This is a genomic window from Aureimonas sp. OT7 (assembly GCF_014844055.1).
Lineage (GTDB): Bacteria > Pseudomonadota > Alphaproteobacteria > Rhizobiales > Rhizobiaceae > Aureimonas > Aureimonas altamirensis_A.
Map to the genome: position 1 here is coordinate 220257 of NZ_CP062167.1, position 56827 is coordinate 277083.

51 protein-coding genes and 1 tRNA gene (2 of these 52 only partly in view) are annotated in these 56827 nt (G+C 66.2%); 28 read left to right on the forward strand and 24 right to left on the reverse strand.

All coding sequences use genetic code 11. The features are described 5' to 3' along the window. The 5 genes from IGS74_RS01170 to IGS74_RS01190 form a co-directional block, all read right to left on the reverse strand. Positions 1-950, reverse strand: the 5' end (the start) of a protein-coding gene (locus tag IGS74_RS01170; protein ID WP_050475054.1) for a DEAD/DEAH box helicase. The gene continues 2464 nt to the left of window position 1, outside the view; only the first 950 of its 3414 coding nucleotides appear in the window; the start codon lies at positions 948-950; its stop codon lies off the left edge, out of view. Next, positions 937-1707, reverse strand: a complete 771-nt coding sequence (locus tag IGS74_RS01175) for a Hachiman antiphage defense system protein HamA (RefSeq protein WP_052194942.1) — start codon at positions 1705-1707, stop codon at positions 937-939. Before IGS74_RS01175 ends, IGS74_RS01170 begins: the two co-directional genes overlap by 14 nt. A gap of 229 nt (positions 1708-1936) precedes the next feature. Continuing rightward, complete coding sequence (locus IGS74_RS01180) at positions 1937-2413, reverse strand: thermonuclease family protein (protein ID WP_039194723.1); 477 nt, start codon at positions 2411-2413, stop codon at positions 1937-1939. Between the two features lie 66 nt (positions 2414-2479). Continuing rightward, a complete protein-coding gene (locus IGS74_RS01185; RefSeq protein ID WP_039194721.1) occupies positions 2480-2989 on the reverse strand; it encodes a GNAT family N-acetyltransferase in 510 nt (169 codons plus the stop codon). A gap of 4 nt (positions 2990-2993) precedes the next feature. Next, complete coding sequence (locus tag IGS74_RS01190; protein WP_039194720.1) at positions 2994-3293, reverse strand: DUF1778 domain-containing protein; 300 nt, start codon at positions 3291-3293, stop codon at positions 2994-2996. Positions 3294-3595: 302 nt separating this feature from the next. On the opposite strand from IGS74_RS01190, the gene IGS74_RS01195 reads away from it, so the two are divergent. Together IGS74_RS01195 and IGS74_RS01200 are read left to right on the forward strand one after the other, a co-directional pair. Continuing rightward, complete coding sequence (locus IGS74_RS01195) at positions 3596-3787, forward strand: hypothetical protein (protein WP_120443149.1); 192 nt, start codon at positions 3596-3598, stop codon at positions 3785-3787. Positions 3788-3806: 19 nt separating this feature from the next. After that, positions 3807-5459: a recombinase family protein gene (locus IGS74_RS01200; protein WP_192391282.1), complete on the forward strand. Its 1653-nt coding sequence runs from the start codon at positions 3807-3809 to the stop codon at positions 5457-5459. Here the strand turns inward: IGS74_RS01200 and IGS74_RS01205 are convergent. The 4 genes from IGS74_RS01205 to panB all read right to left on the reverse strand — a co-directional run bounded on the left by IGS74_RS01205 (position 5416) and on the right by panB (position 9192). Then, positions 5416-5492 (reverse strand) — tRNA-Met (locus tag IGS74_RS01205). The two genes, IGS74_RS01200 and IGS74_RS01205, sit on opposite strands and share 44 nt — an antisense overlap. 203 nt (positions 5493-5695) lie before the next feature. Further along, a complete protein-coding gene (locus IGS74_RS01210; protein ID WP_192388696.1) occupies positions 5696-7363 on the reverse strand; it encodes a long-chain-fatty-acid--CoA ligase in 1668 nt (555 codons plus the stop codon). Positions 7364-7447: 84 nt separating this feature from the next. Beyond that, positions 7448-8365, reverse strand: a complete 918-nt coding sequence (gene panC, locus IGS74_RS01215; RefSeq protein ID WP_192388698.1) for a pantoate--beta-alanine ligase — start codon at positions 8363-8365, stop codon at positions 7448-7450. Beyond that, positions 8365-9192 (reverse strand): 3-methyl-2-oxobutanoate hydroxymethyltransferase, encoded by an 828-nt coding sequence (gene panB / locus IGS74_RS01220; protein ID WP_192388700.1) that lies wholly within the window; start codon positions 9190-9192, stop codon positions 8365-8367. Before panB ends, panC begins: the two co-directional genes overlap by 1 nt. 75 nt (positions 9193-9267) lie before the next feature. On the opposite strand from panB, the gene IGS74_RS01225 reads away from it, so the two are divergent. Together IGS74_RS01225 and IGS74_RS01230 are read left to right on the forward strand one after the other, a co-directional pair. Next, positions 9268-10185 carry a class I SAM-dependent methyltransferase gene (locus IGS74_RS01225; protein WP_192388703.1) on the forward strand — a complete coding sequence of 306 codons (918 nt, stop codon included), beginning with the start codon at positions 9268-9270 and terminating at the stop codon, positions 10183-10185. Next, positions 10182-10928 carry a 16S rRNA pseudouridine(516) synthase gene (locus IGS74_RS01230; protein WP_192388706.1) on the forward strand — a complete coding sequence of 249 codons (747 nt, stop codon included), beginning with the start codon at positions 10182-10184 and terminating at the stop codon, positions 10926-10928. Before IGS74_RS01225 ends, IGS74_RS01230 begins: the two co-directional genes overlap by 4 nt. 43 nt (positions 10929-10971) lie before the next feature. Here the strand turns inward: IGS74_RS01230 and gndA are convergent, their stop codons facing one another. The 4 genes from gndA to IGS74_RS01250 all read right to left on the reverse strand — a co-directional run bounded on the left by gndA (position 10972) and on the right by IGS74_RS01250 (position 14597). After that, positions 10972-12399, reverse strand: a complete 1428-nt coding sequence (gene gndA, locus IGS74_RS01235; protein WP_192388708.1) for an NADP-dependent phosphogluconate dehydrogenase — start codon at positions 12397-12399, stop codon at positions 10972-10974. Between the two features lie 99 nt (positions 12400-12498). Next, positions 12499-13134, reverse strand: coding sequence for a TPM domain-containing protein (locus tag IGS74_RS01240; RefSeq protein WP_192388710.1), 636 nt, complete (start codon positions 13132-13134; stop codon positions 12499-12501). A gap of 15 nt (positions 13135-13149) precedes the next feature. Next, the gene (locus IGS74_RS01245) at positions 13150-14013 is read right to left on the reverse strand and encodes a TPM domain-containing protein (protein WP_192388712.1); all 864 of its coding nucleotides are present in this window, start codon (positions 14011-14013) and stop codon (positions 13150-13152) included. A gap of 11 nt (positions 14014-14024) precedes the next feature. After that, positions 14025-14597, reverse strand: a complete 573-nt coding sequence (locus IGS74_RS01250; protein ID WP_246723208.1) for a LemA family protein — start codon at positions 14595-14597, stop codon at positions 14025-14027. Positions 14598-15045: 448 nt separating this feature from the next. Between IGS74_RS01250 and IGS74_RS01255 the strand changes: the two genes are divergently transcribed. Beyond that, positions 15046-15576, forward strand: a complete 531-nt coding sequence (locus IGS74_RS01255) for a DUF992 domain-containing protein (protein ID WP_192388716.1) — start codon at positions 15046-15048, stop codon at positions 15574-15576. A 44-nt stretch (positions 15577-15620) separates the two neighbouring features. On the opposite strand, the gene fghA is transcribed toward IGS74_RS01255, so the two are convergent. The 6 genes from fghA to IGS74_RS01285 form a co-directional block, all read right to left on the reverse strand. Beyond that, positions 15621-16460, reverse strand: coding sequence for an S-formylglutathione hydrolase (gene fghA, locus IGS74_RS01260; protein ID WP_192388718.1), 840 nt, complete (start codon positions 16458-16460; stop codon positions 15621-15623). A gap of 70 nt (positions 16461-16530) precedes the next feature. Next, positions 16531-17643 carry an S-(hydroxymethyl)glutathione dehydrogenase/class III alcohol dehydrogenase gene (locus IGS74_RS01265; RefSeq protein WP_039194858.1) on the reverse strand — a complete coding sequence of 371 codons (1113 nt, stop codon included), beginning with the start codon at positions 17641-17643 and terminating at the stop codon, positions 16531-16533. A gap of 118 nt (positions 17644-17761) precedes the next feature. Continuing rightward, positions 17762-19003 carry a c-type cytochrome gene (locus IGS74_RS01270; protein WP_246722802.1) on the reverse strand — a complete coding sequence of 414 codons (1242 nt, stop codon included), beginning with the start codon at positions 19001-19003 and terminating at the stop codon, positions 17762-17764. Between the two features lie 8 nt (positions 19004-19011). After that, entirely contained in the window at positions 19012-19389 is a 378-nt protein-coding gene (locus IGS74_RS01275; protein ID WP_039194658.1) for a hypothetical protein, read from the reverse strand. Then, positions 19389-21962: a cbb3-type cytochrome c oxidase subunit I gene (locus IGS74_RS01280; protein ID WP_192388722.1), complete on the reverse strand. Its 2574-nt coding sequence runs from the start codon at positions 21960-21962 to the stop codon at positions 19389-19391. Before IGS74_RS01280 ends, IGS74_RS01275 begins: the two co-directional genes overlap by 1 nt. Further along, positions 21941-22954 carry a c-type cytochrome gene (locus tag IGS74_RS01285; protein WP_246722804.1) on the reverse strand — a complete coding sequence of 338 codons (1014 nt, stop codon included), beginning with the start codon at positions 22952-22954 and terminating at the stop codon, positions 21941-21943. The genes IGS74_RS01280 and IGS74_RS01285 overlap by 22 nt, the downstream gene beginning before the upstream one ends. A gap of 197 nt (positions 22955-23151) precedes the next feature. On the opposite strand from IGS74_RS01285, the gene IGS74_RS01290 reads away from it, so the two are divergent. From IGS74_RS01290 to IGS74_RS01320, 7 genes are all read left to right on the forward strand, one after another. Further along, complete coding sequence (locus IGS74_RS01290; protein WP_192388724.1) at positions 23152-24180, forward strand: LacI family DNA-binding transcriptional regulator; 1029 nt, start codon at positions 23152-23154, stop codon at positions 24178-24180. Between the two features lie 95 nt (positions 24181-24275). Next, complete coding sequence (locus tag IGS74_RS01295; RefSeq protein ID WP_192388726.1) at positions 24276-24944, forward strand: amino acid ABC transporter permease; 669 nt, start codon at positions 24276-24278, stop codon at positions 24942-24944. A 13-nt stretch (positions 24945-24957) separates the two neighbouring features. Then, the gene (locus tag IGS74_RS01300; protein ID WP_039194654.1) at positions 24958-25614 is read left to right on the forward strand and encodes an amino acid ABC transporter permease; all 657 of its coding nucleotides are present in this window, start codon (positions 24958-24960) and stop codon (positions 25612-25614) included. Positions 25615-25669: 55 nt separating this feature from the next. Next, entirely contained in the window at positions 25670-26473 is an 804-nt protein-coding gene (locus IGS74_RS01305; protein ID WP_192388728.1) for a transporter substrate-binding domain-containing protein, read from the forward strand. A 32-nt stretch (positions 26474-26505) separates the two neighbouring features. Then, the gene (locus IGS74_RS01310; protein ID WP_039194853.1) at positions 26506-27267 is read left to right on the forward strand and encodes an amino acid ABC transporter ATP-binding protein; all 762 of its coding nucleotides are present in this window, start codon (positions 26506-26508) and stop codon (positions 27265-27267) included. A gap of 8 nt (positions 27268-27275) precedes the next feature. Further along, positions 27276-28247, forward strand: a complete 972-nt coding sequence (locus tag IGS74_RS01315; RefSeq protein WP_281413028.1) for a 2-hydroxyacid dehydrogenase — start codon at positions 27276-27278, stop codon at positions 28245-28247. Further along, entirely contained in the window at positions 28244-28561 is a 318-nt protein-coding gene (locus IGS74_RS01320; protein ID WP_192388730.1) for a hypothetical protein, read from the forward strand. Before IGS74_RS01315 ends, IGS74_RS01320 begins: the two co-directional genes overlap by 4 nt. 33 nt (positions 28562-28594) lie before the next feature. Here IGS74_RS01320 and IGS74_RS01325 read toward each other — a convergent pair whose 3' ends face one another. Beyond that, entirely contained in the window at positions 28595-31000 is a 2406-nt protein-coding gene (locus IGS74_RS01325; protein ID WP_192388732.1) for a phosphoketolase family protein, read from the reverse strand. A gap of 106 nt (positions 31001-31106) precedes the next feature. On the opposite strand from IGS74_RS01325, the gene IGS74_RS01330 reads away from it, so the two are divergent. The 15 genes from IGS74_RS01330 to ada all read left to right on the forward strand — a co-directional run bounded on the left by IGS74_RS01330 (position 31107) and on the right by ada (position 48050). Next, positions 31107-31733, forward strand: a complete 627-nt coding sequence (locus tag IGS74_RS01330; protein WP_246722807.1) for a TetR/AcrR family transcriptional regulator — start codon at positions 31107-31109, stop codon at positions 31731-31733. After that, positions 31726-32889, forward strand: coding sequence for an isovaleryl-CoA dehydrogenase (locus tag IGS74_RS01335; protein WP_192388736.1), 1164 nt, complete (start codon positions 31726-31728; stop codon positions 32887-32889). The genes IGS74_RS01330 and IGS74_RS01335 overlap by 8 nt, the downstream gene beginning before the upstream one ends. After that, positions 32889-34496, forward strand: a complete 1608-nt coding sequence (locus tag IGS74_RS01340; RefSeq protein WP_192388738.1) for a carboxyl transferase domain-containing protein — start codon at positions 32889-32891, stop codon at positions 34494-34496. Before IGS74_RS01335 ends, IGS74_RS01340 begins: the two co-directional genes overlap by 1 nt. A gap of 11 nt (positions 34497-34507) precedes the next feature. Then, the gene (locus IGS74_RS01345) at positions 34508-36487 is read left to right on the forward strand and encodes an acetyl/propionyl/methylcrotonyl-CoA carboxylase subunit alpha (protein WP_192388740.1); all 1980 of its coding nucleotides are present in this window, start codon (positions 34508-34510) and stop codon (positions 36485-36487) included. Continuing rightward, complete coding sequence (locus IGS74_RS01350) at positions 36484-37338, forward strand: hydroxymethylglutaryl-CoA lyase (protein ID WP_192388742.1); 855 nt, start codon at positions 36484-36486, stop codon at positions 37336-37338. Before IGS74_RS01345 ends, IGS74_RS01350 begins: the two co-directional genes overlap by 4 nt. A 3-nt stretch (positions 37339-37341) precedes the next feature. After that, entirely contained in the window at positions 37342-38103 is a 762-nt protein-coding gene (locus IGS74_RS01355; protein ID WP_192388744.1) for an enoyl-CoA hydratase-related protein, read from the forward strand. A gap of 84 nt (positions 38104-38187) precedes the next feature. Next, the gene (locus IGS74_RS01360; protein WP_039194644.1) at positions 38188-38853 is read left to right on the forward strand and encodes a TetR/AcrR family transcriptional regulator; all 666 of its coding nucleotides are present in this window, start codon (positions 38188-38190) and stop codon (positions 38851-38853) included. A gap of 70 nt (positions 38854-38923) precedes the next feature. Continuing rightward, positions 38924-39718: an ABC transporter ATP-binding protein gene (locus IGS74_RS01365; RefSeq protein WP_246722810.1), complete on the forward strand. Its 795-nt coding sequence runs from the start codon at positions 38924-38926 to the stop codon at positions 39716-39718. Next, the gene (locus IGS74_RS01370; RefSeq protein WP_192388746.1) at positions 39708-41630 is read left to right on the forward strand and encodes an AMP-binding protein; all 1923 of its coding nucleotides are present in this window, start codon (positions 39708-39710) and stop codon (positions 41628-41630) included. Before IGS74_RS01365 ends, IGS74_RS01370 begins: the two co-directional genes overlap by 11 nt. Next, the gene (locus IGS74_RS01375) at positions 41630-42508 is read left to right on the forward strand and encodes a branched-chain amino acid ABC transporter permease (protein WP_192388748.1); all 879 of its coding nucleotides are present in this window, start codon (positions 41630-41632) and stop codon (positions 42506-42508) included. Before IGS74_RS01370 ends, IGS74_RS01375 begins: the two co-directional genes overlap by 1 nt. Before the next feature lie 4 nt (positions 42509-42512). Further along, positions 42513-43586, forward strand: a complete 1074-nt coding sequence (locus tag IGS74_RS01380; RefSeq protein WP_192388750.1) for a branched-chain amino acid ABC transporter permease — start codon at positions 42513-42515, stop codon at positions 43584-43586. Positions 43587-43628: 42 nt separating this feature from the next. After that, a complete protein-coding gene (locus IGS74_RS01385; RefSeq protein ID WP_206688204.1) occupies positions 43629-44864 on the forward strand; it encodes an ABC transporter substrate-binding protein in 1236 nt (411 codons plus the stop codon). A gap of 3 nt (positions 44865-44867) precedes the next feature. Beyond that, entirely contained in the window at positions 44868-45659 is a 792-nt protein-coding gene (locus IGS74_RS01390) for an ABC transporter ATP-binding protein (protein WP_192388752.1), read from the forward strand. A gap of 10 nt (positions 45660-45669) precedes the next feature. Continuing rightward, positions 45670-46896 (forward strand): AMP-binding protein, encoded by a 1227-nt coding sequence (locus IGS74_RS01395; RefSeq protein WP_192388754.1) that lies wholly within the window; start codon positions 45670-45672, stop codon positions 46894-46896. A gap of 95 nt (positions 46897-46991) precedes the next feature. Further along, complete coding sequence (gene ada, locus IGS74_RS01400) at positions 46992-48050, forward strand: bifunctional DNA-binding transcriptional regulator/O6-methylguanine-DNA methyltransferase Ada (protein ID WP_192388756.1); 1059 nt, start codon at positions 46992-46994, stop codon at positions 48048-48050. A gap of 24 nt (positions 48051-48074) precedes the next feature. On the opposite strand, the gene IGS74_RS01405 is transcribed toward ada, so the two are convergent. From IGS74_RS01405 to IGS74_RS01415, 3 genes are all read right to left on the reverse strand, one after another. Further along, positions 48075-51212 carry an efflux RND transporter permease subunit gene (locus IGS74_RS01405; RefSeq protein ID WP_192388758.1) on the reverse strand — a complete coding sequence of 1046 codons (3138 nt, stop codon included), beginning with the start codon at positions 51210-51212 and terminating at the stop codon, positions 48075-48077. Positions 51213-51218: 6 nt separating this feature from the next. Continuing rightward, complete coding sequence (locus IGS74_RS01410; protein WP_192388760.1) at positions 51219-52337, reverse strand: efflux RND transporter periplasmic adaptor subunit; 1119 nt, start codon at positions 52335-52337, stop codon at positions 51219-51221. A 112-nt stretch (positions 52338-52449) separates the two neighbouring features. Further along, positions 52450-55089: a bifunctional acetate--CoA ligase family protein/GNAT family N-acetyltransferase gene (locus tag IGS74_RS01415; protein ID WP_192388762.1), complete on the reverse strand. Its 2640-nt coding sequence runs from the start codon at positions 55087-55089 to the stop codon at positions 52450-52452. An 84-nt stretch (positions 55090-55173) separates the two neighbouring features. On the opposite strand from IGS74_RS01415, the gene IGS74_RS01420 reads away from it, so the two are divergent. Continuing rightward, complete coding sequence (locus IGS74_RS01420; RefSeq protein ID WP_192388764.1) at positions 55174-56124, forward strand: ring-cleaving dioxygenase; 951 nt, start codon at positions 55174-55176, stop codon at positions 56122-56124. On the opposite strand, the gene IGS74_RS01425 is transcribed toward IGS74_RS01420, so the two are convergent. Beyond that, positions 56099-56827, reverse strand: the 3' portion of a protein-coding gene (locus tag IGS74_RS01425; protein ID WP_192388766.1) for an FAD-dependent oxidoreductase. The gene runs 504 nt beyond the window's last position; only the last 729 of its 1233 coding nucleotides appear in the window; its start codon lies off the right edge, out of view; the stop codon is at positions 56099-56101. The two genes, IGS74_RS01420 and IGS74_RS01425, sit on opposite strands and share 26 nt — an antisense overlap.

Genomic DNA, 56827 nt, shown 5'->3' on the forward strand with positions numbered 1-56827 from the left:
CTCGTCGGCAGAGCCACCACGAGATCATCAGTCAAATCGGTTGCGCGGCGCGCCGCGCCGATCTGCGAAGGCCAGAGCTCAACCTCGGCCGTCTTGCGCGCATAAAGCGACGCAAGAAACATCTCCCGCAGCGCGGCATAACCATCCGTGCCGGCTGGCCCGATTTGAGGCAGCACATGGTGGAGGCTATTGCCCCAGAGATCGTCAATTAAATTTCGGGCTACGCGGATGATCCACCAATGGGATACCGCACCGACATTGCTGGCCACTCTCAGAGCGCGCCGGAGTATTGATAGCGCTCCGTCGTGCATAGCGGTATCGCCGGTGAGCAACGCGAATTCGAAGAACGCGAAAGCTCTGAAGACCGCCGTAGTCAGCATGATCGACAAGATGTCGTCGATCTCCTGATCGCCGACCTCGAGAGCAGCTTGGAGAGCATCGTCGCCGTATTCAGGATTGCGCAGCCAGGATCGCGCCTCGTCACGCAGAGTCCCGAGATCACTAAGGAGTAGCCGTACGATCACGCGTTCTGCGGGCGCAAGATTCGCTTCTTCTTCGGCCTGAGACATCAGCGAGAACGCCATCGCTGCGTACCCCGCGAGATGGTACGAGGCCGCGCCCATCACACGCCAGAAGCCACGCTGGGAGAGTTCCGGTGACCCGTTGCGGACAAGGGCCTCGAAGGCATTGCCAGCCTTGAGAAAGCCCTCGCGCCATATTGCTGGGTCGCCCTCGCCCCGCTCCCGCAGGGCGAGCGATGCACGGAGCAAAGAGAATCCATACTCGGACAAATCGGTGTCGAGACTCACCGCGAAAGCCGGAGCACCCTCGGGAAGTTGGCCGGCCCTCCTAATGATCGCCCGCGCGTCACCCCGTGCTTGAAGCCGACCGCGTACCGTCGGCTGCGCCATCACTTCGATAAATTCCTGAAGCTCCTCAATCGTTTCCAAGGCTCTCGGCCTCTTCATAAATCCAGGCGATGAACTCCTGGTGGTCGTTTATGCGGAGGTTCACCGAGATATGGCCGTGGTCACCGCCAGCACCTGCAAGATCGGCTTCGAGGTCGGCGCGCCGGTCGTTGCCGGTTAACGTGAACAGTCCATGCGTGACATCACGCGCCCGAATCGTGCCTCTGCCGACAGCATTGCGGATTTGGCGACCTAGCGCCTCGTCTTCTTCGCTCCCCTCCAGCAACCTATCGGCTACAAACAGTAGGGAGATCGGCGTGGGACGGCCATCGTCGTCATTGAGCCGGGCACGAGCGGCGTTTATCACACCTGCGGCCATCGCCTGACCGCTCTTGGCCTCGCCCTTCAGATAGGCAAGGCGTCCATCTACCTCCTCGATGCCGAGGAAATCATCGCCGCGCAGGGCCATTTCGCGACCGTCCTTGTAGCGCAGGCGGCGAACGGGGATCCGGAATCCAGTCTGGTGCTCCACAAACTCCGTAGCCAATATCTCGCCTACTTCGCCGGACCGCGTTCTGGCGTCGGTCGGCAAGCGCTCGCGAAGAATGGCAGCAGCGCCGGGGAATCCCAGCTCGGCAATGTCGTCGGCAATGTGCCGCGGATCGTCGTAGTGAGCGCGGACACGCTCCATGAGGTCCGCCTGGACTGCGACTCTACCGCCACCTCTCTCGCCAAGCACAAAGAGGCGCTTTGTTTCGCCGTGCTCCGCCTCCTCGATGTTCAGCCAGTCTTCAATCATAAATATTTGTTATCAGGCCCTGATGACTGAAGAAAGCAACCACGAACATGTAGCTTCTTACCGTAGCCATCAACTTCGGAGGTGACGCGCCGAATGGCTGATGTTCCGTGCGTGCCTCCGGATGTTGCACCTGCGAGGTTGGAAACTGCGCGTACGCAGCAACAAGGCGCATTGTCAGCATAACTGGCATCTCACCTCGCCGCTCCACGCGCGGTTCGCATTGCCGCACCTACCGGCTGCACCACCATTCATCGCCGTCAGGCCAGGAGCGAGCCAGCCCTTCTTCGATCAGGATGTCGCCGATGTCGCGACCACCGATTCTGATCGTCACGAGCGTCCGCGTGCCGGTGTTATCCCGCTCTCCATATTCGACAGTCCAGTTATGCGAGTTCAGCAGCTCGATCACCCGGTCGCTGGCTCGGTGTGCCAGCGCGACTTCGGCCTCGCCACCGCAGATGTGGGTTTGCGGTTCCGGGGTGTCATATCCCTCCATGCGCAGCTTTTCCCCGTCAATCCAGATCGTGTCACCGTCGACGAGACAATATTCGTCAGCGGTGCGCGCCTGACCGGGAACGCACTTCGCAATCTGCGGCCGAGGCTGAGCCTGGGCAGGTTCCGGCAGGCCGCCGACCGCCCAAGATAGAGCGAGGGAAAGCACGAACATCTGCCAGCGGAATGTGGACAATGGGGGGAGACGAATTTGCATGGGCAGATCTGGTCTACTGCAATCTGAGTGAACGGGCGGATCGCTGGGGTGAGGCCAGCCAAGCATTCAACCTCCAGCCTCACCGAGCGAGGCCGCGATGTCGTTGATCGATCGGAGCAGAACCAGGGGATCATCCCTGGACGGCTCAAAGCCGCGCCGCCTCCAGAATTCGGCGGCTTCACCATCGACGGCATTGACCAACAAGGCCCGTCCGCCGATCAGCGAAGCGGCCTGAACGCAGCGCTGGAGGGCGTGCTTCACAAGACCGGTCCCGATGCCCAGCCCTGCCCAACCCGTATCGGTCGCGAGCTGGCCGAGTAGCATGCACGGGACCGGATTGGGTGGCTGCCCCGTCCGGATCGAACGCGGCAGCACCGATGGCACAACGGCGGTCGGCGCCAGGCCATAGTAACCGACCACGCGTCCGGCCTCGTGCACGACAAGGACGGCGGTGAAGCCCTTCTGCTGATTGGAGAGGGCGCGCGTCTTCAGCCAGTGGTCAAGCGTGGGCTTGCCACAGGAGAAATCAGACACATCGTGAGCGGCGGTAAGCGGTTCGGGGCCTGACAGTTGCAATGGCTTACCGCTTCGCCACGTAGCCGGGCTCCCACGGCGCGGGCCGTTTCAGAACTTCGACCATCTCCGGAACGGGAGCGGCCGGACGCGCCAGCACATCCATGAACTCAGCGAAGCCCTCTGGACTCATCCGGATCAGCCCCTGCTCCATGACGACCTCCTCGGCCGCGCGCACTGCGGCGTCGCGCACGAAATCGGTGCGCGAGCGGCCGCGCAGGCTCGCTGCGCGATCGATCATTGCGACATCCGCCTCGGGCAGGCGCATCGAGATCGGATATTCCTTGCGTTCGGCGGTCGTGGCCATGGCGAATCTCCTTGGTCGGTATATAGCGCCTTGTATCGCGAATTACAATACGCTAGGGTTGCGTCAACAGTCAATGACCTCACGAGGAGAGGCGACGAGGCCAATGATGACCGGGTCAGCGAGGGATTCCGATAGGTTATTTTGCTACGCAAAGGCACGCCCGGCTGCGCTTGGCCACGCCATGGCACGATTGCCCGCGCCAATCGCCGCCGAATATTCGCCTTCAATTTCCGTTGCTTATGCTTCCCTCGGGGCGAATGCTGCAAGCTATGACCTTGCGAGCCCCAGGAAACCCGGCAAAGATGACAGGAGGAGAGCGCGAAGCGCTGCTCGAATCCTTGCTGCTGGACGCGCCGGAGCTGACGTTTACGCCGCGTGGCAATCCCGACCCTCGCCTTCTGCGTCTGGTCGGCATCCTGGCGAGGCAGGCGGCGCAGGAGTGCTATGCAGAGGAAGTGAAGATGTCACGGCAAAGGAGGAAGCGCTCCTCCTGATACGGACGGGAGCCAGGTTTTGAAAGTCGCGATCTACGCCCGCTATTCTTCCGACAATCAACGCGACGCCTCCATCGCCGACCAGTTCCGTATGTGCCGTCTCCATGCCGAGAAGCAGGGCTGGCATATCGTCGAGGAGTATTCGGACCACGCGATCTCCGGCGCCTCGCTGATCCGCCCAGGCATTCAGGCGCTCATGGCCGACGCAATGGGCGGCCGTTTCGACCTGATCCTGGCCGAAGCGATGGACCGCCTCTCCCGCGATCAGGAAGACATCGCGGGCATCTTCAAGCGCATGTCCTATGCCGACGTGAAGATGTTCACCCTGTCGGAAGGCGAGGTGACGCATCTGCATGTCGGTCTCAAGGGCACGATGAATGCGCTGTTCCTGAAGGATCTGGCCGACAAGACCCGCCGCGGGCAGCGCGGCCGCGTCGAGGCGGGCAAATCGGGTGGTGGCAATGCCTATGGCTACGATGTGGTCAAGAAACTCGATGCGAACGGCGAGCCGATCCGCGGCGATCGCACCATCAACGAGTTCCAGGCCGAGGTGGTCCGCCGCATCTTGCGCGACTACGCCGCCGGCAAGTCGGCCAAGACCATCGCCTTCGCCCTGAACAAGGAAGGCATTCCCGCTCCGTCAGGCGGCGATTGGGGGTTCAGCACGATCAACGGCAACCCGAAACGGGGCAATGGCATCCTCAACAATGAGATGTATATCGGCAAGATCGTCTGGAACCGGCAGCGCTTCGTCAAGGATCCGAACACCGGCAAGCGGCAGGCCCGCCCCAACCCGGAAGAGGAATGGGTCATCCAGGAAACGCCGGAGCTGCGCATCCTCGATGACGATCTCTGGAACGCCGTGAAGGCGCGGCAGGAGAAGAACAAGATCGCCCGGAAGGAAAACGGCGAGGCCGATCTCTCCCGGATCAATACCCGCCGCCGCCCCAAATACCTCTTCTCGGGATTGACCAAATGTTCCTGCTGTGGTGGCGGCTATTCCGCGATCTCGGCGACGCTGATCGGATGTGCGACGGCGCGCAACAAGGGGACCTGCGACAACCGGGTCAACATCCGCCGCGACGAGTTGGAAGCGCGTGTGCTGAACGCACTGCGTACCAAACTCGTCGATCCGGAGCTCTTCACCCATTTCTGCGAGGTCTTCACGCAGGAGATGAACCGGCTGCGCATGGAGGGCCGCGCCGAGATCGCGTCGGCCGAGGCGGAGATTGCGAAGATCGATCGGGAACTCGAGACCCTCCTCAATTTGATACTGAAGGGTGGGGCCGCTGACGCGCTCAACGCGAAGATGGTGGCGATTGAGAAACGCAAGAAGGAACTTGAACTGTTCCTGGCCGAAGCCGACGAGCCGCCACCCCTGCTGCACCCGAGCATGGCACTGCAATACCGCAAGCGGGTCCAACAGCTTTACGACGCCCTGCAGGACGAAGACGAGGGGAAGCGGATCGAGGCCGCCGACACGCTGCGCTCGCTCGTGGATCAGATCGAGCTGACGCCGGTCGACGGCAAGGTGGAGATCGCCGTTCAGGGCGATCTCGCTGGAATCCTTACGATTTCCACGCAAAGCAAAAACCCCGCAGCGGGGGCTACGGGGTCGCAAGTAAAGATGGTTGCGGGGGCAGGATTTGAACCTGCGACCTTCAGGTTATGAGCCTGACGAGCTACCGGGCTGCTCCACCCCGCGTCACCGATGCGAGCGCTTTTGCGCTGCGGTGATGCGGATATAAGCGACACTTTGATGAATGAAAAGGCCGAATCGCCCAGGCGAGGCAAAAAACTTCGGTGCGCCGCGAAGAGCTCCCCGCAGCCCATGCATGTACCCCTTTCCAAATTAAGCCATGAAGCGGCCGCCGGCACAAGCCGGCGCCGCCGATCCGACATTTCCGCCTAGTCTCGCAATTCGCGTCGCAGCACCTTGCCGACATTCGTCTTCGGCAACTCGTCCCGGAACTCGACGACCTTCGGCCGCTTGTAGCCCGTCAGATTGTCGCGACAGAACGCCTTTACCGCTTCCTCGGTGACGGACGGATCGCTCGTCACCACGAACAGCTTGACCGCCTCGCCGGAATTCTCGTCCTCCATGCCGATGGCGGCTGCTTCCACGACGCCGGGCATGCGTGTCACCACGTCTTCGACCTCGTTCGGGTAGACGTTGAAGCCGGACACGTTGATCATGTCCTTCTTGCGATCCACGATCCTTGTGGCGCCCGTCTCGTCCATGAGGCCGATGTCGCCCGTCAGGAAATAGCCGTCGCTGGTGAAGGATTTCTTCGTGTCGTCCGGGCGGTTCCAGTAGCCCGCCGTCACCTGCGGGCCCTTGATGGCCAGTTCGCCGCGCTCGCCGAACGGCAGCGGGTTGCCATCGTCATCCACGATACGGCAGTCGGTGGACGGCACCGGATAGCCGATCGTGCCGGTATACTCCTTGTCGGTCACGATGTTGCAGCAGGCCACAGGGGCGGTCTCCGACAGGCCATAGCCCTGGCAGATCGTGCAGCCCGTCACCTGCTTCCACAGATCGGCCGTCGCGCCCTGCACCGCCATGCCGCCGCCGACCGAGATGCGCAGCGAGGACCAGTCGACGCTCCTGGCATCCGGATGGCGGGCTATCGCGCCGAACAGCGTGTTCACGGCCGGGAACAGGTGGAAGGGTTGCGCCTTCAACTCCTTGATCACGGCGGGAATGTCGCGTGGGTTGATGATCAGGATGTTGCAGCCGCCCTGCCGCATCGACAGCATCATGTTCACCGTGAAGCCGAAGATATGATACAGCGGCAGCGCGCAGATCGTGTTCGTCTGCTCGCCGGCGGGCACGTTGCGCATGGCCGGCTCGTGCCACAGCTCCGACTGGATGACGTTGGAAACGAGATTTCGGTGCGACAGGATGCACCCCTTGGAAACACCCGTCGTACCGCCCGTATATTGCAGGCTCGCCATGTCGTCGGGCTTGGGAGCAACGCGCTCGAAGGTCGAGGCCGCGCCCGTCCTGATCGCCTGGTTCCAGCGCTCGGCGCCCGGCAATTCATAGGCCGGCACCATCTTCTTGACCCGCCGCAGCACGAAATTGACGATCGTGCCCTTCAGCATGGGCAGCATGTCGCCCACGGATGCGACGATGACATGCTCCACCGGAACGTCCGGCAGGCACTTCTGCAGGGTCGTCGCCATGTTTTCCAGGATCACGATGGCGCGCGCCCCGGAATCGGTCAGCTGATGCTTGAGTTCGCGCGGGGTGTAGAGCGGATTGGTATTCACCACCACCATGCCGGCGCGCAGCACGCCGGCGACGGCTACTGGATATTGCAGGACGTTCGGCATCATCAGCGCAACGCGGTCGCCGCGCTTCAGGCCCTTCGCCTGCAGATAGGCCGCGAAATTGCGCGAGGCGACGTCCATCTCGCGGTAGGTGATCGAGCGGCCCATGAACTTGAAGACGGGGCGATCCGCGAAGCGCTTGAACGAATCTTCCAAAAGATCGACCAGCGAGGCAAACGGCAGTTCGGGCAACTCGGCCGGTACGCCCTCCGGATAGTACTGCAGCCACGGCTTGTTCATGAGTTTCGGCACCTCCCAGTTTCCGATACCCCATCGATATAGGCTAAAAGCGCCCTCGAAAAGGTAATTTACGTAAGCGTAAGATCAGACCGTCGTGACCCGCCTGCCCTGCGCAACCGCGTCCCTTGCGGAGATATCCACTGTGGTCGCCCGGATCACCTCGACATTGTCGATCAGCCGGACGTCACCCAGCCAGGCCGCGGCCAGGATCCGTGTCGGCACGTTGCCCAAGCTGTTCACGGGCGCAAGGCTGGCCTCGTCCCGCAGTTCGAGATACTCCACCGCCCGGAAGCCGCCCGCCAGGATCGCATCCCGCGCCTGTGCAAGCGTAGCCTTCACATCCGAGCCGGCCCCGATGGCGCCCGCAGCCCTGAACAGCGCGTCGGGGAGGGCCCGGGCGAGAATGCGCTCCTCTGCCGACAGCCTCCTGTTGCGGCTGGACATGGCAAGCCCGTCCTCCTCGCGGACCGTTCCGCAGGCGACGATCCGCGTCGGCAGGTCGAGGTCCGACACCATGCGGCGCACCACCATGAGCTGCTGGAAATCCTTCTCGCCGAAGAAGGCGCGGTCGGCCGCCGTCTGGATCAGCAGCTTGGCGACGACCGTCGCCACACCGTCGAAATGGCCCGGCCGGAACGCGCCGCACAGCCCTTCGCTGACCCCGGCAACCGATACCGTCGTGGCGAAGCCCTCGGGATACATGTCCACCCCGTCCGGCACATAGAGAACATGCACTCCCAGCGGCTCCAGCATGGCCGCATCGGCATCTTCGGTGCGCGGATAGGCGGCCAGATCCGCCGGATTGTTGAACTGGCGGGGATTGACGAAAAGCGTCACGACGACCCTGTCGGTCTCGGCCAGGGCGTGGCGGACGAGGCTCAGATGGCCCTCGTGCAGGGCGCCCATCGTGGGCACCACGCCGACCGTCAGCCCGCCCTGCTTCCAGTCGTGGACCATGGCCCGCAGCGCGCGCGGGCTGCGAACGATCGCGACCGCGCCCATCAGAGTGCACCCGCCCTTTCGCCGAACGTATGCTCGGCCGCCGGAAAACGCCCCTCCCGCACGTCACGGACATAAGCGGCGATGGCGTCTTCCGCGGCCATGCCGAGTTCGGCGTAGCGACGCACGAATTTCGGCTGGAAGTCGGTGAATACGCCGAGGATATCGTCCAGAACGAGAATCTGGCCGTCGCAGGCCGGCGATGCTCCGATGCCGATGGTGGGCACCGGCAGGCGTTCGGTGATCTCACGCGCGAGAGGCTCCACCACCTTCTCCAGCACCACGGCGAAGGCGCCGGCCTCGGCCATGGCGACGGCGTCGGCGAGGATCCTGTCGCGGGCCGCGCCGCGGCCCTGCACCTTGTAGCCGCCGAAGCTCTGCACCCGTTGCGGCACCAGCCCGACATGGGCGCACACGGGGATGCCCCGCGCCGTCAGGAAGGCGACCGTCCCGGCCATCTCGACGCCCCCCTCCAGCTTGACCGCCGCGCATCCCGTCTCGGCCATCACCCGGGCCGAAGCCTCGAAGGCCTGCCCCGCGCCGGCCTCGTAGCTCCCGAAGGGAAGGTCCACCACCACCAGCGCGCGCCCGGCCCCGCGCATCACCGCCTTGCCGTGCAGGATCATCATGTCCAGCGTCACGCCCAGCGTGTTGGGCAGGCCGTGCACGACCATGCCAAGGCTGTCGCCCACCAGGATGAGATCGCAATGCCGGTCGGCCAACCGCGCCATCGGTGTCGTATAAGCCGTCAGGCAGGCGATCTTCTCGCCGCCCTTCCGGGCGATCAGCTCTGGTGGCGTGATCGATCTGATCTTCGCATCGACGCTCACGTCCGGTCCCTCCCCGCTTCCAGATTGGGGCTTCCCCACCCCGCGAGGCTGCCTTATAGGGCAGGTGTGACCAATATGACAGAAGCTCCTATCGATGCGCGTTACGGCGCACCGCCGCCCGACCTCGTCGCGGAGGACGCATCGGTATCGCGTATCCAGCTTTCGCCGTTCGTGCCCGGCTCGACGGCGCTGGAGGCCGTTCCGGATGGCGGTATCGCATCGCTCGTGATGCTGGCACCCCCCGGCTCGCTCGAGCGGCGCTACGTCCTGGCGCACGGGCTGCGCGCGCTTGCGCCGGGTGGCCGGCTGGTGGCACTCGCACCGAAGGACAAGGGCGGCGCCCGCCTGGCGGGAGAGCTGCAAGCCTTCGGCTGCGATCCGACGGAAAGCTTCCGGCGTCGCCACCGCATCTGTATCCTCGACAGGCCGGCCGGCACGTTGAGCCTCCAGGCCGCGATGGACGAAGGGGCTCCACGCCTCGTGCCGGAACTCGACCTCTGGTCGCAACCGGGCGTCTTTTCATGGGACAGGCTCGATCCCGGCAGCCGCCTGTTGATGGAGGTGCTGCCGCCGCTGGCGGGCAAGGGAGCCGATCTCGGATGCGGCATCGGCATCCTGAGCCGGCACGCCCTGCGGTCGGACAAGGTCGAGAGCCTCGCCCTTCTGGATATCGACAGGCGGGCGGTGGACTGCGCGCGGCGCAATGTCACCGATCCACGCGCGTCCTTCCTGTGGGCCGATGCGTTGACGGAGCCGCTCGGCCCCCTGGACTTCGTCATCAGCAATCCCCCGTTCCATGCCGAGGGGAGCGAAAGCCGGGAACTGGGACAGGACTTCATCCGGGCCGCGCGGCGCGCCCTGCGCAAGGGCGGCACCCTATGGCTGGTCGCCAACCGGCATTTGCCCTACGAGGCCGTCCTGGCCGCTGCGTTCCGCCGCGTCGAGGCGCGTGCCGACAAGGGCGGCTACAAGGTCGTCGAGGCCACGGCATGAGCGGCAGGACGCCAACCGCACGGCTGGACAAGCTGCTGGCCAATCTCGGCTACGGCTCGCGTCGGGAAATCCAGATGCTGGCCAGGAACGGCCATATCCTCCTGGACGGCGCGCCCTTCCAGGCTGCCGACAGCCGGATCGCCCTGACGCCCGACCTGGAAGACCGCCTCATCGTGGACGGCGAGCGGCTGGACCCGTTGCCAGGCGTCGTCCTGGCGATGCACAAGCCCCTTGGCGTTACCTGCTCGCACAAGGAAGCCGGGCCGCTCGTCTATGACCTCCTGCCCGCGCGATGGCGCCGGCGCGATCCGGCCCTGTCGACCGTCGGGCGGCTGGACAAGGAAACCTCCGGCCTGCTTCTCATCACCGACGACGGCGCCTTCCTGCACAAGGTCATCGCGCCGCGCAGCCATGTGGAGAAACGGTATCGCGCCGTGCTGGCGCGCCCGCTGCGGGGCGACGAGGGCCAGATTTTCGCCGCCGGCACCTTGCTGCTCGAGGGTGAGGACAAGCCCCTCCTGCCGGCGACGCTGGAGGCCATCGGCGAACGCGAGGCGTTCCTGACCGTCGGCGAAGGCCGATACCATCAGGTGCGCCGCATGTTCGCCGCGCTCGGCAACCATGTCGAAGAGCTGCATCGCGACAGGCTGGGCGGCCTTGCCTTGCCCGGCGATCTCGCGCCCGGCGCCTACCGCGCCCTCGACGCGGCCGAAAGGGCGTCGATCTTTTCGGGACGATCGTAAAAGGGGCCGCGATGGCGGCCCCGGACGATGCTGAAACGGCGGATCAGACCGCCGGCCATTGATGGTGGAAGACGCCATCCTTGTCGGTACGATGGAAGGTGTGCGCGCCGAACAGGTCGCGCTGGGCCTGCGTCAGGTTGGTGGTGCCGCGCGCCCGCCGGTAATCGTCGAAATAGGACAAGGCCGCCGCCAACGCCGGAACGGCGATGCCGGCCATGGCCGCCTTGGCGACCACATGGCGCAAAGCGCTTTCACCCGCGCTGACCCGCGCCACGAATTCCGGCGCATGCAGGAGATTTGCCGGCGGTTCAGCGCCCTCGTACGCCTTGGTGATATCATCCAGGAACTGCGAGCGGATGATGCAGCCGGCACGCCAGATGCGGGCGATCTCGCCCAGCGGCAGGTTCCAGGAATGCTCGGCGGACGCAGCCGTCAGCACTGCAAAGCCCTGTGCGTAGGCGATGATCTTGGCCGTCTCCAAAGCGGCTTCCAGCTCGTTCAAGCCCTCCTTGTCGCCATGGAACTCGGCTTTGGCGGGCGCGACCGACGAATAGAGGCTTTCGGTCAGCTCGCGCTCGGCCTTGCGGGAAGATACGCTGCGCGCCGACACGGCGGCTTCGATGGTGGTGGCGCCGACGCCCAGCTTCTGCGACTCGATGACGGACCAGCGGCCCGTGCCCTTCTGCCCGGCCTCGTCCAGGATCACGTCCACCATCGGCTTGCCGGTCTCGGAATCCTTTTCCGCCAGCGTCACAGCGGTGATCTCGATGAGATAGGACGACAGGCCGCGCGTGTTCCAGTCGGCGAAGATGTCGGCCATCTCGCCTGCGGAAAGCCCCACCCCATCGCGCAGGATGCCGTAGATCTCGGCGATCATCTGCATGTCGGCATATTCGATGCCGTTATGGATGGTCTTCACAAAGTGGCCCGCGCCGTCCGGCCCCAGCCACGCCACGCAGGGCTCGCCCTCGTACTTGGCTGAAATCGGCTCGAGGATCGGCTTCAGCGATGCATAGGTTTCGGGCGCGCCGCCCACCATCATCGAAGGGCCGTGCCGCGCGCCGAGCTCGCCGCCGGAAACGCCCATGCCGACGAAATGAAACGGCGTCTCTTCCACCAGCTTCGAACGGCGCACGGTATCGTTGAAATCGGCATTGCCGGCATCGATGATGATGTCGCCCGGCGACAACAGCGGCATGATGCGCTTCATCTCTTCGTCGACGATGGGGCCGGCCGGAACCATGAACAGCACCAGCCGCGGTGCCTTCAACCGCGACAGGAAATCCTCGATCGAGTCGGTGGGGACGATATTCTGGCCGATCTCACCGTTTTCGTCGCGCAGGGCATACCCCTTCTCGACGGTGCGGTTGTTGACGGCGACCTTGAACCCCTTCTCGGCCATGTTGAGCGCCAGGTTGGCTCCCATGGTTCCGAGACCCAGAACGCCGATATCGGCAATACGCTCGCTCATGATGAGACTCCGAGTTGCAAAATCTGCGGTTGTATCGATCCTGGGGCGGCTGCCGTCAATCGCCAATACCGCGGGCCAGGCAAAAGCGGCCGGCGATTTTCAGATTTCCACCAATCGATCCGGTATCTCGTTCAGGCCGGCATCGTCCTGCGGGAAATGCTGAGCCAGCAACGCCCCGGCTGCCGCGATGGCCTCCACGAAACCATCGGCAAGGGTGTCGTCGCGGCCCGCGCGGATGAGCGTATCGACGATGTCGGTCCACGCCTCCGGCGGCACTCGGGCAGCGATGCCGTCATCGGCGATCACCTCGGCATAATGCTCCGCCTCCGACAGGAACAGGAGCACGCCGGTGCGCCCCGCCGTGGAGTGCAGATTATGGGCCAGGAACTGCTCCCGTGCGACGCGCGCCGCCGCCATCCGCGCCAGGAAGCCCGGCACGAACAGGCGGCGCAACCGTGGCACGAAACGCAGCAGCGCGAGCAGGAGGCATGCGCCGACGATCTGCCCGAAGGCAAGGTCCACCGCTGAAACGGCATGCCCGGCGAGCGCCCCCAGGACTGCGGCAACAAAGCCGGAGAGGATGCAGAGCGTTAGTGCGACCGCATAGGAAATGGGCGTCACATCGGCGCTTGCCCGGGCGAAGACCGCGTAGATCTCGCCGCTGGTGCCGTTTTCGGCACGGGCGATGGAGGCGGCGACGCGGTCGTGATCCTGTTTCGTGAAACGCAGCGGCATCGCGCCTTCTCCTGTCTACCAGCTTCCGGAGGCGCCACCGCCTCCGAAAGAGCCGCCGCCGCCGGAAAAGCCACCGCCGGAGGATCCGCCACCCCAGCCGCCGCCCAGGCCGCCGCCGGCCATGCCGCCGCCCCAGTACCCCGCATTGCCGCGCCTGCGCCGGCCCGACCGGCCGCCGAACTCCATACCCATGAACCTGCGGCGGCCACCCGGCAGTTTCGTTCCGAAGATCCGTGCCAGCAACATCAGGGCCACCGGGCCGAAGGCCGTGGCCAGGATGAACAGCACGACCGCGAGGCTGATCCAGTCATCGACGCCCTCACCGCTCCATCCGGCGTTGCGCTCGGCGCGCGCCCGGACCTCATCGGCGTTGCCGGACAGGATCGAGACGATGGCGTCGGCCCCCGCCGCGATGCCGCCGGCAAAGTCGGAGCTGCGGAAGCGGGGAAGGATGTCGTTTTCGATGACGATGCGGGACAGGGCATCGGTCAACGTCCCTTCCAGTCCGTAGCCGACTTCGATGCGCACCTGGCGCTCGTCCCGCGCGACAAGCAGCAGGACGCCGTTGTTCTCGCCCTGCTGCCCGATGCCCCAGTGCCGCGCCAGGCGGTTTGCAAAATCCGCGATCTCGTAGCCTTGCAGGTTCGGGACCGTGGCTACCACGACCTGGTCGGTCGATGATGCCTCGTGCGCGGCCAGGCGCGCCTGCAACGCCTCGGCCTGCGCACGCGTCATCATGCCGGCCGCATCGACGACCCGTCCGCTGAGAATGGGGAAATCCTGTGCGAACGCCTGCGGGGACAGCAGTGACAGCACCATGGCCAGCATGACGCCCCATGTACGGGCGAACCGCCCGAGCGTATCGAAGGTCCGTGTCATGCCGGGAGGGCTCAGTTGGTGCCGAAGTTGACGCTGGGCGGTGTCGCGGCACCTTCGGTTGCTTCGAATGCCTGCATCGGCTCAGCCTCGGGATAGAGAATACCCGCGATCCACCGGCCGGGAATCGTGCGCAGCTCCGTGTTGTAGACCCGCACCCGCTCGATGTAGTCCCGCCGCGCCACGGCGATGCGGTTTTCGGTCCCTTCGAGCTGGCTCTGCAGCGCCAGGAAATTCTGGTTGGACTTCAGGTCCGGATAGCGTTCCACCGTTACCAGCAGGCGCGACAGCGCGCCGGACAATTCGTTTTGTGCGGCCTGGAACCGCTCGACGGCGGCCGGGTCTGTGAGCTGGTCGGCGTTGATGGTGGTCTGCGTGGCCTTGGCACGCGCCTCAACCACCGCCGTCAGGACCTCGCGCTCCTGTGCGGCGAAGCCGCGCACCGTCTCGACCAGGTTGGGAATCAGGTCGGCGCGGCGCTGATACTGATTCTGTACCTCGGCCCATGCGGCCTTGGCCTGTTCCTCGTAAGTCGGAACGTTGTTCACGCCGCAGGCGCCCAGCAGCGGCAGAAGAACCGCCGCCATCAGGAACCATGCGAGGGGGCGCGATGAACGGCCGCTGGTCAGGGGAATGGCATTCGACATGGACGAGTCGCCTTCGGCAGATGGAGCATCCCACCATACAGCGCGTTCGACGGCGGTTGTAGTGCTGGATCGCAGATCACCCGAGCAAGACACGGCGGCCAAGGCACACCAGCAGAATGATGATGCACCACAGCGATGCGGAAGCGGTCACGATCCACACCAGATTGCTCATGGAGGCGCATCCCCTTCCGCTCCTTGTCGAGGCATTGGACACCAAACGAGTGTACCGTTCGCAAATCGAAAGGGTTTCCAAACAGGAAAGATTGTCCATCGAGTGCACCGCAAAAATCCAGCGGGATCGAACTCCTTTCCAGATTGTTAATAGCATCGAATACCGGTCGGGCCTCGTCCAGGCCCGGCGGGCCATACGATCGAACAGGAGTTGGACATGAAGCGCATTCTTGCCGCCGCTGTCTTTGCCCAGGCCGCCCTTCTGGGCCCGACCATCGCCAATGCCGCCGATGTCGGGGGTTATGCCCCGGCCGAACCCTACCCCGAAGTCGTCGAGCGCGATGGCGTGCGCATCGGTTACCTGACCTGCGATGTCGGCGGTGGCGTCGGCTACGTCCTCGGGTCCGCGAAAACCCTCGATTGCACCTTCCAGTCCACGACCGGTGCGCGTACATCGGAGGTCTACACGGGCGTCATGCGCAAGATGGGCGTGGACCTCGGCTTCACGACGCGCGGGCAGCTCGTCTGGGCCGTCTTCGCCCCGACGGCCGGTTACCACAAGGGCTCCCTGAGCGGCGTCTACCAGGGCGCGACCGTGGAGGCGACCCTGGGTGCCGGAGCCGGCGCCAATCTCCTGATCGGCGGCACCGCCGGCTCCATTCAGCTACAGACGATCAGCGTCAGCGGCCAGCTGGGCCTGAACGCGGCGGCAACCGGCACGTCGGTGACGTTGACGCCGACAGCCTGACCGCGTCGAACGGTCCATGCCGCGCCATCGCGCGCGGCATGGCTTCAAGCGCGGTTCAGCCGCGCCGCATGCCAGGCGATGTGATCGTCCATGAAGGTGGATATGAAGTTGTAGGAGTGGTCGTACCCCTCCCGCATGTTCAACGTCAGCGCAATGCCGGCCTTTTCGCAGGCGACCTTCAGGATATTGGGCCTCAGGCCCGTCTCCAGGAACTGGTCGGCCGTGCCCTGGTCCACCAGAAACTCCGGAAACCGCTTGCCATCCTCGATCAGGAGGCAGGTGTCATACTGGCGCCATGCCATCGCGTCGTGGCCGAGGTATTTTTCCAGCGCCGGGCGCGACCAGTCCGCGGTCGTGGGATGGACGATGGGCGCGAAGGCGCTGCAACTGCGATAGAGCTCGGGGTTCCTGAGGGCGATCGTCATGGCGCCGTGGCCACCCATGGAATGGCCGAAAATGCCGTGCCGCGCTACGTCCGCCGGAAAGTTGACCGCCACCAGCGACGGAAGCTCGTCCACGACATAGGAGTACATGCGGTAATTGTGGCGCCATGGCGACTGGGTCGCATCGACATAAAAGCCGGCGCCCGACCCCATCTGCCAGTTGTCGGCCTCGTCCGGCACGTTCGGCCCGCGCGGGCTGGTGTCCGGCATCACGACGATCAGCCTGTGCTCGGCGGCCGCGCGGCGAAACTCTCCCTTGTCCATCGCATTCTGGTGCGTGCAGGTCAGCCCGGAAAGGTAAGTCACGACGGGCAGCTTTTCGCCGGGCGCATGCTCCGGCACGAAAACCGCGAACGTCATCTCGCAGTCGGTGGTGCGGGACTGATGGCGATACACCCCTTGCGTTCCGCCATGCGCCTTCGACGTCGACACCAGATCCATCGCGAATATTCCTCGTCAGTCGTTTCCGTTGAACCGAGCCCGGCCGGCACGCGGCGGCCGGGCCAAACCGTCAATATAGGACGACGGAGCGGATCGACTTGCCCTCGTGCATCAAATCGAAGGCGGTGTTTATCTCGTCCAGCGGCATGGTGTGGGTGATCAGGTCGTCGATGTTGATCTTGCCCTCCATGTACCAGTCCACGATCTTCGGCACGTCGGTGCGGCCGCGCGCGCCGCCAAAGGCCGTGCCCTTCCAGACCCGGCCGGTGACGAGCTGGAAGGGCCGTGTGGCGACTTCCTTGCCGGCCTCGGCCACGCCGATGATGATGGATTCGCCCCAGCCGCGGTGGCAGCACTCCAGCGCCTGGCGCATCACGTTGACGTTGCCCGTCGCGTCGAACGAGAAGTCCGCGCCGCCATCGGTCAGGTCTTGGATGGCCTGCACCACCTTGTCATTGCCGATTTCGGCCGGATTGACGAAATGCGTCATGCCGAACTTGCGCGCCATCTCTTCCTTGCCGGGGTTGATGTCCACGCCGATGATGCGGTCCGCACCCACCATGCGGGCGGCCTGCAGCACGTTGAGGCCGATGCCGCCAAGCCCGAACACCACCACATTGGCGCCCGGCCACACCTTGGCCGTGTAGATGACGGCCCCGATGCCGGTGGTGACGCCGCAGCCGATATAGCAGATCTTGTCGAAGGGGGCGTCCTCGCGCACCTTCGCAACCGCGATCTCGGGCAGCACGGTGAAATTGGAGAAGGTGGAACAGCCCATGTAATGGAACACCTCCCCGCCATGGCAGGCAAAGCGGGACGTGCCGTCCGGCATGACGCCCTGCCCCTGCGTGGCCCGGATGGACGTGCACAGGTTGGAACGGCGCGACAGGCACGTCTTGCACTGCCGGCATTCGGGCGTATAGAGCGGAATCACATGGTCGCCGGGCTTGACGCTGGTGACGCCCGCGCCCACCTCGCGCACGATGCCGGCGCCCTCGTGCCCCAGGATCGCCGGGAACTTGCCTTCGGAATCCAGCCCGGACAGGGTATAGGCATCGGTATGGCAGACGCCCGTCGCCATGATTTCGACAAGCACCTCTCCGGGCCGCGGCCCACCGATCTCGACGGTTTCGATGGTCAGGGGCTTGTTGGCCTCCCAGGCGACGGCGGCACGTGACTGCATTTTCCGGCGATCCTCATTCATGGATGGTCCGGGCGGGGCAGTCCCTGCCATTCGCCCTTCAACTGCAGGGATAGCTGATTCGACCCGGCCCGCGCCACCGTGGCGCGCCTGAATTTCGTCAACGCGCCGCCGGTTGCAGAGCGTACCACAGCGACACCGCGTCAATCTGCTCCTGCGTCATGGACACGGCGATGGGCTCCATCACATGCGCATGCGGCCCGCCCGCCCGGTCGCGGTGCTTCCACAACTCGAGCTGCGCGGCCAGGTACCATTCGGGCTGTCCGGAAAGATACGGATAGTTGGGGTTGGCGGACCGTGCGGCAGCGCCATGGCAGGATTCGCAGGCGGCGATCTTGCGGTCGGGCAGGCCGGCCTCGGCGATCGTTTGCCCCAGTTCGGCCAGACCCTCGGCCTCGTAAGGCGGACCGAAGGCGGAGGCCACATGCACGGTGTCGTCGCTCAACTGCACTTCCAGCGTGCGGTCCGCCGCGACGCTGCCGCGCGGAAGCCGGGCCTTGCCCTCCTCGCCCACCGTGGCGCCGAAGGGCCTGTCGATGGCGGCGGCCTCGTTCCGCGCCGGCGGGGTCTGGCCCGCATACCATTCGGCCAGCCGCGCCAGCATCGCATCGTCGTGGATGCTGGCTGCCGGCTGCATGATGCCGCTGTCGCGGCTGCCAACGGCGAATGCCTTGAGGTTGGCCAGAAGATAAGCCGAAGACTGACCCGCGATCACCGGCACCGAGCCGGCAGGCGGCTGCCCTGCGCCATCCATGCCATGGCAGCGCGCGCAGTCGGCCAGCGCGGTTTCGAACGGGCCGCCGCCACGCCCCGCCCCAGCGGGCGGCCCCTCGCCGAAGGCGAGCGCGCGGTAGCCGTCTTCGTCCAGCGTCGGAAGCGCCCGCAGAAAGGCGACCATGGCCCAGACCTCGTCGGGGCGCGACTGCGTCGTCCAGGCGGGCATGCCCGAATATTTGATGCCATGCCGGACGATCCAGAAAAGCTCCCGGTCGCGCCAGTCGCCGATCTTGTCCGCCAATGGCGGCGGCGGCGGCATCATCGCCGTCATGGCCGCGGATTGCGGCTGGCCCGGCGCGCCGTGGCAGGTAACGCAGTTGGTCTGGAAATGCCCCGCCCCGCGCCGCACGAGGGCCGGGTCGGACAGGCTGACGCCTTCCGGCACCGAGATGCCGATGGACTGCGTGTCCACGGCATTGCCCATGGTCCAGTGCAGGAACCAGCCTACCGGCGCGAAATGCCCGGTGTTGGCGGCAATGGACACGAGGCCCGACCACCCCACGGCCAGCGCCGCGATGCCCGCGCCGATGCCGGCCAGGAGCAGGCGCTTCCATGTCAGGGTCACGGACAATCTCATCGGCAATCCACGATCATCAGGGCCGGCAGCGCGGTGAAGACGACACCCAGGAAGGACAGGCCCGCCAGCAGGAACGAAGAGAATTCCAGGAAGCGTTCGCGCACCTCGGCCGAGTCGCCGTCATGCGGCACGGTGCCGCCATTGGCGCGCCATTCCGAGATCGCCCGCCAGCCGATGACGCCGCAACCGGACAGGGCCGCCACGGTCAGGACGAGGATCAGCACCCGGACGCCGCCGATGGGCTCGAACACCGCGACATTGGGGGCGCATCGCCAGGCCGCCGCCACATAGCAGACCAGGAAGTGCACCGCCCAGATGGTGGGCGTCGCGATCAGCGTCCAGAGATTGTCGCGCGTGCGGTTGCTGACGGCCATCAGGCGGCTCCTCCCGCAAGCGGTACGAGCACCAGCGTTGCGACGGTTATCAGCGCCGTCGCCGCCAGGAAATGGAAATACAGGCGGACATTGGCAAGGTCGATGTCGTAGCGCGGCGTCAGGCGGCCCGTCAGCGTACCGGCCAGGCAGAACCCCAGCATCAGCGCCCCCACTGCGCCGTGCAGGGCCGTCCAGATGGCAAGCAGCCAGACGATGGCCGGATAGACGTGGGCGCGCGGCGCCATGCCGGTGACGTACGGGCCGTACAGCAGTGCAGCCGCGGCGGCCAGCACCAGCACGATGCCGGCAGCCAGCAGGACGCGGGCCGTCGACACCGCTCCGGCGCGCAGCCGCAGGTGCGACAGGATCGCCGCGCCGAAGGCCATCAGGAAGAGCGCCAGCGAGACGCCCGGCCATACCACGCCCGGCCCGGCAAGCTCCGGTCCGGGAAATCGCTCATGGATCGTGAAGTAGAAGAAATAACCGAAGACCAGCGACAGGAAGGCCGTCATGTCGCCGAGCATGGTAATGAACATCGCCCACCAGGAGACCGAGTGCGGACCGGAGACGTAGATGGGCAGCGAAAGGCCCAGCCCGACATCCTTCTCTTCCTTTTCGGGGATGACGCTGGTGGCGCGCCACAGCCAGTGGATGATGGCGGCGACGGCCAGGAACAGCGTGCCGAACATCCACCACCACCAATGGAAGGTGGCCGCGATGAAGCTTGCGCCGAGGAAACCGGCGGCGATCATCGGCACGAAGGACGGGCCCGGAACGCGCAGGCACTGGACCGGCTCTGCATCGAGAACGGTCGTCACGATGGTCTCGCGTTTTCCTTCCTCCGCATCGGGAAGGTAGAAGCGGCCCTTGTCGATATCGTCGATGAAATTCGGCTGGTCCCAGATGGGGTAGCGCGACGAGATGATGGGCACGGACCGGACGCCCCAGGGCTGGTCCGGCACCTCGCCCGCCCATTCCAGCGTGCCGGCGTTCCAGACGTTGCGGTCGGCCAGCGGCCCCTTGCGCGGGCGCAGGACGTCGGCGACGACGATAAGGAAGCCGGCCGCGAAGACGAAGGCGCCGATCGTGGAGACGAGATTGGGGAGATCGAGGTTGATCCCGGCCGGATAGGTCCAGATGCGGCGGGGCATGCCGATCAGGCCCGAAAGATGCATCGGGAAGAAGGCCGTATTGAAGCCGATGAACATCAGCCAGAAGGCCCATTTGCCGGCGCGGGTCGACAGGCGGCGCGACGAGACGATGGGCCAGTAATAATAGAGGCCGGCGAGGATGGGAAAGAGCACGCCGCCGATGATGACGTAATGCAGGTGGGCCACGATGAAATAGGTGTCGTGCGCCTGCCAGTCGAAGGGGGCCAGCGCCACCATGACGCCGGTAAGCCCGCCCAGTACGAACACGGCCAGCGAGCCGGACACGAACAGCATGGGCACGCTGTAGATGACGCGCCCCGTCAGGCAGGTGGCCAGGAAGACGAAGATCTGCACGCCGGTCGGAATGGCCACCGCTTCGGAGGCGGCGGAGAAGAAGCCGAGCGAGATGGCCGGCAGGCCGGTGGTGAACATGTGGTGGGCCCACAGCCCGAAGGACAGGAAGCCCGTGCCCACCGCCGCCAGAACGATCCACGAATAGCCGAGCAGCGGCCGCTGCGCGAATGTGGGGATGATCATCGCGAACAGGGCGATGGACGGCAGGAAGATGATGTAGACTTCCGGATGCCCGAAGATCCAGAACAGGTGCTGCCATAAAAGCGGGTCGCCGCCGCGCTCCGGGTCGAAGAAGGCCCAGTCGAAAAGGCGCTCCATCTCGAACAGGATGTCGCCGGCGATCAGCGGCGGAAAGGCGAACAGGATCATCGCCGCCACCACCAGGACGTACCAGGCATAGGGCGGCATGAGATTGAGCCGCATGCCCGGCGGGCGGCATTTGAGGGTCCCGACGATCAGTTCCACCGCCGCGGCGATGGACGCGACCTCGATGAAGGAAAGGCCGAGCAACCAGATATCGGCGCCATAGCCCGGCGTGAAGCGCTCCTGCGTCGTCAGCGGCGGATACATGAACCAGCCGGAATCCGGTGCGGAATCGAAAAAGATCGAGCCGCAGACGAAGATGCCGCCGATCAGGAAGCACCAGTAGCCGAAGGCCGACAGGCGCGGAAACGGAAGGTCCCGGGCGCCCAGCATCTGCGGCAGAAGGATGATCGCCACCGCCTCGAAGATCGGCACCGCGAACAGGAACATCATCACCGTTCCGTGCAGCGTATAGACCTGGTTGTAGAAGGTTGCCGTCAGGAAGTCGTTGTCGGGCACGGCAAGCTGCACCCGGATCATCAGGCCCAGCACGCCGGCGAACAGCAGGAAGGCGAAGGCCGTGGCGGTGTACCAGACACCCACCGTCGTGTTGTTGACGTCGGACCAGTAGCGCCAGCCGGGCGGCGTCTCCCAGGTCGCTATCAAACGCTTCTCCTGGCCCTTGCGGACCTCCGGATCGTTCTGGTCGCGGGTGGAGGCAGGCGGGATGGCCGTCGTATCGCTCACTTCAGCCCCTCCAGCCATTCCGCGATCGCCATGACCTCATTCTGCGGGATCATGCCGAAGGCCGGCATCTCCACGCCTTGCTTGACGTGGCCCGGCGCCGCGATGAAGGCAGCCAGATTGTCGACGCTCATTTCCAGCGTTCCAGCGCCCAGCGTGCCGCGTCCGCCGACATGGGTCAGGTCCGGCCCGACGCCGCCCTCGGCCTGTGTGCCGCGCACCGCGTGGCAGGCGCCGCATCCATTGGCCATGAAGGCATCCCGGCCGGTGCCCCCCGAAGGATCCGCCGGTCGGCCTTGGGCGTCGACATAGGCGGCGAAGGCATCCCTGGAGACGACCCTGACGCGAAATGCCATCTGGGCATGGGCCGTACCGCAGAATTCAGCGCAGACGCCGTTGAACACGCCTTCGCGCGTTGGCTCCAGCACCAGCCGGTTGACCCGGCCGGGGATCATGTCGACCTTGCCGCCCAGCGCCGGCACCCAGAAGGAGTGGATCACGTCCGGGCTGCCGAGAAGCAGTTCGGTCCGCACGCCGACCGGCAGCCACAGCTCGTTGGCGCTCTCGACGCCGGCGCGCGGCAGGGCGCGCTGCACGCCGGGCTCGGCGGGCGTGTCGTAGAAGATCCGCCACCAGAAACGCTCGCCGGAAACGGCGATCCGCATGCCCTCCCCCTCGCGCCGCAGCTCCGGCATCAGCCACAGGCCGAAGGCGAGCAGAAGGGTCAGGGTCACGACGGGAAAGGCAACGCCGCCCCACACGATCAGGCGGACCCCGGCGCGTTCGCGATGGGCGCCAGGATGGGCGCGCGTGGCATAGATGCTGATGGCGATGACGAAGAGCCAGATCAGAACCGCGCCACCCAGCATCCAGAAGAACAGGGCGTTGACGGCGGCGGACTCGGTTCCGGCGGACAGGAAGGTCGATTGCGGGCTGCCGCAGCCGCCAAGGCCGGCCAGCATGGCGCCTGTCAGCGCGCAGAGTCCGAGTGTGTGCTGTCTTTGTCCTGGCATGCGCGCCCGATGATCCCCGTCTCGTGATCGAAAATAGCGCCATGTCACGATCCGGCGAGATGCTGGAACGGCTCCAGATCGTCCGTGTGGTGGACAAAGTGTGAAAGCAACTTTACCTGCCCGCCGCGAGGCGTATGATTGGATCGATCCAACCGCAAATGAAACGTCGGTGGTCCCATCGTTTCGGGAGGCGACGGGTGAGTGAAAGATCCAAGGCAGGGCGCGTTCCGACGCTTGTCGATGTCGCCGCCGAGGCAGGCGTATCGCGCGCGACGGCGTCGCTTGTGCTGCGCGGCAGCAAGGCGATCACGCCCGCCACGCGCAGCCGCGTCGAAGCGGCCATGCAGGCCCTTGGATACGTCTACAATCGGAACGCGGCAAGGCTGCGCGCGCACAGTACGCAGACCGTCGGCGTGATCCTGCCCAACCTGACCAATCCGTTCTTCGCAACCCTTCTGGCGGGTGTGGAATCGCAGGTGGAACCGGAAGGGTTTTCGGTCCTTTTGGGCAATTGCAACGAGGATCCCGACCGCCAGGATCTCTTCATCAACCGCATGCGGGAAAACGGCGTCGACGGCTTCATCGTCTGTCCGGCCGACCGGACCGAGCGCGCCTCCCTGCAGCGACTGACCGACCATGCGATCCCGCTGGTGCAGATCCTGCGCAGGGTCGACGGGGCGGACAGCGACTTTGCCGGCGTCGACTTCAAGGCGTTGACGGCGGATGTCGTCCAGCGTCTTGTCGCCCTCGGCCACAGGCGCATCGCCTTCGTCTCGGGCAATATGGATCACAGCGTCCAGCGCGAGCGTATACAAGGGTTCCGCGCTGGCATGAAGGCGGCCGGGCTCGACCCGTTCCTCATCATGTCCATTCCGCTCACGCATGCGGACGGACGCGCCAGCGCCCCTTTCCTGATGCAACGCACCAGCCCGCCGACGGCCATCCTGTGCTTTAACGACGTGGTCGCGCTGGGTCTTCATCGCGGACTCCAGGACCTTGGCCTGGTCATCGGCCGGGACGTATCCCTGGTCGGCATCGACAATGTCGCCGAATGCGACCTGATGGTGCCGGGCCTCGCTTCGGTCGAAACCGCGCCCTTCCGCATCGGGGCGGCGGCCGGCGAACTTTTCCTGCGGCGTCTTGCCACGCCGGAAGCGCCCACCAGCGCCAGGCTGGAAGAGACGGCATTCGTGCCGCGTCCGTCCTGCGGACCGGTTGCGCCTTGACGACAGCCCGAAAACGTCGTTAGATCGATCTAACGACGTGACGGCCGGCGCGGTTGGGAGACCGCTCATCTTCTGGCTTCGCTGGGGAGGAAACGGTGTACCAGCTCAATTTCGCGCCCGTATTCGACAACATGGACCGGCTTCTGGCCGGCGCCTGGACCACGGTGCAACTGTCCTTTTGGGCCATGGTCATCGGTCTGGTGGTGTCCGTCGCCTGCGCGGTCGGCAAGCTGGCCGGGCCACGGCCGCTGCGATGGGTAATCGACCTCTACATTGAAGTCATCCGCAATACGCCGTTCCTGGTCCAGATATTCTTCATCTATTTCGCCCTGCCGTCGCTGGGCATCCGCTTCTCTCCCAACACGGCGGCGCTGGTGGCGCTGGTGGTCAATGTGGGCGCCTATGCCACGGAGATCATCCGGGCCGGCATCGAGTCCATCCAGAAGGGCCAGGTCGAGGCGGGCGTGGCGCTGGGGCTCTCGCGCCCGCAGATCTTCCGCTACATCGTCATCAAGCCGGCCCTGCGCACGGTCTATCCGGCGCTGACCAGCCAGTTCATCTATCTGATGCTGAACACCAGCGTCGTCTCGGTCATCTCGGCGACGGACCTTGCCGCGGCGGGCAACGACATCCAGTCGCAGACCTTCACCGCCTTCGAGGTCTACCTGGTGATCACCGGCATCTATCTTCTGTTGTCGCTGGCCTTTTCGGGGCTGTTCAGCCTCGTGCAGCGGCTCGCCTTCAACTATCCGCTGAGCCGCTGAGGAGGACGCCGCCATGATCCGCCCCTTCGGCATCAACGAAGCCTGGTTCATCTTCACCGCCATCCAGTGGACGCTTGCGCTGTCGGCCGTCGCCTTTGCGGGCGGGGCCGTCGGCGGGCTGCTGGTCGCGCTGGCGCGCGTGTCCAGGAGCCGCCTGCTGAACGTCCCGGCGCTGGCCTTCATCCGGCTGTTCCAGGGCACGCCGCTGCTCATGCAGCTCTTCCTGACCTATTTCGGCCTGCGCATGCTCGGCCTTGGCCTGGGCCCGTGGACGGCCGCCGCCATCGCGCTGACGCTCCATGCCTCCGCCTTCCTCGGGGAAATCTGGCGCGGCTGCATCGAGGCCGTGCCCGAAGGGCAGAGCGAGGCCAGCTGGGCGCTCGGCCTCTCCTATTTCGACAGGATGCAGTCGGTTGTCCTGCCGCAGGCGGCGCGCATCGCGGTGGCGCCCACCGTCGGCTTCCTGGTGCAGCTGATCAAGGGGACGTCGCTGGCCTCCATCATCGGCTTCGTCGAATTGATGCGCGCCGGGCAGATCGTCAACAACGCGACCTTCTCGCCTTTCAAGGTCTATGGCCTCGTCGCGCTCATCTATTTCTTCCTGTGCTGGCCGCTGTCGATCCTGGCGCGGCGCATGGAAGGCCGCTACGCCGCCATGGCCAAGCGCTGACCCTTTGCAACCGGGCCCGGCAGGCGCCGGGCCGAACCAACCCGGGAGGTATTTCATGAACACGTTCGCAAAGGCTTTCGCCGCCGGTTTCACGGCGCTGATCGCATGCACGACCGCACTCGCGCCGGCCAAGGCGCAGACGGTGGAGGAGATCAAGCAGCGCGGCACCGTCAACATCGGCATGCTGGTGGATTTCCCGCCCTTCGGCATCCTGGACCTCAATGGCCAGCCCGACGGCTACGACGCCGACGTGTCGAAGCTCCTGGCCGAAGACCTCGGCGTGGAGGTGAACATCGTTCCGGTGACGGGACCGAACCGTATTCCCTATCTCCTGTCATCGCAGGTCGACGTCCTCGTCGCCTCGCTCGGCATCTCGCCCGAGCGCGCGCAGCAGGTGGACTTCTCGCAGCCCTACGCCGGTATCGAGATCTTCGTTTTCGGTGACAAGGACGTCGCCGTGGCGGATGCCGCGGCCCTCGCCGGCAAGAATATCGGCGTCGCCCGCGCCTCGACGCAGGATGTCGCGGTGACGGCCATCGCGCCCGAGGGCGCCACGATCCAGCGTTTCGACGACGATGCGTCAGCCGTACAGGCCCTTCTGTCGGGGCAGGTGCCGTTGATCGGCGTATCCAATGTCGTGATCGCCCAGATCCAGCAGACGGCGCCCGACCGCTTCGACGAGAAGTTCAGCCTGCGCCAGCAGGTGCAGGGCATCGCCACCCGCAAGGGTTCGGACGAGTTCCTTGCCTATGTGAACGACTTCATCAAGCGCAAGAAGGAAGACGGTTCGCTGAACGAGATCCACGAAAAGTGGCTCCAGCAGCCTCTGCCCGACTTCATCGCGCAGGCTTCGGAATAATCGTGGCGGACGCCGCCGGGGAGGATCGGATCATGACTGAAGAAAGCGGCCCGGACACCGCCTCCCAGGCGGTCGTCATGGAGCATGTGGAAAAATACTACGGCGATTTCCATGCCCTGAAGGACATCAACCTCGATGTCGCCAAGGGCGAGAAGATCGTGCTGTGCGGCCCGTCCGGATCGGGCAAGTCGACACTCATCCGGTGCATCAACCAGCTCGAACCCGTGCGCTCCGGCAGGATCGTGGTGGACGGGATCGAGCTGACCGCCGGTCCGAAGAACGTCGAGGCCATCCGCCGCGAGGTCGGCATGGTGTTCCAGCAGTTCAATCTGTTTCCGCACATGACCGTGCTGGAAAACTGCATCCTCGCGCCGATGAAGGTGCGCGGCACCAAGCGCGCCGAGGCGGAAGAGATCGCCCGCAAATACCTGGCGCGCGTCCGCATTCCGGAGCAGGCCGACAAGTATCCGGCGCAGCTTTCGGGCGGCCAGCAGCAGCGCGTGGCCATTGCCCGCGCGCTGTGCATGAACCCGCGCATCATGCTGTTCGACGAGCCCACATCCGCCCTCGACCCGGAGATGGTCAAGGAGGTGCTCGACACGATGATCGACCTCGCCAACGAAGGCATGACGATGCTCTGCGTCACGCATGAGATGGGCTTCGCGCGGCAGGTGGCCGACCGCATCATCTTCATGGACAAGGGCGAGATCGTCGAGATCGGCACGCCCGACACCTTCTTCGACAACCCCCGGGAAGAACGCACCCGCGCCTTCCTCGGCCAGATTTCCCACTGAGACCTGCCATGAAACCCGCCATTCTTCTGGTCGAGCCGATGATGGATGCCATCGAGCGCGAACTCGATGCCGCCTATACCGTGCACCGCCTGTATGACGCTTCGCAGCAGACCCGCATCCAGTCGGAACTCGGCACCATCCGTGCGGTGGTGACCGGGGGCGGCACGGGGCTGTCCGCCGAATGGGTCGCCCGGCTGCCGGCACTCGGCCTTATCGCCATCAACGGCGTCGGAACCGACAAGGTGGATCTGGCCGAAACGGCCCGGCGCGGCATTCATGTGTCGACCACGCCCGGAGTGCTGACCGGCGATGTCGCGGACATGGCAATGGCCCTTTTGCTGGCGGTGCTGCGCCGCATCGTCGACGGCGACCGGATGGTGCGGGAGGGACGATGGGCATCCGGCGGCAAGCTGCCGCTCGGCACGCGGCTCGGGGGGCGCAAGCTCGGCATTCTCGGCCTCGGCCAGATCGGGCGCGCCATCGCCCGGCGGGCTGAGGCCTTCGATGCCGACATTCTTTATTGGAACCGCTCGGATATCGAGACCCCGTCAAACTGGACGAGGGCCGAGACGCCGGAACGGCTGGCCGCCCGGTCGGACATCCTCGTGGCAGCGGTGGCCGCGACGCCACAGACGGAAAATATCGTATCCGCAGCCGTCCTCGAGGCGCTCGGCGGCGTCGGGATCTTCGTCAACGTGGCGCGCGGCAACGTGGTGGACGAGGCCGCTCTCCTCCACGCGCTCCAGAATGGCGGCATCGCGGCAGCGGGCCTCGACGTCTTCCGCAACGAGCCGACGATCGACCCGGCCTTCGCAAGCCTCGACACCGTCGTGCTGGCACCGCATCAGGGCAGCGCCACCGTGGCCACCCGCGAGGACATGGGCCGGCTGGTGCTGGCAAACCTTGCCGATCACTTTGCCGGGCGCACGCCGCAGACCTCGGTCAATGCCGATAGAATCAAGGAGACCCGCAGCGCATGATCGTCCGCCAGGCATTCTTTCGCGGCACCATCGCCGCCGGCCGCGAGGCCGAGTTCCGTGCCTTCGTGCAGGACCGGCTCAAGCCGCTGTGGCTGACCTTCCCGGGGCTGGTGGACCTTCGCATCCAGTTCGAGACGGCGCGTGACGAGGGCGCGGAACCGATCCCGCTGGCCCTGGCGATGGTGTTTCCCGACGCCGAGGCCCTGGCCGCGGCACTCCAGGCGCCCATCCGCTTCGAGAGCCGGGGCGTGACGGCCGAGCTGATGCAGATGTTCGATGGCCGGATCGAGCACCACGTCTTCGACGCGGGCTGATCGTCCCGCCCCCGGAATGGGCGATGGCCTGACTCAATCTCCGGTCCGGGCGGCGGTGTCGTAGGACCAGCCCCATTTGGTGATCTCGGGCATGTCCTCGCCATACTCGCGCGTGTAGCGCTCGTGCTCTTCCAGTTTGCGCCGGAACAGCTCCACCGCGCCGGACGCGCGGTCGGCCAGGCCCGGTACGCGGCGGATGGCCTCGAGCGCCAGGTGAAACCGGTCCAGACCGTTCATGACCACCATGTCGAAGGGCGTTGTCGTGGTCCCCTCCTCCACGAAGCCGCGCACATGCATGTTGGCGTGGTTCGTCCGGGCATAGGTCAGGCGATGGATGAGGTAGGGATAGCCGTGATAGGCGAAGATGACCGGCTTGTCCGTGGTGAAGAGCGCGTTGAAATCCGCGTCGTCGAGGCCGTGCGGATGGGCAGATCGCGGTTGCAGCGCCATCAGGTCCACCACGTTGACGACCCGGATCTTCAGGTCGGGCACATGCTGGCGTAAGAGATCCACGGCGGCCAGCGACTCCATCGTCGGAACGTCCCCGGCCGACGCCATCACCACATCCGGCTCGCCGCCGTCCTCGGTGCCGGCCCAGTCCCAGATGCCGATACCGGCCTCGCAATGGCGCACCGCAGCGTCCATCGACAGCCATTGCGGCGCCGGCTGCTTGCCGGCGACGATGACGTTGATCCGGTCGTAGGTCCGCAGGCAGTGATCCGTGACCCAGAGAAGCGTATTGGCGTCCGGCGGAAGATAGATGCGAACGATGTCGGCCTTCTTGTTGGCCACGAGGTCGACGAAGCCGGGGTCCTGGTGGCTGAATCCGTTATGGTCCTGCCGCCAGACGTGGCTGGTCAGAAGATAGTTCAACGACGAGATCGGGGCGCGCCATTCCAGCTCGCGCGAGACCTTCAGCCATTTGGCATGCTGGTTGAACATCGAATCCACGATGTGGATGAACGCTTCGTAGCATGAGAACAGCCCGTGGCGACCGGTCAAAAGATATCCTTCGAGCCAGCCCTGACAGCAATGCTCGGACAGGATTTCCATGACCCGGCCCTCCGGCGCCAGATGGACGTCATAGGGCTTCAATTGCTCCATCCAGGCCCGATCCGTCACGTCGAAGACGGCGTCCAGCCGGTTCGACGCGGTCTCGTCCGGACCGAACAGGCGAAAATTCTTCGTGTCCGCATTGAGACGCGCGACCTCGCGGATGAGCGTACCCATGACGCGGGTGGCTTCCGCGGTGACCGCACCCGGCCGCGGCACGTCGACGGCAAGGCTGCGATAGTCCGGCATCGCGAGTTCCCGGCGCAGCCTGCCGCCATTGGCCACGGGCACGGCACCCATCCGGCGGTCTCCCCGGGGTGCGATCTCGCGCAGTTCCGGCACGAGCCGGCCCGCCTCGTCGAACAGGGTCTGCGGCTCATAGGAGTGCATCCACTGCTCCAGCAGCTTCAGGTGTTCCGCGTTCTTCTTCACGTTGGACAGCGGAACCTGGTGCGAGCGCCAGAAGCCTTCCACCTTCAGCCCGTCGACCTCCTTCGGCCCGGTCCAGCCCTTGGGGCTGCGCAACACGATCATCGGCCAGTGCACGGGGCCGGATCCGGAGCCGTTGCGCGCTGTTTCGCGAATCTGAGCGATCGCGTCGAAGCATTGGTCCAGCGCCGCCGCCATGGCCTGGTGCATGGGCGCATGCTCCTCGCCGCAGACGAAGATCGGGCGATATCCGTAGCCTTCGAATATCTTGGCGATGTCGGCATCGTCCATCCGGCCCATCACGGTGGGATTGGCGATCTTGTAGCCGTTGAGATGCAGGATCGGCAGGACCGCACCATCGCGGGACGGGTTCAGGAACCGGGCCGACTGCCAGGACCCCGATAGCGGTCCGGTCTCGGCCTCGCCGTCGCCGACGACGCAGGCCACCACGAGGTCCGGATTGTCGAAGGCGGCCCCGAAGGCATGCAGGAGGGCATAGCCGAGTTCGCCGCCCTCATGGATGGAGCCCGGCGTTTCCGGGGCGGCGTGGCTGGGAATGCCGCCGGGAAAGGAGAACTGCCGGAACAGTTTGCGGATGCCGTCTTCGCTTTCCGGGACATCCGGGTAGATCTCGCTGTAGACACCCTCCAGATAGGTGTTGGCGACCATGCCGGGCCCGCCATGGCCGGGGCCGCAGACATAAAGGATCTCTTCGTCGCGCCGGGCGATGATACGGTTGAGATGGACATAGATGAAGTTCAGGCCCGGTGTCGTGCCCCAGTGGCCCAGAAGCCGCGCCTTGACGTGGTCCGCAGTCAGCGGCTCCTTCAACAGCGGATTGTCCAGCAGGTAGATCTGGCCGACCGACAGGTAGTTGGCAGCGCGCCAGTAGCGATCGATCAACGACAGCTCGGTTTGGGAGAGCGTACCGGTTCCGTGTGCCGACGTCTGGTCCATGGATCTCAATCCCTTCCTTGTTGCGCTAAGACTAAGGCACCGGACCGGGATTGACAGTCCAAAAGCCGCAGATATTATGAACGAACGATCATTTTTGGCTGCACGCGTGTCGTACCTCAAAGGGCTTCAGACTGCTTCCAGCATCCGCAAAGAGGCCGAGCGCCTGTTCGCGGCGCGCGGCTATGCGGCCGTATCCATGCGCGACATCGCCGAGGCGGTCGGCATACGGGTCGGCGGTCTCTACAATCATTTCGCGACCAAGCAGGACATCCTGCGCGACCTTCTCGTCAAGCACATGGAAGAGCTGCTTGCCGCGTGGGCGCAGGCGGACCCGTCGGGTACTTCGGCAGAGGCGCGGCTGACGGCCTTTGCGCGCTTTCACATCCGCTACCACTTCGAGCGGCCCGACGCCGTCTTCATCGCCTATATGGAACTGCGCAACCTGGAGCCGGCCAATTTCGCCGTGGTCGAGGGCCTTCGGCGCAGCTACGAGGGGCGGCTGCGGGCCATCCTTTCCGAGGGGCGCGGGCTTTTCAAAGTCGAGGACGAAGCCGTCGCGACGCGCGCGCTGATCGCCATGCTGACCGGCGTCACCACATGGTTTCGCCCGGGCGGGCGGCTCAGCATAACAGACATCGAGACGATCTACGTCGATATGGCACGTCGGAGCGTGGGCCTTCCGGCCCTCTCCGACGCCGGAAAGACCGTGCGGGAGGACAGTGCACATGTATGAGGGCGGACTGCAATTCGGCCATGGCGAGGATATCGCGGCCCTGCGGGATATGGTGCGGCGTTTTGCGCAGGAGCGGATCGCGCCGCGCGCCGAAGAAATCGACCGCACCAACACCTTCCCGAACGAGCTTTGGACGGAACTGGGGGCCCTCGGCCTGCTCGGGCTGACGGTCGAGGAAGAGTATGGCGGTTCCGGCCTCGGCTACCTCGCGCATTGCGTGGCGGTGGAGGAGATCAGCCGGGCATCGGCATCCGTCGGCTTGTCCTACGGCGCGCATTCCAACCTGTGCGTCAACCAGATCCGGCGCAACGGCACGGAAGCGCAGAAGCGCAGATACCTGCCGAAACTCCTCAGCGGCGAGCATGTCGGCGCACTGGCCATGTCGGAAAGCGGCTCCGGATCGGACGTGGTGTCGATGCGGTTACGCGCCGAACGGCAAGGCGACACCTATGTGCTCAACGGCACCAAGATGTGGATCACCAACGGCCCCGACGCATCGACCCTCGTCGTCTATGCCCGGACGGACCCGGACGCCGGGCCGCGCGGCATCACCGCCTTTCTGATCGAGAAGGGAATGGCGGGGTTTTCCACGGCGCAGAAGCTGGACAAGCTCGGCATGCGCGGCTCCAACACCTGCGAACTCGTCTTCGACAATTGCGTGGTGCCGGCCGAGAACGTGCTGGGCGCCATCGGCGGCGGGGTCAAGGTTCTGATGAGCGGGCTGGATTACGAGCGGATCGTGCTGGCGGCCGGCCCGCTGGGCATCATGGCCGCCTGCCTCGACATCGTGGTTCCCTACGTCCACGAGCGCAAGCAGTTCGGCCAAGCCATCGGCGAATTCCAGCTCATGCAGGGCAAGCTGGCCGATATGTATGTGACGGCCAATGCGGCCCGCGCCTACGTCTATACGGTGGCGCAGGCGGCCGACCGGGGCGAAACCAGCCGCAAGGACGCCGCCGGCTGCATTCTCTACAGCGCGGAAGCCGCGACGCAGATGGCGCTGCAGGCCATCCAGGCCCTCGGAGGCAACGGCTACATCAACGAATATGCCACGGGCCGCCTGCTTCGCGATGCCAAGCTGTACGAGATCGGGGCCGGCACCTCGGAAATCCGCCGCATGCTGATCGGCCGCGAACTCTTCAAGGAAAGCGCGTGATGGCCGCCATCGCCTCTTCGCTGTCGCCGCGCTCCGCACCGTTTGCCGCCAACCGGGCGGCGATGGATAGCCAGCTGGACGCCGTCCGGCAGGTGGCCGAACGCGTCCTCGCCGGCGGCGGCGAAGCCGCCCGCCAGCGCCATGTCGCACGCGGCAAGCTGCTCCCGCGCGAGCGGGTCGACCGGCTGCTCGATCCCGGTTCGCCCTTCCTGGAAATCGGACTGCTGGCCGCCAACGGCCAGTATGACGACGCCGTGCCCGGCGCCGGCATGATCTGCGGCGTCGGCCGCGTGTCGGGCCGGCCGACGATGGTGGTCTGCAACGACGCCACGGTAAAGGGCGGCACGTATTATCCGCTGACGGTCAAGAAGCACCTGCGGGCGCAGGAGATCGCATCGGAAAATGAGCTGCCATGCGTCTATCTCGTGGATTCGGGCGGCGCGAACCTGCCCAACCAGGACGAGGTCTTCCCCGATCGCGACCATTTCGGCCGCATCTTCTACAATCAGGCGAACCTGTCGGCGCGCGGCCTGAAGCAGGTGGCCGTGGTGATGGGCTCCTGCACGGCCGGCGGCGCCTACATCCCCGCCATGAGCGACGAGACCATCATCGTCCGCGACCAGGGCACCATCTTTCTGGCCGGCCCGCCCTTGGTGCGCCAGGCCACCGGCGAGGTCGTCTCCGCCGAAGAGCTCGGCGGCGGCATGACGCATGCCCGGCTGTCGGGCGTCGTCGACCATCTGGCTGAAAACGACGAGCATGCCTTGTCGCTGGCGCGCGCCGCCATCGCGGCGATGAACGCCAGGCCCGCCTGCCACGCCGAGTGCCTGCCGGTCGAAGCGCCCTTGTACGATCCGGCCGAGTTGCCCGGCATCGTGCCCGCCGATGCGCGCACGCCCTATGACATCCGTGAGGTGATCGCCCGGATCGTCGATGGCTCGCGCTTCGACGAGTTCAAGCGGCTTTACGGCGAAACGCTGGTGTGCGGTTTCGCCCACATTCATGGCATGCCGGTCGGCATCCTCGCCAATAACGGGGTGCTGTTCTCCGAAAGCGCGATGAAGGGCGCCCATTTCATCGAATTGTGCTCCCAGCGGAAGATTCCGCTGCTGTTCCTGCAGAACATCACCGGTTTCATGGTGGGCCGCGCCTACGAGGCGGGCGGTATCGCCAAGCATGGGGCCAAGCTCGTCACCGCGGTGTCCAGCACCGCGGTTCCGAAGATCACGATGATCGTCGGCGGGTCGTACGGCGCGGGCAATTACGGCATGTGCGGGCGCGCCTTTTCGCCTCGCTTCCTGTGGAGCTGGCCCAATGCGCGCATTGCGGTGATGGGCGGCGAGCAGGCGGCCGGGGTGCTGGCGACGGTGCGCCGCGAGGGTTTGGAGCGCAAGGGCGAAAGCTGGAGCGCGGAGGCGGAAGCCGAGTTCAAGCGTCCGACGATCGACCTTTTCGAGCGGCAGAGCCATCCACTCTATGCCACGTCGCGCCTGTGGGACGACGGCATCGTGGATCCCGCGAAAAGCCGCGACGTGCTTGGCCTGTCGCTGGCCACGGCGCTCAATGCGCCCGTTGCCGATACACGCTTCGGCCTGTTCCGGATGTGAGGGAGAGCATCATGTTCGATACGATCCTGATCGCCAATCGCGGCGAAATCGCCGTACGCGTCATCCGCACCGCGCGGCGCATGGGGCTTGCCACCGTTGCGGTGCATTCCGACGCCGACGCCGGTGCGCCGCATGTGCGGCTGGCCGACAAGGCCGTGCGCATCGGGCCCGCGCCGGCAGCGGAAAGCTATCTGCGGGCCGACGCCATCATCGAGGCGGCATTGGCCACGGGGGCGGGCGCGATCCACCCCGGCTACGGTTTCCTTTCGGAAAACCCTGATTTCGTGGAGGCGGTCGAGGCTGCCGGCATCAGCTTCATAGGGCCCGACGCAGCGGCCATCCGCGCCATGGGCCTGAAGGATGCCGCCAAGCGGCTGATGGAGGAGGCCGCCGTTCCGGTCGTGCCGGGCTATCACGGGCTGGAGCAGGATGCCGACCTTTTGGCCGCCGAGGCGGCGCGCATCGGCTTTCCCGTCCTCGTCAAGGCGCGCGCCGGCGGCGGCGGCAAGGGCATGCGGCGCGTCGACCGCGCCGACGACTTCGCCGCCGCACTCGAAGGGGCCCGGCGGGAGGCGCAATCCGCCTTCGGCGACCCGGCCTGCCTGATCGAGAAATATGTCCAGCGGCCCAGGCATATCGAAATCCAGGTGTTCGGCGATACGCATGGCAACGCGGTCCATCTGTTCGAGCGCGACTGCTCGTTGCAACGGCGCCACCAGAAAGTGATCGAGGAAGCGCCCGCGCCCGGCATGACGGACGACATGCGCGAAGCCATGGGCGTCGCCGCCGTGCGGGCCGCGCGCGCCATCGCCTATCGCGGGGCAGGCACCGTGGAGTTCATCATCGACGGGTCCGACGGGCTGCGCCCCGACCGGTTCTGGTTCATGGAAATGAACACCCGCCTGCAGGTGGAGCATCCCGTCACCGAGGCCATCACCGGACTGGATCTCGTGGAATGGCAGATCCGTGTCGCTGCCGGCGAGGCGCTGCCACTGGCCCAGGAGGATATCGCCATGCGGGGGCATGCGGTGGAGGCGAGGATCTACGCCGAAAATCCCGCCAAGGGCTTCCTGCCGGCCATCGGAACGCTCGATTGCCTGGAGTTTCCTGCGGGCGTGCGCGTCGACAGCGGCGTCCGCCAGGGCGATGCGGTGACGCCGCACTACGACCCCATGATCGCCAAGCTGACGGCGCATGGGGAAAGCCGCGCGGCGGCATTGGGCAGGCTGCGCACGTCCTTGCGGCAGACGCGCATCTGCGGGCTGGCCAACAATGTCGCCTTCCTCGAAAAGCTCGTCGCCGAACCGGACTTCAGATCCGGTACGATGGACACCGGGCTGATCGAACGGGTCCTGCCCTCGCTGCTGCCGCCGGCAGAGGCGCCTTCCCTCGCCTATGCGCTGGCGGCGCTGGTGTTTCAGGACCGCTTTGCCGCTCCGGCCAACGCTGCCGGCCCGTGGGGCACCCTCGACGGATTCCGCATCTTCGGAACGGCGGTCATGCCGATCCGGGTGGAGATCGACGGACGCATCGTGGAACTGCGGTCCGAAGGCGGCGATGGGCATTACCGGATCCTGCAGGATGGCGCTTCCCACACGGTCGACATCGTCGAGCGCGGTCAGGAACCGCTTGTCCGGATCGACGGGATCGCCCGCCGCTTCGGCTGGCGAAGAAGCGGGTGGACGGCAACGCTGTTCATCGACGGGGAAAGCTATGTGGCGACGCGCCCGCAGCCCGGCCTTTCCGACCGTCCGGCGGACGGCGCGGGCGTCGTCCTGTCACCCATGCCGGGCACGGTCCGCGTCGTATCCGCCGTGCCGGGGCAGGCGGTGGAACGGGGCGCGGCGCTGATCGTGGTGGAGGCGATGAAGATGGAGCACACGTTGACGGCTCCGCGGGACGGCATCGTCGAAGCCGTCTTCGTCGGCGTCGGCGACCGGGCCGATGACGGCATGGTGCTCCTGCGCCTGCAGGAGGACGATGCCGCATGACCCATGTGACGATCGTGGAGATGAGCCCGCGCGACGGGCTGCAGAACGAAAAACGCACCGTGCCCACCGCCGACAAGATCCGGCTGGTGGACATGGCGTCGGCCTGCGGCTTCGAACGGATAGAGGCTGCAAGCTTCGTTTCGCCCCGCTGGGTGCCACAAATGGCCGATGCGGCGGAGGTTCTGGCCGGCATCGATCGTCGCCCCGGCACCCGCTATGCCGCGCTGACACCCAACAGACAGGGCCTGGAAGCGGCCATCGAGGCCGGGGCCGACGAAGTCGCCATCTTCGGGTCGGCTTCGGAGGCATTCTCCAAGGCCAACATCAACTGCAGCATCGCCGAAAGCCTCGAACGGTTCGGGCCCGTGGTCGAACGCGCGCGGCAGGTCGGCCTGCCGGTCCGCGGCTACATATCCTGCGTGGTCGCCTGCCCCTATTCAGGCCCGGTGGAGCCGGCATCGGTGGCCGATCTGGCGGGCAAGCTCCTGGCGCTCGGCTGCTACGAGGTCAGCCTCGGCGATACGATCGGCGCAGGCACGCCGGATACGGTGGGCGCCATGCTCGATGCGGTGCTGCCGCTGGTTCCGGCCCGGCTCCTGGCCGGCCACTACCACGACACCAACGGGCGCGCGCTCGACAATATCGAGGCGAGCCTTGCCCGTGGGCTGCGCGTCTTCGACGCCTCCCTCGGCGGCCTTGGAGGCTGTCCCTACGCACCGGGCGCGAAAGGCAATGTCGATACGATCGCGGTTTGCGACCGGCTCGACGCTCTGGGCTATCGTGCGGGGCTGGACCCCGCGCGGCTGGCCGAGGCCGCAGCCTTCGCCCGCTCGCTCAGACCGGAGGCCTGACTTATGAACCACCTGACGCTCGCCGTGGATGTCGCGGGCATTGCGACGCTGACGCTCAATCGTCCGGACAAGCATAATGCCCTGAACGCGGCGATGATCGCCGAGCTTGCCGAAGCGACGCGGCGGATCGCCGATGACGAGGGCATACATGCAGCCGTGCTGACGGGCTCGGGCCGCAGCTTCTGCGCCGGCGCGGACCTGAACTGGATGCGCATGCAGTTCGATGCCACGCGGTCGGAGCGGATCGACCAGGCCCGCGCGCTGGCCTCCATGCTGGATGGGCTCAACCGCCTGCCCAAGCCGCTGATCGGAAGAATCAACGGGCCAGCCTATGGCGGCGGCCTTGGCTTGATGGCCGTCTGCGACGTGGCAATCGCAGCGACGAACGCCAAATTCGCCTTCACCGAGACCCGGCTCGGCATCATCCCCGCGACCATCGGCCCTTTCGTGATGGCCCGCATGGGTGAGGCTGCCGCCAGGCGCGTCTTCTTCTCGGCGCGCCCGTTCGGCCCCGCCGAGGCTGTCACGCTTGGCCTTGTCGCTGCGACCGCGGATCCCGCCGCGCTGGACGACGCGGTCATGGCGGAGTTGGCGCCCTATGCCGCAACCGAGCCTGCCGCCGTGGCGCGCGCCAAGGCGTTGACCCGCTCGCTCGGCATGCGGATCGATGCCGATACGCTGGAGCGTACGGCAGAAGCCCTCGCCGACGCCTGGGAAAGTCCCAAGGCGCGCCAACGCATCGGCGCCTTTTTGGCCAAAGGATAGCAGCGGCGCAGCCGAGCCATAACCACGGGTTGACATCCCGGCTAAAACGAATGATCGTTCGTATTGTCATTCGGAGATGTCGCCGTGCCCGGCAGCCTACGCAAGCGCACCATCGGACAGGGAGAGCATACGGCCGACGCCATTCGGCGCGCCGGCCTCGCCCTCATCTATGAAAAGGGCTACGCCGCCGTATCCATGCGCGATCTGGCGCAGGAGGTCGGCATCGGCCTCTCGTCCATATACAATCATATCTCCACCAAGCAGGCCCTTTTGGTCGAGTTGCTGCTCGGCCATATGAAGGACCTGATAGACGGCCTGCAGCCGGTGCTGGAGGCGCATCGCCACGAAAGCGGCCGCGATCGGCTTCTCGCCTTCGCCGACTTTCACCTGCGCTATCATCTGACGCGGCGGGTGGAAGTGTTCGTAATCAACTCGGAATTGCGCAGCCTGGAGCCCGCGCATCGCGGAACCGTCATTGCGCTGCGTCGCCGCTACGAAACGCACCTGGTCGAGATCCTGGAGGCGGGCGAAGCCGACGGAACGCTGCGCGTGGAGGATGCGCGCGTCACCGCCTATGCGCTCATCGCCATGCTGACGGGCGTCTGCAACTGGTATCGCCCGGACGGGCGGCTGACGCAGGACGCCATCGTGCGCATGCACCTGAACCTGCTCGTGGACGGGCTGGAATGCCGGTTCGCCGCCGCGGACACCGTCGACGACAGTGCGGAGGCACGGCTGCGGGCAGGCTAGACGTATCTTGAAACGGATGGCCGAAGGCGCGCGAAGACGACGCCACGGCCGAGGAAACGGGAGGGATGGATTGAGCAACGGCAACGGCCCGGTCGCCGCACTGGACTGCGAGGGCGTCAGCCGCTGGTTCGGCGGCCTGCATGCCCTGCGCGAGGTGACCCTGTCGATCGCGCCCGGCGAAATCTTCGGTCTTGTCGGACCGAACGGGTCCGGCAAGACGACCCTCGTCAATGCCGTCACCGGCTTCTACCCGCCGCAGAAGGGCGCGATCCGCCTGTCGGGCCGGGAGATCACCGGTATGCGTCCGCACAGGATCGCGCGGGCGGGCGTCGCCCGCACCTTCCAGAACGTGGCGCTGTTCCGGGGCATGAGCGTCGTCGACAATATCCTCATGGGCCGGCACATCTTCATGCGGCCGAGCGCCCTTTCCGCCCTGTTCTATCCGTTCGCGGCGCAGCCGGCCGAGATCGCCAACCGCCGCAAGGTGGAGGACATCATCGACCTCCTGCAACTCGAGAGCGTGCGCGACGAGCATGTCGATACGATCCCGCTCGGCTTGCAGAAGCGGGTTGAGCTGGCGCGCGCACTGGCGGCGGAGCCGCGCTTCCTCGTGCTGGACGAACCGATGGCCGGCATGAACCAGGAAGAAAAGGAGTACATGGTCCGCTTCATCCTCGACGCGCGGGACGAGCTGGGGCTGACCGTCCTTCTGATCGAGCATCATCTGGACGTCGTCACCGCCATCTGCGACCGCGTCGCGGTGCTGAACAACGGCACCAAGATCGCCGAAGGTCCGTCGCGGGAGGCGATGAGCGACCCGGCCGTGGTGGCCGCCTATATCGGGGGCTTACGCGATGCCGCTTGAGACCGACAAGTCCGATCATCTCATCGCCCTTCTCGCCCGGAATGCGGAACGCCATGGAGGCGAGGTCGCGCTGATGGAGCGCGACATGGGCATATGGCAGGAATGGACCTGGCGCGCCTATTGCGACCATGTGCTGTCGCTGGCCGCGGGCTTCGAGGCGGCGGGCGTCAAGGCGGGCGACATCGTGCTGGTCATCGGCGACAATCGCCGTGCCCTGTATGCGGCCATGCTGGCGCTGATCGCCCTGCGCGCCATCCCGTCACCCGCCTATTCCGACGTGAATGCCGACGAGCTGTCCGGCCAGGTCGGGCGCGAGGGTATCACGATCGCCGTCGCGGAAGACCAGGAGCAGGTCGACAAGCTGATGCAGGTGCGGCAGGCCAACCCTGCCCTCGCGCTGATCGCCTATGACGATCCGCGCGGCCTGAAGGGGCATGAGCCGGCCGGCGTCGTCGCGCTGGCGACGCTGGTGGAGCAAGGGGCGCGGCGGCTGGACGCCGAGGCAGGCCTGCGCGAGGCGTTGGTGGCTCGTCCGCAAGCCGGCGATATCGCCGTCCTGCTCCACTCGTCCGGCACGACGGGCGTGCCGAAGGGCGTTCCGCTGCGCCATTCCCATGTTCTGAGCGGGGTGCGTAACGCCGCCAATGCCGGCTATTTCGGCGAGGGCGAAGTGCACATGGCCTATCTGCCCATGGCCTGGGTGGGCGATTTCATCTTTTCCATCGGGGCGGCGCTGGCGCTGCGCTTCAAGGTCGCCATACCCGAACGGCAGGAGACCGCCCTCCACGACCTGCGCGAGATCGCGCCGACGATCTATTTTTCGTCGCCGCGCGCTTGGTCGGCGATGCTGACGCGCATTCAGGTCGGCATGCAGGAATCCACGAAGCTGAAACGCGCTCTGTTCGATCACTTCACCGGCTTCGCCGTCGCCACCGAGCGCAAGCGGCTCGACGGCCGGCAGCCCGGTATCGGAGCGCGCCTGCACTGGTGGCTCGGGCGGGTCCTCGTCTTCGCCCCGCTGCTCGACCAGCTCGGACTGTCCCGCGTGAAGCGCCCCTACACGGCCGGCGAGGCCATCGGCGAGGACGTATTCCTGTTCTTCCGCGCACTGGGCCTCAACCTTCGGCAGTTCTACGGCCAGACCGAGAATTGCGCGCTCGCCGTCGCCCAGTCGCCGGGCGACCTCAAGCTGCATACGGTCGGCCGCCCCTTCCCGGGCGTGGAGATCCGCATCGCCGATGATGGCGAGATCCTGATGCGCGGCGGGAACGTGTTCGACGGCTACCACCAGAACGAGACGGCCAGCGCCGAGGCCATCCGCGACGGCTGGCTGCACACCGGCGACGCAGGACATATGGAGCCCGACGGCCAGCTCGTCGTCCTGGGGCGTGTGTCGGAGGTCGTCCATGCCGGCAACGGAGAGCGCTATATCCCGACCTATATCGAGAACCGCATGAAGTTCTCGCAGTATATCAAGGATGCCTGCATCATCGGCGAAGGGCGGCCCTATCTGTCCGCGCTGGTCAGCATCGATTTCGACGCCGCGGGCCATTACGCGCAGGAACACGGCATCGCATACACCTCCTATGCCGACCTGTCGCAGAAGCCGGAAATCGCGCAGCTGGTGCGCGGCGTCATCGCCGCGGTCAACAAGCGCCTTCCCGAAAACCTCGCCATCCGCCGCTTTGTGAACCTGCACAAGGAGTTCGACCCCGACGACGGCGAGGTGACCCGTACGCGCAAGCTGCGGCGCAACGTCATCGACGCGAATTACGCGCCCATCATCGCCGCGCTCTACGAAGACGGGGACGAAATCCTGTACGAGGCGCGCGTGACATACGAAACGGGCGCGGAAGGCACGCTCAGCCGCCGATTGGCGCTGGTTGGCGTCGACAACCGGGAGAGCGCCTGATGGAGTATTTCGTCGAACTGTTGGTCAACGGCGCGCTGACGGGGCTGATGTACAGCCTCGTCGCCCTCGGTATCGTGCTCATCTACAAATCGGCCGGCGTGCCGAACCTTGCGCAGGGCGCCATCGTCATGACGGCTGCCTATGCCGTCTGGCTGCTGGTCGGGGCGGGGCTGCCGCTGTACGCCGCGATCGCGCTGGCGGCCGTTCTCATGTTCGCCCTCGGCCTCGCCGTCGAGCGGCTGCTCCTGCGGCGCATGGTGGGCCAGCCCATCATCATGGTCGTCATGCTGACGCTGGGGCTGGAAATTTTCCTGCGCGGCTTCGGCCCCGGCCTTCTGGGCGCCGGGCCGAAATCGCTCGACATCGGGATCGGCCTTGCGCCCGTGATCATAGGCGATGTCTTCATCAACCGCGCCTATCTCATCGGCGGCGTGGTTGCGCTGGTCATGGTGGCCGCCTCGCTTCTGTTCTTCCGCACCCGCCTCGGCACCAAATTGCGCGCCGTTTCGGACGATCATGTCTCGTCCTGGGCGGTGGGCATCTCCGTCGAGAAGGCCATCGGCATCTCGTGGGGGCTTGCCGGCGTGTCGGCCGTCGCCGCCGGCGTGCTGTGGGGCTCGGTCCAGAGCATCGACTGGACCCTCTCGGCATTGCTGTTTCCGGCGGTCGCCGTGGTGATCCTGGGCGGGGTCGACTCCATCTGGGGCGTGCTCGTGGGCGGTCTCGTCGTCGGCATCCTCGGCTCGGTCATCCCGGGCTATCTCGACAGCATGGTCGGCGGCGGCACACGCGATGTCGTCACCTCGCTCGTCATCCTCCTGACCATCATGATCCGGCCTTACGGCATCTTCGGCCGCGAGAATATCGAGAGGATCTGAGTCCATGTTCTACCGTCTCGCGGGCGTCCACCACACCAGCTACAGATCGGCCATGCGGCTCTGGCCGGTTCCCGCGGATCGCTGGCAGGTGCTGGCCATCCTGGCCCTGGCGCTCGCCGCCCCCTTTTTCCTGTCCAGCCTGCACCTCGGCTCCTATGTGCTGCCCTGGCTGATCTGGAGCGCGGCCAGCCTTTCGCTGACGCTTCTGATGGGATTTGCCGGACAACTGCATTTCGGCTTCGCCGCCGTCATGGCCATCGGCGCCTATACCTCCATCCACCTGACGCGGGCCGGCCTGCCCTTCGAGCTGGCGCTGCTCGGCGCGGGCCTCGTCTCGGCGGTCATCGGCTGCATCTTCGGCGCGGCCGCATTGCGGGTGAAGGGGCTGTACCTCGTCATGGCGACACTGGCCATGCAGTATCTGGTGGACTGGGTCATCATCAACGTGCCGGTGATCTCGGGCGGCGCGCAGGCGACGCTGCAGACACCGTCGGTCAGTCTGTTCTTCATCCCCCTGGACGGGCCGCTCTCGCGCTATTACGCCGCGCTCGCCTGGACGGTGGTCGTGACGCTGTTCCTGCTCAACGTGCAACGCAGCGCGTTTGGGCGGGCCCTCGTCGCCATCCGCGAAAAGGATTTCGCGGCCGCCGTCATCGGCGTCGACCCGTTCCGCACCAAGCTCGGGGCATTCTTCACCTCGTCCTTCCTGGGCGGCGTTTCGGGCGCGGTCCTGGCCTTCTGCTACTATCGGGCCGTCACGCCGGAGCAGTTCAGCTTCAACATCTCCATCCAGCTCGTCGCCATGGTGCTGGTGGGCGGTCTCGGCAGCGTCATCGGCGCCTTCTTCGGCGCCGGGTTCGTGCTCCTGCTGCCCATCATCCTCACCAACATCGCGGCCGAGCTGTCGGCGGCCGGCTGGCTGCAGGTATCCGCCAACCTGCTCGCCCACCTGCCCCTGATGGTCTACGGCGCGCTCATCGTCGGCTTCCTCGTCTTCGAGCCGCTGGGCCTTGCCAAGATCTACGACAATATCCGCAACACCTTGCTCGTCTGGCCATTCCGCCACGCGAAAAACTAGCCGGCCGGCAACACGGGCCGGCATCTGGGAGGAACCGCAATCATGTCCATGAGGAAGCTTCTGTCGGCAGGGCTTGCCGCCATCGCGCTCCTGACCGGCCCGGCCGCCGCACAGGAGCCGGTCAAGTTCGGCCTGCTTCAGGATTTCACGGCGGTCTATACGTTCGTGACCGGAGAGTACAACCAGGGCCAGCGCGACTACCTGACCCTCGTCAACGAGGAAGGCGGCATCGACGGCACCACTTTCGAGGCCATCGTGCGCGATACGGGCAACCAGCCGCAGCGCGGCATTGAAGCCTATAACCGGGCGCGCGACGAAGGGGCGATCCTGTTCGACTTCCTGTCGACGCCCGTTTCCCGGGCCATCGTCCCCTCTGCATTGCAGGACAAGGTCGTGATGATCACGCCCGTGCACGGGCGCGGCGACGCTTCCGACGGAGAGACATTCCCCTACGTCTTCCCGGTCATGGCCACCTACTGGTCGCAGGCCGCGATCCTGGCGAAATGGATCGAGGACAATGGCGGGCTCGAAGGCAAGAAGATCGCCCTGGTACACATCGACTCGCCCTTCGGGCGCGAGCCGATTCCCGTGCTCCAGGACCTTGCGTCGGACAAGAATTTCGAGCTCCGCACCTTTGCCTATGCCAGCCCCGGCAACGAACAGACGTCCACCTGGACGGAGGTGCGCCGCTATCGGCCGGACTACGCCATCATCTGGGGTGCCGGCGGCGGACAGGCCGTATCGGTGCGCGAGGCGGTGCGCAACGGCATCCCGCCCGAGAACATCATGTCGGTCGTCTGGCTTGCCGAAACGGATGCCAACACCGTCGGCGCTGACACGATGGTGGGCGTCAAGCGTTTCGAGGCCGTCGCACCCGGCATGGATACGCCGATCCTGCAGCGCATCAAGGAAAAGGTCGTCGACACCGGCAAGGGTGCGGGCGACGCGGCCAAGGTCGGCTCGTCCTATTACAATCTCGGAGTCGCCACCATGGCGGTCGCGGTGGAGGCTGCGCGCCTTGCTTTGGCCGAAGGCGATGGCCCGCTGACGGGCGAGCGGCTGAAGGATGGGTTCCAGAAAATCTCCGGCTTCGACGCCGAAGGCCTGATGCCCCCGATCACCATCACCGCGCAGGACCATCAGGGCGGCGGCATGGGCCGCGTATCGCAATGGAACGGAACCGCCTTCGAGCCCGTGGGCGAGTGGGGCAACGCCTACCCGGACATCGTCCAGAAGGAGATCGACGAAGGGGCGGCGGGCTTCCGCGAAGGGCGCTGAACCATGGCGCTGCTGACGCTCTCCAACGTCGAAGTCGTCTACGACAAGGTCTTCCTGGCCATAAAGGGCGTATCGATGAGCATCGAAGAGGGCGGCATGATCGCCCTTCTCGGCGCCAACGGGGCCGGCAAGTCTACCACGCTGAAGGCGATTTCCGGCCTGCTCGGGCCGGAACGCGGCGCCGTGACGCGCGGCGAAATCCGCTTCGCCGACCGCAACCTGCTGGCCCTGGGCCCGCCGGCGCGGGTGGATGCGGGGCTGGTGCACGTTCTGGAAGGGCGGCGCATCTTCGGGCACCTGACGCCCGATGAAAACCTTGTCGCGGCCTATCCTTTGACGGGGTCTCGCGCCCGGCTCGACGAACTGCGAGAGCGTGTCTACGCCTATTTCCCGCGCCTGAAGGAGCGCGCCCGGTCGAAGGCAGGCTACCTCTCGGGCGGCGAGCAGCAGATGCTGGCCATCGGCCGCGCGCTGATGACCAGCCCGAAGCTCTTGATGCTGGACGAGCCGAGCCTCGGCCTGTCGCCGCTTCTGGTATCGGAAATCTTTGCGATGATCCGCGACATCAACCGGGAGGAAGGGTTGTCGGTGCTTCTGGTGGAACAGAACGCCGCCGCCGCGCTGGAAATCGTCGACCACGCCTATCTGATCGAAAACGGTCATGTGGTGATGGACGGCAGCGCCGACGCGCTGCGCTCCAACCCGGATGTGCAGGAATTCTACCTCGGCGGGCATGGCAAGGTGGATTATCATAGCGTCAAGCATTACCGGCGTCGCAAGCGCTGGCTGGCATGAGGGTGGGCTGATGTGGCGTTTCGACCCCGATCTGGAAGGGCGCAGGCCGGAGACCCGGCAGGCGGAGCAATTCCTGCATCTGCGCGCGCTCCTGTCGCGCGCGATGGCCGAGGCGCCGGGCTGGCGGCAACGGCTTGCCGGCATCGACCTGGACGGAATCGTCGCGCCGCCGGACCTTGCGCGCCTGCCATTGCTGCGCAAGTCGGACCTGCCGGCATTGCAACAGGCCGATCCACCCTTCGGCGGCCTGACCCTGTCGAAGCCCGGACGTCTCGCAAGGTTGTATCTGTCGCCCGGCCCGATCGCCGATCCCGAAGGGTCCGGGCCCGACTGGTGGGGCGCGGCGCGGGCCTTTCATGCCCTGGGCCTCAAGCCCGGCGACATCGTCCACAATGCGTTCTCCTACCACCTCACGCCGGCCGGGACGATGTTCGAAAGCGGCGCGCATGCACTGGGATGCGCCGTCATACCGGCGGGCACCGGCGGCACCGAAGGCCAGTTGGACGCCATGGCGCGCTTCCGGCCGACGGCCTATTGCGGCACGCCGGATTTCCTGAAGATCCTGATCGACAAGGCTGGGGAAACGGCAAGGGACGTCAGCTTCCTGACACGAGCATTGGTGTCCGGCGCCGCCCTGCCGCCATCGCTGCGCGCCACGCTGGAAGGCCATGGGCTGACGGTTCGCCAGGCATTCGGCACGGCGGACCTCGGCATCGTGGCGTACGAGACAGGCGCGCCCGAACACGGCATGGTCGTGGGCGAGGACGTGATCGTGGAGATCGTCGCGCCGGGCACCGGGGAGCCGCTGCCGGACGGCGAGGTGGGCGAACTGGTGATCACGCGGCTGAACGCCGACTATCCGCTGTTCCGCTTCGCTACCGGCGACCTGTCCGCCTTCATGACGGAGCCCGTGCCGGACGGCCGGACCAACCGGCGCATCCGTGGCTGGATGGGGCGTGCCGACCAGGCGACCAAGGTGCGCGGCATGTTCGTGCGGCCGGAGCAGATCGCCGAGATCGGCCGGCGACACCCCGGCCTGAAGCGGCTGCGGCTCGTGGTCAGCCGTACCGACGAACGGGACGAGATGCGGCTTCTTGCCGAAAGCGCGGAGACGGGCATCGACGCCGCATTGCGCGAGACGCTTGCCGATGTGACGAAGCTCAAGGGTGCGGTCTCCATCGTCGCGCCCGGCACGCTGCCGCAGGACGGCAAGGTTATCTCCGACGAACGCGGATAGGACCGCAAGAACCGGGATGCGGCGCGAAGGCCGGGCCGGCATTCTCATGGCAGTCGACGATCGAAGGGGCTATCCTGCCCCGCAAGGAGACCGCCATGTTGTCACGTGACGACGATCAATTCTGGCAGGCCGTGAAGATGCGCGACGCAGCCTTCGACGGCCGCTTCGTCTATGCCGTCCGCACGACCGGCGTCTACTGCCGCCCGTCCTGCGCCTCGCGCCCGAAGCGGCGCGAGAATGTGTCCTTCCACCCGGACGCTTCGGCCGCCGAGGCGGCCGGCTTCCGGGCCTGCCTTCGCTGCCGCCCGCACGAAACCCGGCCCGATGCCGCACTGGACGACATGGTCGCTGCGGCCTGCCAGCACATCGAGGCTGCCGAGACAGAGCCGACCCTGGCGCAGTTGTCGGCGGCGGCGGGCTACAGCCCCTTCCATTTCCAACGGCTGTTCAAGGATCGTATCGGGCTGACGCCGAAGCAATATGCGAAGGCACGCCGCAAGCTGCGGCTGCGCGACGGCCTTGCCGGCGCCGCATCGGTGACGGATGCCATCTACGCGGCCGGCTATGGCGCCAGCTCGCGCGCCTATGATGACGGCGACGGGCTGGGCATGACGCCGCGAAGCTTTCTTCGGGGCGCCAGGGGCGAGCGTATCGTCCACGCTATGGCGCGCTCCAGCCTGGGCCCGCTGCTGGTGGCGGCGACTGCGCGCGGCATCTGCATGATCGAGTTCGGAGAAGAGCCCCTGTTGCTCCAGCGGCTTGCCGCGCGGTTTCCCGGCGCCGAACTGGCCGCCGGAGACGCGGCCTTTGCCGATCTCGTCGCGCGTGTCGTCGCCCTTGTGGATGCGCCGGGCTCGACCAGCGAAGGCCTGCCGCTGGATATCAGGGGTACTGCCTTCCAGGAGCGTGTCTGGCAGGCTCTGATGCGGATTCCCGCCGGGGAGACGGTCAGCTATGCCGGGCTTGCCGAGCGGATCGGCCGCCCCGGATCGGCGCGGGCCGTGGCACGGGCCTGTGCCGGCAATGGTATCGCGGTCGCAATACCCTGCCACCGCGTGGTCCGCGGCGATGGCGACATCTCCGGCTATCGCTGGGGGGTCGAGCGCAAGCGCGCCCTTCTGGACGCGGAGCGCCTCGCTTCGAAGCCCCGATAGGAAGCGGCCGGCGCTGGCGGGGGCTTACGCCCCCGTGGCGTGCTGCTCGTCCGGCGCCTTCGGCAGACGTTTCGAGACGCGGCGCGCCAGGCCATCCAGGAAGGTCAGGATGACCGGCACGAAGATCAGCGTCAGCACCGTGGACGAGATCAGCCCGCCGATCACTGCATGGGCCATCGGCGCGCGTTGCTCCCCTCCTTCGCCGAGGCCCAGCGCCAGCGGCAGCATGCCGAAGATCATCGCCAGCGTGGTCATGACGATGGGGCGCAGCCGTACCGCACCCGCCTCGGCAAGGCTGTCGCGCAGCGACAGTCCGCGCGCGCGCCCCTGGTTGGAGTAATCCACCAGCAGGATCGCGTTCTTGGTGACGAGGCCCATCAGCATGATGAAACCGATGATCGAGAAGATGTTGAGCGTAGAGCCCGTCACCAGCAGGCCGACGAGCACGCCGATGAGCGACAGCGGCAGCGTCATCATGATGGCGAGCGGCTGGATGAAGGAGCCGAACTGGGAGGCGAGGATCAGGTAGATGAAGATCACCGCCAGCGACAGCGCCTCCACCGCATAGCCCATGCTTTCGGCCATGTCCTCGGCCTCGCCGCCGAAGACGATCCGGTATCCCGCCGGCACGTCGACGGCCGCGATCTCGCGCGTCAGATCGGCGGTGACGTCGCCCAGCGCCCTGCCCTGCACATTGGCCGAGATGCGGATTTCCCGCGAGAGGTCCTTGCGGGTGATCGATTCCGGTGCGACGCTTTCGATAACGTCCGCCACCTGCGACAGGAGAACGGTCGTCGGCCGCCCGTCCTCGCCGGTACGCCCTGTGGTCAGCGACAGGTTGCGAAGCTGGTCGGCGACCTCCCGGCCCTCGCGCGGCAGCCGCACCACGACGTCGTAGCTTTCGCCGTCCGGCGCATTCCAGACCGATATGGCGTCGCCCGCGATCAGCGGCCGCAGCGTTTCACCCACGGCCTCGATGGATACGCCAAGGTCGCTGGCCGCCTCGCGCCGGACCCGGATGGCATAGGTCGGCTTTTCGTTGTCGATCGAGGATTCCACCTCGACCGCGCCCGGTATCGCCTGCAGCCGTGTCTTGATCTCGTCCGAAATGCGCCGAAGCTCCTCCGGCCCGTCGCCCAGAACCGACACCTGAAGGGGTTTGGAAGCGGCGCCCCCGCCACCGTCGCCCATCGAGCTCTGGTTCACCGAAACCTCGAGGCCCGCCACGGAGGACAGGCGGTGGCGGATGGGCTCCGCGATGGCGCTGGTGGAGATGGATCGATCGCGCGCCGGCACCAGTTGCACGGCCACATTGGCGGCATTGACGCCGCGCGCACCGCCGGCGTTGATGGTGGAATAGAAGCTCTGAACCTCTGGAAACTCGCGCAGCGCGGCCTCCACCTGCCGCACCTTGATGCCCATGTAGTCGAGCGATGAGCCCTGCGGACCCTCCACATAGACCGAGAACTCACCATTGTCGCTCGGCGGCAGGAACTCGCCGCCGATCCGCGGCACCAGCATGAGGCTGCCGACGAAAATGGCGACTGCAGCAAATACCGTCAGGTAGCGATGCCGGAAACTCCAGTGGATGACCGACTTGTAGCGCACCGCCAGTCCTTCGAAGGCACGGTCGAAACGCGCCACCAGGCGGCCCAGCAGACCGCGTTTCGCATTGGGCGCCGTCGCCGGGTCGTACCAGACGCTCGACAACATCGGATCGAGCGTAAAGGCGACGAACAGCGAGATGAGGACCGCAACCGAGACGGTGACGCCGAACTGCAGGAAGAACCGGCCGATGATGCCGCCCATGAAGGCGACGGGAAGGAACACGGCGACGATGCACAGGGTCGTCGCTACGACGGCGAGGCCGATCTCGTTGGTGCCGTCCAGCGCCGCCTGCTTGTGGCTCTTGCCCATGTTCAGGTGCCGCGTGATGTTTTCCCGCACCACGATGGCGTCGTCGATCAGAATGCCGATGGACAGCGACAGGGCCATCAGCGTCATGGTGTTGAGCGTGAACCCCAGGAAATACATGACGGCGAACGTGCCGATGACGGAGATCGGCAGCGTCAGGCCGGTGATGACGGTCGAGCGCCAGGAATTGAGGAACAGGAAGACGATCAGCACCGTCAGCACGCCACCCTCGATGAGCGTGCGCTGTACCTCCGCCGCCTGAAGCGCGATGGGCCGCGAATTGTCGCGGCTGACCGTCAGCGTCAGGCCCTCGGGCGACAGCTCGCGCGCCAGCACGTCGACTTCGGACCGAAGAGCCTCGGCCACGGCCACCGTGTTGGCGCCCTGCACCTTCACCACGTCGACGCCCAGCGCGCGGACGCCGTTGTAGCTGGCGGCGCTGGTCAGCTCGGCCCCGCCGTCCACCACTTCGGCTACATCCGACAGATAGATCGGATAGCCATTGTCCTGCGCGACGATGATCTGCGGAAAATCGGTGACATCGGAAAGCCGGCCCTCCACCGTCACGATGCGCTGCCCGATGCCCGAGATCAGCGTGCCGGCGGCCCGGTCCTGGTTTTCGCGGCGTATCGCCGCCATGACCGTCGATACCGAAATGCCGTAGGCCTCCAGCCGCTCGGGGTCCATCAGAACGAGGACCTGGCGCGGGCTGCCGCCGACGATGGTCACCTGTCCGACGCCGGGAAGCACGCTGAGGCGGTTGACGATCACCTTGTCGGCCAGCGTCGTCATTTCCGGCAGGCTGCGGCTGTCCGAAAAGACCGCGACCGACAGAATCGGCTGGTCGTCGGGGTTGAAGCGCGTCACCTGCGGGGTATCGACCTCGTCCGGGAAGACGGCGTCCAGCCGTGCCACCCGGTCACGCACCTCCTGCGCCGCCGCGCGCGAGTCGACGTCGAGGTCGAACTGGATGACGACGACGGAGCGCCCCTCGTAGCTGTCGGAGGTGATGGTATCGATGCCGCCGATCGTGTTGACTTCGGTCTCGATGCGCCGCGTCACCTCGCTTTCCACCGTTTCGGGCGAGGCGCCCTCATAGGCGGTGACAACCACCACGACCGGCAGGTCGACCTCCGGAAACAGGTCGACCCCCAGCCGGTTGAACGAGAACAGGCCGACCACCAGGATGGCCAGCATCATCATGGTGGCGAAGACGGGATGGCCGACGCTGACGCGGGTCAGGAACATGCGGTGTCAGGCCCCGATTTCGATGGCGGTGTCGGCCTTCAGCGCCGGCAGCGGCGCGACGACCACCGTATCGCCCGGCGCCAGGCCTTCGGTGAAGGCCAGAAGCCCCTGCCGGGGCGGCACGGGATCCACCGTCACGGCCTGGCGGACCAGCCGGCCGTCGACGACCTTCAGGACGAACTCACCGGCTTCGTCGCGCCGCAGGGCGGTTTCCGGCAGGGCGATGACGTCGCTGCGGCTGCCCGTGTCGAGGGTGCCCGTGGCGAACATCCCGCCCCTCAGGAGCCCGTCCTCGTTGGGCAGTTCCAGATAGACGCGGACCGTGCGCGAGCCTTCCACGGCGGTCGGCGCGATGCGCACGACCCGTGCCTCGAAGGTCCGGGCGGGCAGGCCGTTGATGGTCAGCCGGGCGATTTGTCCGGGCCGCACGTCGGCGACGCTGCCGGCCGGCACGCCGGCTTCCACTTCGATGATGTCGAGGTCCACCATCGAGAGCAGCTCGGTATTGATGGCGACGGTCTGCCCCGGCTCGACCCGGCGCTCGGATATGACGCCGGCAAAGGGTGCCCGCACCGTGCCGTCCGCCAGGTTGCGATCCGCATCCGCAACTTCCGCGTCGAGCCCGCGCAACTGGGCCTCGAGGTTGGCCACGTTGGCCTCCGCCTCCAGCCGCACCGCCTCGGACGAGATGCCGCTGAGCCCAAGCCGGGCGCTGCGCGCCAGAACCGCCTGCGCCTGTCGAAGCTGCGCCTGCATCGCATCGCGCGAGGCACGACGCGCCGCCAGCGTGCTCTCCAGGGGAACGAGGTCGAATTGCAGCAGCACGTCGTCCTGCTCAACGGATTGCCCGATCTTCACCGCGACATCCTCGATCGTGCCCGACACCTGCGCCGCGATGATGGTGCGGCGTGCCGGCCGGAGCGTCCCGGTGATCCGCAGATCGGCGGCGATGGTCTGGCTTTCGACGAGAGCCACCTCGACCGGAGAAAGCTCCAGCGGGCGCTCGGCCGTCTGGGTGGCCGTCCCGCCGGCGGCGGGCTCCTGCCCGTCGATTGCGACATAGGCGACGCCCGCCACGAGGGCGACGAGGACGAGGCTGATGAGGAACTTACGCGAACGGGCCATCAGGAAAAGTGCCGGATAAGGGATTCGGGATGCACGGGACAGTGCCCTGCGATGATGGTCTATTAAGGGCCGAAGCTGCGGATGTGAATTCGATTGCCCTCGCAACCGGCTATCAGCGATCGAGCTCCAGCTCGACATGGCGGATCGTCATGTCTTCGCCCGGCGGCTGGCGGACGAAGCCCAGTTCCTGCGCAAGCGCCAGCATAGAGGTGTTCTCGGCCAGCACTTCGGCGAAGACGCGGCGCATGCCCCGTGCCCGGGCATAGGACAGGATCTTCTGCATCAGCGCGTAGCCGAGGCCTTTGCCCTTCTGGTCGGAGCGGACCATGATGCCGAACTCTCCCTCGATGCCTTCCGCGTCCGTCACGATGCGGGCCGCGCCCAGAATGGCGCTCTCCGGGTCGCCGGCCTCCCGGGCCACGAAGGCCATTTCGCGGCTGTAGTCGATTTGCGTAAGGCGGGCCGCAAAGGTGTGCCCGATGTTTCGGATCGGCGCGAAGAAGCGCAGCCGGATATCCTCGGGCGCGCTGCGCGACAGCATGTCGATGAGCGCATTTTCGTCTTCCGGGCGGATCGGCGCGAGCTCGAACGCGCGTCCGCCCCGCAGCGTCACCGTTTCCTCCAGCTCCTGCGGGTATGGCAGGATGGCAAAGCGCGCCGACCCCGCACCCGAGGCGGCACGCACGGCGATGCGCGCATCCAGCGCGACGATGCCGTTGCCATCCGCCAGAAGGGGGTTGATATCCAGCTCCACCAGTTCCGGATGATCCACCAGCATCTGCGACAGCTTCACCAGTGTCGTCGCAAGCTGGCCCACTTCGCCGCCCATCAGCCGCGCGATGCGCGTTCGGCCGATCATTTCGCGCGCCAGCAGCATGTTGAGCGGCGGCAGGCCGATGGCCCGGTCGCGGATCACCTCCGCCGCCGTACCACCCTGCCCGACCACCAGCACCGGCCCGAAGACGGCGTCGAGGCCGACGCCGACGATCACCTCGTGGGCACCATGGCGGCGGATCATCTTCTGGACGGAGAAGCCCTCGATCCGCGCGTCGGGACGAAACTCGGCAACCCGCTTCAGCATGTGCAGGGCCGCGTCGCGCACCGACTCGGCGCTATCCAGCTCCAGCCGCACGCCCCCGACATCGGATTTGTGCACGATATCGTCCGACAGGATCTTCAGCACCACCGGAAAGCCGATCCGCGCGGCGATTTCCGCCGCCATCTCCGGGTCCGGCGCAGTGCCCGTCGCCGCCGTCGGAATGCCGTAGGCCGCCAGGAATGCCAGGGCCTCGGGCGCGCTCAGCACCGGGCGGCCGGCACGCAGCGCGCCCGCGATCACCGCAGCGGCCGCGTCCCTGTCCACCCGCTCTGCCACCAAAGCGGGCGGTGTTTCCATGAGCATGTCCTGGTTGTGGCGATAATTGACGAGCTGCATGAAGGCGCGCACCGCCTCGTCCGGCGTATCGTAGGTCGGCACGCCCCGTTCGGCGAAGAGCCGGCGCGAATCGCGTGCGGCGCGCTCGCCCAGCCAGCATGTGACGACGGGCCGGTTGCGGGTCGCATCCAGCGTCCGGATCGTGGCGCGGGCGGCCTCGACTCCGTCGGCGATGGCCGTCGGGCAGTTCATCACAAGGACGGCGTCCTGCCCATCATCGTCGAGCAAGGCGGACAGCGCGTCGGCATAGCGCGCGTCGTCGGCTTCGCGCAGCATGTCGACGGGGTCGCCCTGCCGCCAGTTGTTTGGAAGGACACCCGACAGGCGCGCCCGCGTGGCATCGGACAGCTCCGCAAGCCGCCCGCCATGGCGTTCCACCGCGTCGGCGGCCAGGATGGCCGCGCCGCCGCCATTGGTCAGGATGGCCAGGCGGTCGCCGCGCGGGCGTATGCCGGATGCCAGGGTGCCCACCGCCTCGAACAATTCGCGAAGCGTGGCCACCTGCAGCATGCCGGCCCGCCGGCAGGCCGCGGCGAAGACGTCCTCCGCATCGGCGAGCTCTTCCATATGCGTCGCCGCGGCGGCTCGCCCGCGCGCCCGGCCGGCCTTGATGACGACGATGGGCTTGGTGCGCGCCGCCAGCCGTGCGGCGGACATGAACTTGCGCGCCTCGGTCACCGTCTCGACGAAGAGAAGGATGGACTTCGTGCGGCCATCGACGGCCAGATAGTCGAGCAGGTCGCCCAGATCCACGTCGCACATGTCGCCCACCGACACGACATGCGAAAAGCCGATGCCGCGCACGTCCGCCCAGTCCAGCACCGCCGTCGCGATGGCCCCCGACTGGCTCACGAAGGCGATATCGCCGTTGCGGGGCCTGAGGTGTGCGAAGCTGGCGTTGATGCCGGCGCGCGGCGAGATGAAGCCGATGCAATTGGGCCCGACGATGCGCAGCGTATGCGGCCGCGCCGCCTCCAGGAGATCGGCGCGCAAGGCCTCGTCCTCGAAGCCGGACGAGATCACCACGGCGGCCCGGCATCCGGCTTCCCCCAGCTGGCCGATCAGCTCCGGCACGCCCGGCGCCGGGGTCGCGATGACGGCAAGGTCGGGCGCGGCGGGCAGCGAGCGCACATCGGGATAGGCGACCGTTGAGCGGATCGCGCTCTCGTGCGGGTTGACCGGCATGACCGGGCCCTTGAAGCCGGCGCCGAACAGGTTGCGCGCCAGCACCTCGCCAACGGAGCGGAAACGGTTGCTGGCGCCGATCAGGGCGATGGCGCGCGGCTGAAACAGCGCATCGAGATTGCGTGTCGACATCGTCGCTCCCGTCGTCCAGGCGGTTTACCTTGACCCCATGTGAAATACTATAGGTTGGCTGCAATGACACCGGACGGAGTAGAAATGACCGGAAGCCCCCTTCACCATGTTTCGATCATCGCCGGCCAGGCGCGCCAGAATCACCAGTTCTATACGGATATCCTCGGGCTGCGCATGGTGAAGCAGACGGTGAATTTCGATGACCCGTCCTCCTACCATCTCTACTACGGGGATGAGGCGGGTACGCCCGGCAGCCTCATCACCTTCTTCCCCTGGGAACACGTCGCCCCCGGCCGGCTGGGTGTCGGCGAAACCCAGGAAACCGTCTTCCGGGTGCCGGAAGGCGCCCTCGGCTTCTGGCTACACCGCTTCCTGGAAAAGGGCGTCGTGCACGAAAGCATCGAGAAGCGGTTCGGCCAATCGGCCTTGCCCTTCCGCGACGTTCACGGAACACGGCTTGCGCTCGTCAGCGTGCCCGGCATGGAGGCCGAGCCCGCCTATACGGGCGGCCCGGTCGCAGCGGATCATGCGATCCGGGGTCTGCATGGGGTGAGCCTGCTTCTGGAGGAAGCCCAGCCCACCGCCGATATCCTGACGGAGGTGTTCGGCTACGAGCGCGGCGCGACCGAGGATACGACCACGCGCTACACCCTGCCCGGAAATCCGAAGGGCGGAACCATCGACATCCGGGCCGTGGGCGGCTTCCTGAAGCCCCGGCCGGGCGGCGGAACGGTGCATCATATCGCCTTCCGCGCCCGCGACGACGACGAGCAGGCCGCGATGGTGAAGCGGCTTTCAGCCGAATTCGGGCTGCAGACGACGGAACAGAAGGAGCGCAAATATTTCCGCTCGGTCTATTTTCGCGAGCCGGGTCACGTCCTGTTCGAGATCGCGACCGACGCCCCCGGCTTTAGTATCGACGAGGCGCCCGACAGCCTTGGCACCCGCCTGATGCTGCCCGAACCGTTCGAGCCGATGCGCGCCGAGATCGAGGCGGAGCTGCCGCCTTTCATGAACGATCGGCCGTCGGCCTGACACCGGCCAGAATCTGCGGCGCAACATGCTCGGGCCTAAAGCCCATGCCGATCAGCCGGCCCGTGACATGCGCCAGCACCGGCCACCGGGCGATCCCCTTCAGGAAGCCGGGGGGCCCGCCCTTGTCCCCGGATGCGCGACGCCGTGCCGCCGCGCTTTGCATCATCAACTGCACCTTCTGCGTGGCGCGCGTCGGAAAGCCGCGCCGCCGCTGGACGGCCGCCAGATCGCGGTCGCCCATCATGCCCGCCAGAAGCGGGCCGGACAGGATATTGGCTGCCGCCACGGCATCCTGGATGGCGAGATTGACCCCGACGCCCCCGATGGGCGACATCGCATGCGCGGCATCGCCGATGCACAGGAGGCCCGGCCGCCACCATTTTTCGAGCCGGTCGATCCGCACGCTCAAAAGATGGACATCGTCCCAGCTCCGCACCTCGTCCAGCCGCTCCGGCGGCAGCGGCGAGAGCTGGCGCACCGCATCGCGGAAGGCTTCCAGCCCCTTTTCCCGATGCGCGTCGAAGCTGCCCTTGCGGACCACGAAGCCGCATTGCCAGTAGTCCCCACGGTCGATCATCACCAGGCCCTGCTGCGGCCCGGCATGGCCCATGGTCTCGGCCGGATCGCCCGGCTGGTGCGACAGGCGAAACCACAGCACGTCGCTGGGGGCTCCGAAGGCACGGGACCTCAGGCCCGACAATCC

Excerpts from the sequence above, each read along its gene's own strand:
- IGS74_RS01375 (WP_192388748.1), top strand. The coding sequence starts at position 41,630 with ATGGAGTATTTCGTCGAACTGTTGGTCAACGGCGCGCTGACGGGGCTG.
- IGS74_RS01175 (WP_052194942.1), bottom strand. The coding sequence starts at position 1,707 with ATGATTGAAGACTGGCTGAACATCGAGGAGGCGGAGCACGGCGAAACA.
- IGS74_RS01280 (WP_192388722.1), bottom strand. The coding sequence starts at position 21,962 with ATGGCTGGAGGGGCTGAAGTGAGCGATACGACGGCCATCCCGCCTGCC.
- IGS74_RS01310 (WP_039194853.1), top strand. The coding sequence starts at position 26,506 with ATGACTGAAGAAAGCGGCCCGGACACCGCCTCCCAGGCGGTCGTCATG.
- IGS74_RS01350 (WP_192388742.1), top strand. The coding sequence starts at position 36,484 with ATGACCCATGTGACGATCGTGGAGATGAGCCCGCGCGACGGGCTGCAG.
- IGS74_RS01410 (WP_192388760.1), bottom strand. The coding sequence starts at position 52,337 with ATGGCCCGTTCGCGTAAGTTCCTCATCAGCCTCGTCCTCGTCGCCCTC.
- IGS74_RS01325 (WP_192388732.1), bottom strand. The coding sequence starts at position 31,000 with ATGGACCAGACGTCGGCACACGGAACCGGTACGCTCTCCCAAACCGAG.
- IGS74_RS01250 (WP_246723208.1), bottom strand. The coding sequence starts at position 14,597 with ATGGCGGCGGTTCTTCTGCCGCTGCTGGGCGCCTGCGGCGTGAACAAC.
- IGS74_RS01315 (WP_281413028.1), top strand. The coding sequence starts at position 27,276 with ATGAAACCCGCCATTCTTCTGGTCGAGCCGATGATGGATGCCATCGAG.
- IGS74_RS01210 (WP_192388696.1), bottom strand. The coding sequence starts at position 7,363 with ATGAACAAGCCGTGGCTGCAGTACTATCCGGAGGGCGTACCGGCCGAG.
- IGS74_RS01385 (WP_206688204.1), top strand. The coding sequence starts at position 43,629 with ATGTCCATGAGGAAGCTTCTGTCGGCAGGGCTTGCCGCCATCGCGCTC.
- IGS74_RS01405 (WP_192388758.1), bottom strand. The coding sequence starts at position 51,212 with ATGTTCCTGACCCGCGTCAGCGTCGGCCATCCCGTCTTCGCCACCATG.
- IGS74_RS01265 (WP_039194858.1), bottom strand. The coding sequence starts at position 17,643 with ATGCAGTCACGTGCCGCCGTCGCCTGGGAGGCCAACAAGCCCCTGACC.
- ada (WP_192388756.1), top strand. The coding sequence starts at position 46,992 with ATGTTGTCACGTGACGACGATCAATTCTGGCAGGCCGTGAAGATGCGC.
- IGS74_RS01380 (WP_192388750.1), top strand. The coding sequence starts at position 42,513 with ATGTTCTACCGTCTCGCGGGCGTCCACCACACCAGCTACAGATCGGCC.
- IGS74_RS01285 (WP_246722804.1), bottom strand. The coding sequence starts at position 22,954 with ATGCCAGGACAAAGACAGCACACACTCGGACTCTGCGCGCTGACAGGC.
- IGS74_RS01370 (WP_192388746.1), top strand. The coding sequence starts at position 39,708 with ATGCCGCTTGAGACCGACAAGTCCGATCATCTCATCGCCCTTCTCGCC.
- IGS74_RS01195 (WP_120443149.1), top strand. The coding sequence starts at position 3,596 with ATGACAGGAGGAGAGCGCGAAGCGCTGCTCGAATCCTTGCTGCTGGAC.
- IGS74_RS01305 (WP_192388728.1), top strand. The coding sequence starts at position 25,670 with ATGAACACGTTCGCAAAGGCTTTCGCCGCCGGTTTCACGGCGCTGATC.
- IGS74_RS01300 (WP_039194654.1), top strand. The coding sequence starts at position 24,958 with ATGATCCGCCCCTTCGGCATCAACGAAGCCTGGTTCATCTTCACCGCC.
- IGS74_RS01390 (WP_192388752.1), top strand. The coding sequence starts at position 44,868 with ATGGCGCTGCTGACGCTCTCCAACGTCGAAGTCGTCTACGACAAGGTC.
- IGS74_RS01240 (WP_192388710.1), bottom strand. The coding sequence starts at position 13,134 with ATGCCGCTGCGTTTCACGAAACAGGATCACGACCGCGTCGCCGCCTCC.
- IGS74_RS01255 (WP_192388716.1), top strand. The coding sequence starts at position 15,046 with ATGAAGCGCATTCTTGCCGCCGCTGTCTTTGCCCAGGCCGCCCTTCTG.
- IGS74_RS01180 (WP_039194723.1), bottom strand. The coding sequence starts at position 2,413 with ATGCAAATTCGTCTCCCCCCATTGTCCACATTCCGCTGGCAGATGTTC.
- IGS74_RS01415 (WP_192388762.1), bottom strand. The coding sequence starts at position 55,089 with ATGTCGACACGCAATCTCGATGCGCTGTTTCAGCCGCGCGCCATCGCC.
- gndA (WP_192388708.1), bottom strand. The coding sequence starts at position 12,399 with ATGAGCGAGCGTATTGCCGATATCGGCGTTCTGGGTCTCGGAACCATG.
- IGS74_RS01225 (WP_192388703.1), top strand. The coding sequence starts at position 9,268 with ATGACAGAAGCTCCTATCGATGCGCGTTACGGCGCACCGCCGCCCGAC.
- IGS74_RS01230 (WP_192388706.1), top strand. The coding sequence starts at position 10,182 with ATGAGCGGCAGGACGCCAACCGCACGGCTGGACAAGCTGCTGGCCAAT.
- IGS74_RS01190 (WP_039194720.1), bottom strand. The coding sequence starts at position 3,293 with ATGGCCACGACCGCCGAACGCAAGGAATATCCGATCTCGATGCGCCTG.
- IGS74_RS01395 (WP_192388754.1), top strand. The coding sequence starts at position 45,670 with ATGTGGCGTTTCGACCCCGATCTGGAAGGGCGCAGGCCGGAGACCCGG.
- IGS74_RS01355 (WP_192388744.1), top strand. The coding sequence starts at position 37,342 with ATGAACCACCTGACGCTCGCCGTGGATGTCGCGGGCATTGCGACGCTG.
- panC (WP_192388698.1), bottom strand. The coding sequence starts at position 8,365 with ATGGGCGCGGTCGCGATCGTTCGCAGCCCGCGCGCGCTGCGGGCCATG.
- IGS74_RS01345 (WP_192388740.1), top strand. The coding sequence starts at position 34,508 with ATGTTCGATACGATCCTGATCGCCAATCGCGGCGAAATCGCCGTACGC.
- IGS74_RS01340 (WP_192388738.1), top strand. The coding sequence starts at position 32,889 with ATGGCCGCCATCGCCTCTTCGCTGTCGCCGCGCTCCGCACCGTTTGCC.
- IGS74_RS01420 (WP_192388764.1), top strand. The coding sequence starts at position 55,174 with ATGACCGGAAGCCCCCTTCACCATGTTTCGATCATCGCCGGCCAGGCG.
- IGS74_RS01275 (WP_039194658.1), bottom strand. The coding sequence starts at position 19,389 with ATGGCCGTCAGCAACCGCACGCGCGACAATCTCTGGACGCTGATCGCG.
- IGS74_RS01245 (WP_192388712.1), bottom strand. The coding sequence starts at position 14,013 with ATGACACGGACCTTCGATACGCTCGGGCGGTTCGCCCGTACATGGGGC.
- fghA (WP_192388718.1), bottom strand. The coding sequence starts at position 16,460 with ATGGATCTGGTGTCGACGTCGAAGGCGCATGGCGGAACGCAAGGGGTG.
- IGS74_RS01335 (WP_192388736.1), top strand. The coding sequence starts at position 31,726 with ATGTATGAGGGCGGACTGCAATTCGGCCATGGCGAGGATATCGCGGCC.
- IGS74_RS01320 (WP_192388730.1), top strand. The coding sequence starts at position 28,244 with ATGATCGTCCGCCAGGCATTCTTTCGCGGCACCATCGCCGCCGGCCGC.